The sequence below is a fragment of the Mangrovibacterium lignilyticum genome, from assembly GCF_010882175.1.
Taxonomy (GTDB): domain Bacteria; phylum Bacteroidota; class Bacteroidia; order Bacteroidales; family Prolixibacteraceae; genus Mangrovibacterium; species Mangrovibacterium lignilyticum.
This window is the reverse complement of record NZ_WKLH01000003.1, coordinates 288,358-346,028: the sequence shown is the minus strand read 5'-3', so window position 1 is coordinate 346,028 and position 57,671 is coordinate 288,358. Positions and strand designations below refer to the sequence as shown.

At 45.4% G+C, this 57,671-nt stretch carries 46 protein-coding genes (2 of these 46 only partly in view); 22 read left to right on the top strand and 24 right to left on the bottom strand.

The window, feature by feature from the left end; genetic code table 11:
• On the top strand, nucleotides 1-293 hold the final stretch of the coding sequence (locus GJV22_RS15705) for a mannose-1-phosphate guanylyltransferase (RefSeq protein ID WP_163715900.1). The gene continues 796 nt to the left of window position 1, outside the view; the window shows 293 of its 1,089 coding nt (coding positions 797-1,089); its start codon lies beyond the left edge, outside the window; the stop codon is at nucleotides 291-293.
• A 484-nt stretch (nucleotides 294-777) separates the two neighbouring features.
• Here GJV22_RS15705 and GJV22_RS15700 read toward each other — a convergent pair whose 3' ends face one another.
• Complete coding sequence (locus tag GJV22_RS15700; RefSeq protein WP_163715897.1) at nucleotides 778-2,118, bottom strand: serine hydrolase domain-containing protein; 1,341 nt, start codon at nucleotides 2,116-2,118, stop codon at nucleotides 778-780.
• A gap of 152 nt (nucleotides 2,119-2,270) precedes the next feature.
• A complete protein-coding gene (locus GJV22_RS15695; protein ID WP_163715894.1) occupies nucleotides 2,271-4,466 on the bottom strand; it encodes a S46 family peptidase in 2,196 nt (731 codons plus the stop codon).
• A 304-nt stretch (nucleotides 4,467-4,770) separates the two neighbouring features.
• Here GJV22_RS15695 and gltX point away from each other — a divergent pair, with 304 nt between their 5' ends.
• Nucleotides 4,771-6,294 (top strand): glutamate--tRNA ligase, encoded by a 1,524-nt coding sequence (gltX, locus tag GJV22_RS15690; RefSeq protein ID WP_163715890.1) that lies wholly within the window; start codon nucleotides 4,771-4,773, stop codon nucleotides 6,292-6,294.
• 92 nt (nucleotides 6,295-6,386) lie between these two features.
• On the opposite strand, the gene GJV22_RS15685 is transcribed toward gltX, so the two are convergent.
• Nucleotides 6,387-7,091 (bottom strand): hypothetical protein, encoded by a 705-nt coding sequence (locus tag GJV22_RS15685; protein WP_163715887.1) that lies wholly within the window; start codon nucleotides 7,089-7,091, stop codon nucleotides 6,387-6,389.
• A 45-nt stretch (nucleotides 7,092-7,136) separates the two neighbouring features.
• Here GJV22_RS15685 and GJV22_RS15680 point away from each other — a divergent pair, with 45 nt between their 5' ends.
• On the top strand, nucleotides 7,137-7,853 hold the full coding sequence (locus tag GJV22_RS15680) for a M48 family metallopeptidase (RefSeq protein WP_205461906.1): 717 nt from the start codon (nucleotides 7,137-7,139) through the stop codon (nucleotides 7,851-7,853).
• Nucleotides 7,854-7,877: 24 nt separating this feature from the next.
• Complete coding sequence (locus GJV22_RS15675) at nucleotides 7,878-9,212, top strand: deoxyguanosinetriphosphate triphosphohydrolase (protein WP_163715881.1); 1,335 nt, start codon at nucleotides 7,878-7,880, stop codon at nucleotides 9,210-9,212.
• A gap of 100 nt (nucleotides 9,213-9,312) precedes the next feature.
• Here the strand turns inward: GJV22_RS15675 and GJV22_RS15670 are convergent, their stop codons facing one another.
• A complete protein-coding gene (locus tag GJV22_RS15670; RefSeq protein WP_163715877.1) occupies nucleotides 9,313-9,969 on the bottom strand; it encodes a hypothetical protein in 657 nt (218 codons plus the stop codon).
• Between the two features lie 206 nt (nucleotides 9,970-10,175).
• On the opposite strand from GJV22_RS15670, the gene GJV22_RS15665 reads away from it, so the two are divergent.
• Both GJV22_RS15665 and GJV22_RS15660 read left to right on the top strand, forming a co-directional pair.
• Nucleotides 10,176-11,333: a carboxypeptidase-like regulatory domain-containing protein gene (locus GJV22_RS15665; RefSeq protein ID WP_163715874.1), complete on the top strand. Its 1,158-nt coding sequence runs from the start codon at nucleotides 10,176-10,178 to the stop codon at nucleotides 11,331-11,333.
• A 103-nt stretch (nucleotides 11,334-11,436) separates the two neighbouring features.
• The gene (locus GJV22_RS15660) at nucleotides 11,437-11,892 is read left to right on the top strand and encodes a cupin domain-containing protein (protein WP_163715871.1); all 456 of its coding nucleotides are present in this window, start codon (nucleotides 11,437-11,439) and stop codon (nucleotides 11,890-11,892) included.
• A gap of 731 nt (nucleotides 11,893-12,623) precedes the next feature.
• Here the strand turns inward: GJV22_RS15660 and GJV22_RS15655 are convergent.
• Nucleotides 12,624-13,922 carry an efflux RND transporter periplasmic adaptor subunit gene (locus GJV22_RS15655; RefSeq protein WP_163715868.1) on the bottom strand — a complete coding sequence of 433 codons (1,299 nt, stop codon included), beginning with the start codon at nucleotides 13,920-13,922 and terminating at the stop codon, nucleotides 12,624-12,626.
• A gap of 96 nt (nucleotides 13,923-14,018) precedes the next feature.
• Nucleotides 14,019-15,266, bottom strand: coding sequence for an aspartate kinase (locus GJV22_RS15650; protein ID WP_163715866.1), 1,248 nt, complete (start codon nucleotides 15,264-15,266; stop codon nucleotides 14,019-14,021).
• 336 nt (nucleotides 15,267-15,602) lie between these two features.
• Between GJV22_RS15650 and GJV22_RS15645 the strand changes: the two genes are divergently transcribed.
• Nucleotides 15,603-15,968, top strand: coding sequence for an aldo/keto reductase (locus GJV22_RS15645; RefSeq protein WP_163715864.1), 366 nt, complete (start codon nucleotides 15,603-15,605; stop codon nucleotides 15,966-15,968).
• A 202-nt stretch (nucleotides 15,969-16,170) separates the two neighbouring features.
• Nucleotides 16,171-17,655 carry a TrkH family potassium uptake protein gene (locus GJV22_RS15640; RefSeq protein WP_163715862.1) on the top strand — a complete coding sequence of 495 codons (1,485 nt, stop codon included), beginning with the start codon at nucleotides 16,171-16,173 and terminating at the stop codon, nucleotides 17,653-17,655.
• Here the strand turns inward: GJV22_RS15640 and GJV22_RS15635 are convergent.
• The 3 genes from GJV22_RS15635 to pgeF all read right to left on the bottom strand — a co-directional run bounded on the left by GJV22_RS15635 (nucleotide 17,626) and on the right by pgeF (nucleotide 20,621).
• On the bottom strand, nucleotides 17,626-18,360 hold the full coding sequence (locus GJV22_RS15635) for a queuosine precursor transporter (RefSeq protein ID WP_163715860.1): 735 nt from the start codon (nucleotides 18,358-18,360) through the stop codon (nucleotides 17,626-17,628). The genes GJV22_RS15640 and GJV22_RS15635 overlap by 30 nt on opposite strands.
• Before the next feature lie 139 nt (nucleotides 18,361-18,499).
• A complete protein-coding gene (locus GJV22_RS15630) occupies nucleotides 18,500-19,756 on the bottom strand; it encodes an OmpP1/FadL family transporter (protein WP_163715858.1) in 1,257 nt (418 codons plus the stop codon).
• 94 nt (nucleotides 19,757-19,850) lie between these two features.
• The gene (pgeF, locus tag GJV22_RS15625) at nucleotides 19,851-20,621 is read right to left on the bottom strand and encodes a peptidoglycan editing factor PgeF (RefSeq protein WP_163715855.1); all 771 of its coding nucleotides are present in this window, start codon (nucleotides 20,619-20,621) and stop codon (nucleotides 19,851-19,853) included.
• 255 nt (nucleotides 20,622-20,876) lie between these two features.
• Between pgeF and GJV22_RS15620 the strand changes: the two genes are divergently transcribed.
• Both GJV22_RS15620 and GJV22_RS15615 read left to right on the top strand, forming a co-directional pair.
• Nucleotides 20,877-21,569: a basic secretory protein-like protein gene (locus GJV22_RS15620; protein WP_163715852.1), complete on the top strand. Its 693-nt coding sequence runs from the start codon at nucleotides 20,877-20,879 to the stop codon at nucleotides 21,567-21,569.
• 53 nt (nucleotides 21,570-21,622) lie between these two features.
• The gene (locus tag GJV22_RS15615) at nucleotides 21,623-23,968 is read left to right on the top strand and encodes a GH92 family glycosyl hydrolase (protein WP_163715849.1); all 2,346 of its coding nucleotides are present in this window, start codon (nucleotides 21,623-21,625) and stop codon (nucleotides 23,966-23,968) included.
• A 62-nt stretch (nucleotides 23,969-24,030) separates the two neighbouring features.
• On the opposite strand, the gene GJV22_RS15610 is transcribed toward GJV22_RS15615, so the two are convergent.
• The gene (locus tag GJV22_RS15610) at nucleotides 24,031-24,666 is read right to left on the bottom strand and encodes a Crp/Fnr family transcriptional regulator (RefSeq protein ID WP_163715846.1); all 636 of its coding nucleotides are present in this window, start codon (nucleotides 24,664-24,666) and stop codon (nucleotides 24,031-24,033) included.
• A gap of 184 nt (nucleotides 24,667-24,850) precedes the next feature.
• On the opposite strand from GJV22_RS15610, the gene GJV22_RS15605 reads away from it, so the two are divergent.
• Together GJV22_RS15605 and hcp are read left to right on the top strand one after the other, a co-directional pair.
• Nucleotides 24,851-25,741: an ATP-binding protein gene (locus tag GJV22_RS15605; protein WP_163715844.1), complete on the top strand. Its 891-nt coding sequence runs from the start codon at nucleotides 24,851-24,853 to the stop codon at nucleotides 25,739-25,741.
• A gap of 134 nt (nucleotides 25,742-25,875) precedes the next feature.
• Complete coding sequence (gene hcp / locus GJV22_RS15600; RefSeq protein ID WP_163715839.1) at nucleotides 25,876-27,534, top strand: hydroxylamine reductase; 1,659 nt, start codon at nucleotides 25,876-25,878, stop codon at nucleotides 27,532-27,534.
• Between the two features lie 152 nt (nucleotides 27,535-27,686).
• On the opposite strand, the gene GJV22_RS15595 is transcribed toward hcp, so the two are convergent.
• From GJV22_RS15595 to GJV22_RS15570, 7 genes are all read right to left on the bottom strand, one after another.
• Nucleotides 27,687-28,577, bottom strand: coding sequence for a DUF6629 family protein (locus GJV22_RS15595; protein ID WP_163715836.1), 891 nt, complete (start codon nucleotides 28,575-28,577; stop codon nucleotides 27,687-27,689).
• A gap of 169 nt (nucleotides 28,578-28,746) precedes the next feature.
• Nucleotides 28,747-29,490: a hypothetical protein gene (locus tag GJV22_RS15590; RefSeq protein WP_163715833.1), complete on the bottom strand. Its 744-nt coding sequence runs from the start codon at nucleotides 29,488-29,490 to the stop codon at nucleotides 28,747-28,749.
• Nucleotides 29,491-29,961: 471 nt separating this feature from the next.
• Nucleotides 29,962-30,375, bottom strand: coding sequence for a hypothetical protein (locus GJV22_RS15585; RefSeq protein ID WP_163715830.1), 414 nt, complete (start codon nucleotides 30,373-30,375; stop codon nucleotides 29,962-29,964).
• Nucleotides 30,376-30,906: 531 nt separating this feature from the next.
• Nucleotides 30,907-31,209, bottom strand: coding sequence for a hypothetical protein (locus tag GJV22_RS22190; RefSeq protein WP_205461905.1), 303 nt, complete (start codon nucleotides 31,207-31,209; stop codon nucleotides 30,907-30,909).
• 174 nt (nucleotides 31,210-31,383) lie between these two features.
• On the bottom strand, nucleotides 31,384-32,091 hold the full coding sequence (locus GJV22_RS15580; protein ID WP_163715827.1) for an aromatic aminobenezylarsenical efflux permease ArsG family transporter: 708 nt from the start codon (nucleotides 32,089-32,091) through the stop codon (nucleotides 31,384-31,386).
• A 185-nt stretch (nucleotides 32,092-32,276) separates the two neighbouring features.
• Nucleotides 32,277-32,702 (bottom strand): nitrophenyl compound nitroreductase subunit ArsF family protein, encoded by a 426-nt coding sequence (locus GJV22_RS15575; RefSeq protein ID WP_163715823.1) that lies wholly within the window; start codon nucleotides 32,700-32,702, stop codon nucleotides 32,277-32,279.
• Complete coding sequence (locus GJV22_RS15570) at nucleotides 32,699-32,950, bottom strand: thioredoxin family protein (RefSeq protein ID WP_163715820.1); 252 nt, start codon at nucleotides 32,948-32,950, stop codon at nucleotides 32,699-32,701. The genes GJV22_RS15575 and GJV22_RS15570 overlap by 4 nt, the downstream gene beginning before the upstream one ends.
• A gap of 354 nt (nucleotides 32,951-33,304) precedes the next feature.
• Here GJV22_RS15570 and GJV22_RS15565 point away from each other — a divergent pair, with 354 nt between their 5' ends.
• The 6 genes from GJV22_RS15565 to GJV22_RS15540 all read left to right on the top strand — a co-directional run bounded on the left by GJV22_RS15565 (nucleotide 33,305) and on the right by GJV22_RS15540 (nucleotide 41,590).
• Nucleotides 33,305-36,367, top strand: coding sequence for a glycosyltransferase family 117 protein (locus GJV22_RS15565; protein ID WP_163715816.1), 3,063 nt, complete (start codon nucleotides 33,305-33,307; stop codon nucleotides 36,365-36,367).
• A complete protein-coding gene (locus GJV22_RS15560; RefSeq protein ID WP_163715814.1) occupies nucleotides 36,364-37,005 on the top strand; it encodes a polysaccharide deacetylase family protein in 642 nt (213 codons plus the stop codon). The genes GJV22_RS15565 and GJV22_RS15560 overlap by 4 nt, the downstream gene beginning before the upstream one ends.
• A gap of 28 nt (nucleotides 37,006-37,033) precedes the next feature.
• On the top strand, nucleotides 37,034-38,305 hold the full coding sequence (gene purD, locus GJV22_RS15555; RefSeq protein WP_238480346.1) for a phosphoribosylamine--glycine ligase: 1,272 nt from the start codon (nucleotides 37,034-37,036) through the stop codon (nucleotides 38,303-38,305).
• A 45-nt stretch (nucleotides 38,306-38,350) separates the two neighbouring features.
• Nucleotides 38,351-39,334, top strand: coding sequence for a DUF6427 family protein (locus GJV22_RS15550; RefSeq protein WP_163715811.1), 984 nt, complete (start codon nucleotides 38,351-38,353; stop codon nucleotides 39,332-39,334).
• A 4-nt stretch (nucleotides 39,335-39,338) separates the two neighbouring features.
• Entirely contained in the window at nucleotides 39,339-41,000 is a 1,662-nt protein-coding gene (locus GJV22_RS15545) for a carbamoyltransferase C-terminal domain-containing protein (protein ID WP_163715808.1), read from the top strand.
• A gap of 158 nt (nucleotides 41,001-41,158) precedes the next feature.
• Nucleotides 41,159-41,590 (top strand): hypothetical protein, encoded by a 432-nt coding sequence (locus tag GJV22_RS15540; RefSeq protein WP_163715805.1) that lies wholly within the window; start codon nucleotides 41,159-41,161, stop codon nucleotides 41,588-41,590.
• Nucleotides 41,591-41,704: 114 nt separating this feature from the next.
• Here the strand turns inward: GJV22_RS15540 and GJV22_RS15535 are convergent, their stop codons facing one another.
• Both GJV22_RS15535 and GJV22_RS15530 read right to left on the bottom strand, forming a co-directional pair.
• Nucleotides 41,705-43,315 (bottom strand): SGNH/GDSL hydrolase family protein, encoded by a 1,611-nt coding sequence (locus tag GJV22_RS15535; RefSeq protein WP_163715802.1) that lies wholly within the window; start codon nucleotides 43,313-43,315, stop codon nucleotides 41,705-41,707.
• Between the two features lie 29 nt (nucleotides 43,316-43,344).
• Entirely contained in the window at nucleotides 43,345-45,888 is a 2,544-nt protein-coding gene (locus GJV22_RS15530) for a DUF4982 domain-containing protein (RefSeq protein ID WP_205461904.1), read from the bottom strand.
• A gap of 124 nt (nucleotides 45,889-46,012) precedes the next feature.
• On the opposite strand from GJV22_RS15530, the gene GJV22_RS15525 reads away from it, so the two are divergent.
• Entirely contained in the window at nucleotides 46,013-46,981 is a 969-nt protein-coding gene (locus GJV22_RS15525; protein WP_163715799.1) for a glycoside hydrolase family 43 protein, read from the top strand.
• Nucleotides 46,982-47,108: 127 nt separating this feature from the next.
• Here the strand turns inward: GJV22_RS15525 and GJV22_RS15520 are convergent, their stop codons facing one another.
• Entirely contained in the window at nucleotides 47,109-47,609 is a 501-nt protein-coding gene (locus GJV22_RS15520; protein WP_163715796.1) for an outer membrane beta-barrel protein, read from the bottom strand.
• Nucleotides 47,610-47,845: 236 nt separating this feature from the next.
• Nucleotides 47,846-48,490: a hypothetical protein gene (locus GJV22_RS15515; RefSeq protein WP_163715793.1), complete on the bottom strand. Its 645-nt coding sequence runs from the start codon at nucleotides 48,488-48,490 to the stop codon at nucleotides 47,846-47,848.
• 89 nt (nucleotides 48,491-48,579) lie between these two features.
• Between GJV22_RS15515 and GJV22_RS15510 the strand changes: the two genes are divergently transcribed.
• The 3 genes from GJV22_RS15510 (at nucleotide 48,580) to GJV22_RS15500 (ending at nucleotide 49,605) form a co-directional block, all read left to right on the top strand.
• Nucleotides 48,580-48,771, top strand: a complete 192-nt coding sequence (locus GJV22_RS15510) for a hypothetical protein (RefSeq protein ID WP_163715790.1) — start codon at nucleotides 48,580-48,582, stop codon at nucleotides 48,769-48,771.
• The gene (locus GJV22_RS15505; RefSeq protein ID WP_163715787.1) at nucleotides 48,743-48,991 is read left to right on the top strand and encodes a hypothetical protein; all 249 of its coding nucleotides are present in this window, start codon (nucleotides 48,743-48,745) and stop codon (nucleotides 48,989-48,991) included. The genes GJV22_RS15510 and GJV22_RS15505 overlap by 29 nt, the downstream gene beginning before the upstream one ends.
• Nucleotides 48,992-49,230: 239 nt before the next feature.
• Nucleotides 49,231-49,605, top strand: a complete 375-nt coding sequence (locus tag GJV22_RS15500) for a lipocalin-like domain-containing protein (protein ID WP_163715784.1) — start codon at nucleotides 49,231-49,233, stop codon at nucleotides 49,603-49,605.
• Nucleotides 49,606-49,661: 56 nt separating this feature from the next.
• Here GJV22_RS15500 and GJV22_RS15495 read toward each other — a convergent pair whose 3' ends face one another.
• The 3 genes from GJV22_RS15495 to GJV22_RS15485 form a co-directional block, all read right to left on the bottom strand.
• A complete protein-coding gene (locus tag GJV22_RS15495; RefSeq protein WP_163715781.1) occupies nucleotides 49,662-51,773 on the bottom strand; it encodes a glycoside hydrolase family 97 protein in 2,112 nt (703 codons plus the stop codon).
• Between the two features lie 1,044 nt (nucleotides 51,774-52,817).
• Nucleotides 52,818-54,842 carry a DUF6055 domain-containing protein gene (locus GJV22_RS15490; protein WP_163715778.1) on the bottom strand — a complete coding sequence of 675 codons (2,025 nt, stop codon included), beginning with the start codon at nucleotides 54,840-54,842 and terminating at the stop codon, nucleotides 52,818-52,820.
• Nucleotides 54,843-55,080: 238 nt separating this feature from the next.
• Nucleotides 55,081-57,671, bottom strand: the 3' portion of a protein-coding gene (locus GJV22_RS15485; protein WP_163715775.1) for a M16 family metallopeptidase. The gene runs 274 nt beyond the window's last position; 2,591 of the gene's 2,865 nt are visible here — the last part of the coding sequence; its start codon lies off the right edge, out of view — the gene reads right to left on this strand; its stop codon occupies nucleotides 55,081-55,083.

Here is a 57,671-nt window from a genome sequence, read left to right as displayed (position 1 = left end):
TACTGTGCGCCGACTTTGGCTGGAGCGATGTAGGAACCTGGGGTGCTTTATATGGCCAGCAGCCAAAAACGGAAGAAGACAATGTTGTGAAAGGCGACAGTGTGTTCCTGTACGATACGCAGAATAGCATCGTTAATATGCCCGATGGAAAAGTGGCTATTTTGCAGGGCCTTGATGGCTACATCGTAGTTGATTCGGAAGAAGTGCTGCTGATTTGCCGCAAAGAAGATGAACAACACATCCGCCATTTTGTGAATGATGTTCGCTTACAAAAAGGCAATAAATTCGTTTAAACTACCATCACCATAAAGCCGGAAAAGGTGTCTTTGCAAGCAGTGAAGACACCTTTTTTTGTGCGTCTTTACGCAATCATTTTAAGCAACCGCAGATACCCGGATGTGTTTGAAAGAAAAGTCGGACGCTTTCTTTCGAATCGATTACAAAGAGACTGATCCTACTAGCGAGTTTTTAGGAAACAGTACGGTTTGGTAAAAAGTAAAATTTAGTTTTTACCAAACTGCTCCAATTGATTAAATCTGCGCGCCATGTTTTTAGGCCCTTGTACGGATTCATTAAATCTGTGCGCAAGGTTTTTAGGCCGCTATCCCATTTTATAAAAACTGTGCGCGGTCTTTTTAGGACACTGTACGAATTCATTAAATCTATGCGCGGTTTTTTTAGGTCGTTGTACACTTTCATAAAAACTGGCCAATAAATTGGCCGGAAAGTCGTCCCGTCAGGTAATTTCGGTTGAAAAAAAAGCCGCTAACTGCGATATTACTCCAAACTCTTCAGAATTTCCTTCAACATTTCGTTGGTACTGAACTCACCTTTTTTCGAATAGCCGGTACGCACCACCACCAGGTCTTTTGAAGGGATGATGATTATAAACTGTCCGTCGTGCCCTTTACTCATGTAGGTATCGGCAGGCGCATCGGGTTGGTCGCCCGACAGGTTGAGCCAAAAGAAAGCGCCATAGTTGCCATCAGAGCCTTTCGCCGGAGTTGTGGTGTATGACACCCAATTGTCGGGCAGAATTTGCTCGCCGAGCCAGTTCCCGTTTTTCAGATACAGCAAGCCAAAACGGGCATAGTCGCGCAGGGTTGCATACACATACGACGAACCGACGAAAGTACCAGAAGCGTCCATTTCAAGCACTGCGCTTCTCATACCGATTTTATTGAAGAGTTGTTCGCGGGGAAACCGCCAGTAGTCGGCATCCGAGGCAAACGTCTGCCGCAGCGCCAGGCAGGCAATATTGGTGGTTCCGGACGAGTATGCCCAGACCGAATCAGCCGGATAGGCAACGTCGTGTTCCAGGGCGTAGCTGGCCATATCACCCTCTTTATGCAGCATAACCGTTACATCCGACAGGGTGCCGTAACTTTCATCCCATTCCAGGCCCGAATTCATGTGCATGAGGTTATTCGTTGTGATCTGCCGGGGATCGCCCGCATCCCAGGTCGAAAACGACAGCGGCGCATTAATGTCTATCATTCCTTGTTTTTCGCGAATACCAACCAATGTATTGACAAAGCTCTTGCCCATCGACCAGCCCAGGAAACGCGTATTACGGGTGAAGTCGTTGCGGTAAACTTCGGCTACAGCTTGCCCTTTGTAAACCACCATCAAGGCAAAGGTTCCTTTAAACGGAATACTGTCGGACATGACCTTCGCTACCGCATGATTCAACTTCGGGATATCAATTCCTGCCGGAAGGCTATCAGCCGTCGCCGCCCCCATTGGCCAGGCAATGCTGTCGGGATTTGTCGGTAAAACATGCGTTTGCGGATAATGACGGTTGCGAATCTCATCAGCGGTATAATCCTCAACCAGGGTGCAACCGTACCCTTCAATATAAACAGCCGTTGACTTGCCCCACAAAAACCGGGAAGTCACTTCCTTATTTTCAAAATCGACTTTATTCTCGGTGAACTTGATAACCGAGAAGTTCAGATCTTCCGATTCCAGCGACTCTTGCGACCGACCAGCCACAAATACCCCGGATGCGAGATTTTTAGCCGCATAGCCGGTTATCACGGGCAAGACCAGGTTCAGGTAGAAACCCGCCGATAAGATAATCAGCAGAACGACAAACAGCGCGATTCTTCTCTTCATGAATTTCAAAATTGAAAGCCGACAAAGCCAACTTGTGATTCGAAGGAATAAATATAGAGTTATCCGGCTAAATTAGGATGAACGGCAGGCAAAAAAACAAAAGGCTGCTCCCGGAAAGGAACAGCCTTGAATATCATCGGATGCATCGGCGTTTATTTCTCAGTCGACGCAATATCTCTTTCTACCTTTTTATCCGATTTCACTACGGTCATTTCGTCGATCAGGTTTTTCGCTCCGGCAAACTTGTCGATTGTCCACAGCACAAAACGAATATCAACAGAAATACACTTTTGCAATTCCGGTTCAAAAGCGATATCACCGCTCATCGCTTCCCAGTTGCCATCGAACGCAATCCCCATCAACTGACCTTTACTGTTGATTACAGGGCTACCCGAGTTACCGCCGGTAATGTCGTTATTGGAAGTAAAGCAAGTCCGTAACTCGCCGCTCGCATCGGCATAATCGCCATAGTCTTTGGCATAGTACAAATCCTTCAGGCGAGCAGGAACATCGAACTCATCATCACCGGGGATTTCTTTCTCGATATAACCTTTCAGGGTCGTGTAGAAATCATATTTCACACCATCGCGCGGAATGTAGTCGCCAACAGTTCCGTAAGTCAAACGCATGGAGCTGTTCGCATCGGGATAAAATTTGCGATCTTTCTCCATCTCCATCAAACCGGCAACAAACAACCGACGACCTTTGACCACATCACCCGACGTACGGTTGACAATCTCTCCCAAAATAGTTGCCTGGCGGAAGATACTTTCAGCAATCTGGAAAGCCGGGTCTTTATCAATGGTTTTCAGATTTGGTTTTGCCAGGAAGGCTTCCAGTTTAACCTGATCGGCAAAGATGGTTTTGCTGTACACATCGGCCATGAATGCCTTCGCATCACCTTTGTATTTCTTGGTCATTTCAGCGAAGAAAGACGGGTAAAAAGCCGGATCAACATTTTCTTTGAAAACATCAATCAATGCTCCGGCTACCTTTTCATCAGTCGCGGCATCGTAGTCTTTGAAGAACTCATCCAAACGAGACTCAACACGGGCCACATTTAACTGAATGCGGTCTTCGCTGCTACCTGATTTAAGTGCTTCGTGCAAACCTTTCAGATTCATACAGAATGCAAAAAGCTCGGGTCCTCTGAACATGGTTTCCATGAGGTATTCCGATGCCAAATCGTCCCGTTGTTCTTTGTACGAATCTTCGATGATACTTAAAGCGTCACCGTATTTTTCCTGGCGCTCGGGGCTTTCGCTAACCCATTGCGTAAATTTAGCTTCCAGTTCTTTCTTCTTGGCCACCACGTTCAAGGCATTCAATCCTTTGTTTTGACCAATACTGTATTTGTAATAGTTTGAACTACGGGCATATTTCGACGCATATTGAATGTGCGCTTTCTGGCTGCTTGCCATATAATCTTTCAAAATCGCCAATTTCACCGAACGCGCTTTGATGCGAACCGGGTTGGTTACGTTCATGGTGTATTCCACACCGAAAGAAGATTTGTAGCGGTTCGTACGTCCGGGATATCCCATGACCATGGCAAAATCGCCATCTTCATAACCATCCAGCGAGATGGGTAAATGGTGCTTTGGTTCGTAAGGAACATTGTCTTCTGAGTATTCAGCCGGTTTGCCATCGGGACTGCAATATACGCGGAACATGGAGAAATCGCCGGTATGACGGGGCCACATCCAGTTATCTGTATCGCCACCAAATTTTCCGATTGATGCCGGAGGTGTACCTACTAAACGTACATCGCGGAAAGTCTCGTAAATAAACAAGAAGTACTGGTTACCTTCGAAAAGCGGCTGTACCCGTGCTTCGTAATCGTTGCCTTCAGTTGCTGCTTTTTGAATTTCAAAAGAAGCTTTCTGGATTTTTTCTTTCCGGTCGTCTTCTGACGTTTTGAAATCAACGCCTTCAAGCACTTTCGCAGTAACGTCTTCAACACGAATTAAAAATGAAACCGTTTTACCCGGATTCGGTAATTCTTCTTCATATGATTTTGCCCAAAAACCATCGCGGAGGTAATCGTGCTCCACAGAACTGTGAGCCTGAATTTCGCCAAAACCACAGTGGTGATTGGTTAGCAATAACCCTTTGGGTGAAACCAGTTCCGCAGTACAAGAACCATGATCTAAAGCAACCACAGCATCTTTCAAACTTGAATGATTGATACTATAGATATCATCTGCACTCAACTCGCATCCCATTTTCTGCATATCAGCGATGTTCAATTTCTGAACAAGCGCCGGTAGCCACATTCCCTCATCCGCACGGACATTACCCTGCCACAACAATCCAAGAGTGACTACAAAAAGAAATATTCTCTTCATCCTTTATCTGTTAAAATATAAATAGCTTTCGAAATTTTGCAAAGTTAAACTTAATTGCCTATTCGAGTGAGTTTAAAAACATAGATCGATTTTAAATCACCTATCCGATTTGTCCCGATAATTCGCAAGAATTACAAATCCCGACTATTTTTTTTTGTTTTTGGTTGTCCGGGGTTCACGTTATTGCACGCTACACTCCGCTTATTCACATGATTTTGGCTTTCCTGAATTTAGTTTTTTCAAAACCGTTTTTGACCGCTTCAAAAATACCTATCTTTGCGGGCAAAACTGAATTATTACAGACATGGAAGCTAAAGTGAGGGTACGTTTTGCACCGAGTCCAACGGGACCATTACATATGGGAGGTGTTCGCACAGCCCTGTTCAATTACTTATTTGCCAAAAAATTAGGTGGCGACTTTTTATTACGGATTGAAGACACCGATCAGACCCGCTATGTGCCGGGTGCTGAAGACTATATTATCGAAGCCTTGCAATGGTGCGGACTGATGCCTGATGAAGGTGCCGGCGTTGGTGGAGAATATGGCCCTTACCGTCAAAGTGAGCGCAAAGCAATGTACCGCCAGTATGCCGATCAGCTGATTGAAAGCGGCAATGCTTACTATGCTTTTGACACACCCGAGGAACTGGATGAAATTCGAAAAGCTGCTGAAGAAAACAAAACAGTCTTCTCATACGACTTACATACACGCAATCAGTTGAAAAACTCACTGACACTGTCAGCCGAGGAAGTGCAACAAAAGATTGCCAACGGAGAATCGTGGGTTATCCGTTTTAAAATGCCGGAGAACACCGATGTTGCTGAAAAAGATTTGATCCGTGGGGAAGTTAAATTCAACACGAATCAGCTTGATGATAAAGTGTTGTTTAAAGCCGACGGAATGCCAACCTATCACCTGGCAAACGTGGTGGACGACCACCTGATGAAAATCTCGCATGTGATCCGTGGCGAAGAATGGTTACCATCCATGCCGCTTCACGTATTATTATACGAAGCACTGGGCTGGGCTGAAAACCGTCCCCAATTTGCGCATTTACCCTTGATTTTAAAACCAACAGGAAAAGGAAAACTAAGCAAACGCGATGGCGATAAATTAGGCTTCCCGGTATTCCCGTTACTGTGGACCGATCCTAAAAGCGGTGAAATTTCCCGTGGTTACCGCGAGGATGGCTATTTCCCTGAAGCTTTTGTGAACTTGCTGGCCTTACTGGGATGGAATGCCGGAACAGAGCAGGAATTCTTCAGCATGGAAGAACTGATCGAAAGCTTCAGCCTCGACCGCGTTGTCAAATCAGGCGCCCGTTTCGACCCCGAAAAAGCCAAATGGTTCAACCGCCACTACCTGCAGGAAAAGTCGGACGAAGAGTTGACCGAGCTTTTCAAACCAATATTGGCGAAAAAGGCAATCACCTTGGAAGATACAAAAGTCACCCGCATTATCGGGCTGATTAAAGAACGCTGCGAATTTGTCAGCGAATTGTGGGAGCAAGGCAGTTACTTCTTCCAGGCCCCGGAAAGCTACGACGAGAAAACCGTTAAAAAGAAATGGAAGGAAGACTCTCCGGCTATGCTTTCGGAAATTGTAACTCTTTTTAAAGGAACCGAAGAATGGAATGCTTCCGCGATCAAAGAAGAATTCTCAGCTTTCATGAGTGATAAAGGCTGGGGATTCGGTGTTGTGATGGTGCCCATTCGTTTGGCCCTGGTTGGCAGCAGCCAGGGAATTGACCTGTTCGACATGTGCGAACTGATCGGAAAAGACGAAACCATTGCCCGAATCGAAAAAGCAATTGCGACGATCAAATAAAATACCTTTCGTATCGAAAGGATCCAAAACAAAAGATGCCAGCTCCTTCAAAGGGACTGACATCTTTTTTTTTCCACTATGTCAAAAAAATACTACTTCAATTTTTCCAGGTAAAGCTTACGCAGCGCCTGTAAATATTCCAAATTCAATTTCGTTGAATAGATCCGTACAAACTCGTGCAGCACACCATTGTGAATAAATGCCCCCTGCGCCGCATCGAACTTACTTTCTTCCCAATTATAACTCACCCGGTTCGAAAGGGCATTAAAATCTTCCCAGCTAAGCTCTTTGGGTAATTCTACATAAGCGTGAAAATCTTCTTTATTGTCCAGGTAAATTCCCTCATCAATCTGAGTCAGGTTGAAAAACTTCACCACTTTTATTTGTGCCGTCGCCTCTAATCCTTTTTTACTTTTCACCATAAAATAGATACCCTGATCATTGTAGGCTTTTTGCAAATCACCAATCAAATCGTAGCGGTTTAAATGACGAATACGCAAAACATTGTAGGTTGTATCGACCAATTCGATGAAACCTTTCCCGGCATCAAATTTCTCATTAAACACTTTCTCAACCTTCTGTGTCGCGCGAATGATATCCATTAACGGGTATTGTGTTTGCAATGCCAAATACATATAAATCGGATTTGCACCAAAAGGGGTTTCATGATAATAACCCGGGAACGGTGACAAGGCTTCGAAAACCAAGGTCCCGGTTTGAACTTTATCGTCGATCGTCATCACAGTTTCCTGTTTCCTAATCGTTCCGAAAACTTCAATTGCATTTTTTGGTTCCATATCTCAAAATTTAGGGGATTGCTTATCTTCGTCAGCAGATATCCAATGATGACAGCTGACAATTACTTTCATTTAGAACCTATCGGTGCGATACACATCCGTAAAAATTCGCGCTCCCGCCGTATTCGCCTTCGGGTAAAACCCGATGGAAAGGTTCAGGTGTCTATGCCGCTACTCGTTTCTGAACAAAAAGCAATCGATTTTGTCAAAAGCAAAGTGGATTGGATACTTAGACAACAACAAGATATTAAAGCTGGTTTAACTATCTTCAGTCCGGACAAGTGTTTTAAAACAAAATTTCATGAATTAAAAATTGTTCCTGTTGACCAGAATAAAGTTTCAGCGATGGTTGGGAAAGGGATTATTCAAATTAACATTCCCTCAACCAGAAACCACCAACAGCCCGAAATTCAACAGTTTATACGAAAAGTGATCATACAGGTTATGCGCCAGGAAGCCAAGGTTTATCTGCCTTCCCGGCTAAAAGAATTGGCTCAACACCATCAGTTGAGTGTTCAGAACGTGTATGTAAAACATGTTAAGAGTCGCTGGGGTAGTTGCTCATCTGTCAATAACATCAACCTGAATTTGCACCTGATGCGCTTACCCAACCACCTTGCTGATTATGTAATTCTGCATGAACTGGCACACACGGTAGAGAAGAATCATGGTCCGGGTTTTTGGCAATTGTTGGAACAAATCTGTCCCGGATCAAAAAAATTAGATAAAGAACTCAATCAGTATCACGTAGACACTTATTAGCTGATTGAAGAAGAATGAAAAAACATGAATTGGAATAAACTCATATCAACCCGACGACTGGGATCATTAGCGCCAACCGACGAAGGTGACCGTTACAACCGAACACAATTTCAGCGCGATTACGACCGCCTGATTTTCTCATCACCTTTCCGGCGTTTGCAGAATAAGACACAGGTCTTCCCGCTGCCGGGAAGCATTTTCGTACACAACCGCCTGACCCATTCGCTGGAGGTGGCCAGCGTTGGCCGAACATTGGGCAGCATGCTCTCAGACCGCTTGATCAAAAAAGGCGAAACCCATCCGTTATTGGCAGAACTTGGAGCAGTCGTTTCCGCAGGATGCCTGGCTCACGACATGGGAAATCCCCCTTTCGGGCATGCCGGAGAAGAAGCGATTTCAAACTATTTCACCTCCGGAAACGGCAAGTACCTGAAAGAAAAAGTGAGCCCTGCCGAATGGACCGACTTTGTTTATTTCGACGGAAATGCCAACGCCCTGCGACTGCTGGGCCATCAGTTTAAAGGACGACGAGACGGTGGCTTTGCGCTAACCTATACCATGTTGTCCTCCATCGTAAAGTACCCTTACGAATCGATTGACGTAACCAAACCCAAATTCGGGTTCTTTCAATCCGAAAAAGAACTGTACACCGGAATCGCGGAAGAACTTGGACTGGAACAAAGCAGCAGCAATCCGTTGAAATTCGTTCGTCACCCACTGGTTTACATGGTTGAAGCAGCTGATGATATCTGCTACCAGATCATGGACATGGAAGATGCGCACAAATTGAAAATCGTTTCTTACGATACGGTCGTTGAGTTGTTCCGGAATTTCTACGATCCGGTGGCCGACAAGGCCATTCTTTCGAAGATGGACGAGAACTTCAAAATTGTCACCGATCCAAACGAGCGGGTTGCCTACCTTCGGGCTTCAGTCATTAATAAACTGGTGAAGGAATGTGTTGAAGTTTTTGAGAACAATGCCGACCAGATCATGGCGGGAACTTTCCAAACAGCACTGATCAACCAAGTAACAGGATCGTCGAAAGCCGCTATGGATGCGATTATTCCGCTATCGGTTGAGAAGATTTACAAAGACCGCTCGGTGATTGAAATTGAGGTGGCAGGTTACAAAATCCTGGGCACGCTACTCGACGAGTTTATCCAGGCTGTTTTGGAACCCAAAGCCGGGCTATCAAAACGAATCTTGTCGCTGATACCGGCGCAATACAAAGGCGATCATCAAACGGATTACGAAAAGATCCAGTCGGTGATTGATTTTGTGTCGGGAATGACCGACCTGTTTGCCCTCGACTTGTACCGCAAGATTAAAGGAATTAATTTACCGGGAATCGGATAAAAACAGCTTTCAGAAACCAGACGTTAGCTCTTATACATTCTCAGCTAAATTTTCAGCTGGTCTAATCGCTAACGTCTGGTATCTTCCTGTCTCTGGCGAACTATTTGCCTATTTCGCCTTTCAGCAGATTGACATTATTTTTCAGCCGCTCGATGGTTTCATCTTTTTCTTTCGATTCAACCTTCAGCTTTTGGATATCGGCTTTCAGCGACGCAATTTGCTGCATCTGCGCTTCATAAAGTCCATTCTTCTGTTCCAGTTGCTTATTCAGGCTTTCAACCGTTTCCTTCTGGCGATTATAGCTGAATTTCAAATCCGTCAATTCATTCTTCGTACCCGAAAGCTCGTTCGACAGGTTCGTGTTTTCCTGTTTCAATTCCAAATTGGTCTGGCTACCTTTCTCCAACGTCTCTTTCATCTGACGCTTTTCAAACTCAAAAGCGTAGAGTTTTTCCTCGATGGTCGCATCTTTTTCCTGCACGTTCGACTTCAACCCGTTAATCTGTCCATTCAAATCACCAATTTGCTGATCTTTCTCGGCATTGCTCGCCATCAGGTCTTGTTTCATGCTTTCAAAATCAGCAATCATTTTAGAAATGCGGCTGTCTTTGGCTTCATTTTCGTTGGTCAAATCCCGCACGCGCTGTTCGGCACGCATTTTGGAAGACTCCATATCAAGATATTTCTTTTTGGAAACACAAGCTGATAGACCGACAGCCAATATGGTTGAAAAAAGGAGGATTCTGTTTGTTTTCATGTTTCTACGAATTATTCTAAGTTCGAATTACAAAATAACAACGCCTTGCAGGTATAGATGTTATCCGATTAATAATTTTTAACGAACTTAGGCGTTGTTCAAGAGTTATCTAAAGTATAAAAATTCTATCAAATATGAGGCCAAAGAAAGCGTTCGACAAAGGCTGGCCCAAAATAGTGAATCTCAGAAAACAAAAACAGTAAACCATGAAACACATTCTCATTATCGCATGTCTGTTTCTCACAATAACACTACAGGCTCAAACCAAATTAATAAAAGGACGGATTGTTGACTCGAACAACCAATCGGGCATAGCCTACACCAACATCGGAATTGAAGGGACTTTTTACGGAACCGCCAGTGACGCGGATGGTTTTTTTGAATTGAAGATTCCCGATGAATTTGCCGGCAAAATGTTGTTTGTGTCGGCGGTGGGCTATGAGAACCAAAGTTACCCGGTATCCGAATTGATGCAAAAGGAATTTGCACGCATCGCGCTGGTTGAGCAAACCTACAGCATTGAAGGGATTGATGTGGCAGCACAGTCGCGGGTCCTGTTTCGGGTAATCCGGACGGCTGCTGAAAAGGTACCGGACAACTACCACGCCGGGCCAATCGGGATGAAATACCACTACCTGGGGAAAGCAATCCTGAACGACTCGACCAGTGAAGTACGCGAAGCCATTGTTGAGATGACCGACCAAAGCGGATACAGCTCGCCCAATTTGAAAGACGCTTATAACAACCGCAATTACAAGTTCACCGAGGTGAATAAGAACTTCGAATCATTGTCGTTTGCTGAAGGGCAAACCGGTTTTGATGAGTTGATTGATCAGGATATTGCCCGCCAGGCAAACACCGTCTTCAACGAGAAGCTGCTCAACGATTACGATTTGCACCTGGAAGGCGTCAGCTCGTACGAAGGCGATTCCGTTTGGGTTATTTCATACAAAACAGCGAAACCCGACGTAGCACACAGCGGCGACTATTATGCCACGAAAATGGAAGGCAAATTATACATTCTGAAAACCAACTACGCCTTGGTTCGCCACGAATGCATGATTGAAGCCAGCAAGAACAACCCACAAAACCGCAGCTTGTATACAACCGGAAATGCACAGCAAAACGTTAGCTACCATTTCACCACCATTTACCAAAAACAAGGTGGCATGTACCTGCTGAGTTATATGGACCAGGACAAATCGTTTACCAATGCCGACGGAGCAACAATCAGCCTTTCGCGGAAAGCAGCGCTGCTCGACCTGGAGAAATATCCCCAACCGATTTCGGGACGCAGCTACTTTGAAGATACCAGCTACGACGAGAAATTCTGGAACAGTTTCCACACCGGCAAAAAATTGTAACTCGAGCGGCATGCTTTAAAGCGTTTGAAACCTAAAGGATCCGGTCTTTTTTGGAAAGATCGGATCCTTTAGTAAACACACTAAATAAATAACGATTTTAGCGATGAAAACAATTGAAAAACGATCGGAAAACCAACACTACAGTGCCGTAGATCTGGGCAGTTTAAACGACCTGGCAGACTACTCTCTTGTTCATCCCAAGACTAAAAAGCTTGTGGAAGGCAAAGTGTTTTTAAAAGACGCGACCAACGCGACCGGAACGCAGATTTCGTTTAACTCGCTTCCGCCACAAACCGAGCAACCTTATTTTCATATTCATTATAAAAACGAAGAGACCTACATTATTCTCCGTGGTTCCGGTTTTTTCCAGGTCGACGATAACTGCCTTGAAATCAAAGAAGGCAGTGTGATCCGTGTCGCTCCGCCGGGGAAACGCGGCATCCGGAATTCGTCTGATGAAACCATGGTTTATATCGTCATCCAGTCTAAAGCAAACTCGCTGGAGGAACATACCACCGAAGACGGCGAACGGATTCCGGTAGAACCCAAATGGCGCTAAACAACCGAATCACAAACCAAAGGAAACCATTGCTTCCGAACAGGGTGATAAACAAAGAATCCGGCCCATTTGGACCATGTGCCGGCTAGCGGCTCCCCTTTCGTGTAGGCTTGTTGCTTACCCGAGTCCGATTTTGGGCTTTTCGACCCAAAAACAGCCTAAAAAGAGCTCCTATTGAACAATAAACCCATTTTATAGATCTAAGTTGTGTCAACTTAGGTCTAAGTTGAGACGTCTTAAGTACAAAATATCATTTCTTAAACAGAAGTCGCGCCATCTTTAGTCTAAAAAATCGTTTCTTCAATCTAAGTAGAGACATCTTAAATACAAAAAAGCTTTTTTAAACCGAAGTTGCGACCCCATCAATGAAAGAGACCTCTTCCACGGTTTACATTCGCCTTTTATCGATGAGCGGAACCACAACTACGGTTCATATTCAAGCCAACATCAACCAGAGACCAACTGCTTATCATTCGTCAAGAGCCTTACCGATGTTTCCCCGGTTTTCCGGACAGATGTTCCCGCTTGTGTTTCTCCCAAACCCGATCCGAAAGCTTCCCATTCTCACTTTAAACTGAACGAGTATCGAATAAAACCGAATTGAACTGGCCGATTAATATAGCCGGTTACAACGGACAAATAACCGAACCCTGGGAGCCACCGGTCACCTTCAAAAAAAAAACCGCCAACCCAATCGGGCCGGCGGCTATTTGTTTTAGTCAATCAACTTCTTATTTTTTGGCGCTAAACAGCTCTTTCTCGTCTACGGGTTTCACCTGCATACTGTCTTTCAGTGTGCGGCTCACCACGATGAAAGGGCCGGTAATAATTTCGTCGCCGGCTTTCAGACCGCTTTCAATTTCGATACTCATATTATCCTGAATACCGGTTTCAACAGGCTGGCTATAAGCCCTGCCATCGCGCATAACAAAAACGACTTCCTGCTTTTCGGCGCCTTTTTGCTCGGTTGTCTGCAGGCTGTCCTTTGCGGTATCCTCGGGCATGCGGGTCGTCACCGCCTGAATCGGAACAGCAATCACATCGTTACGCGTATCGGTTTGCACATCAACAGTGGCCGACATTCCGGGACGGAAGGGATAGCGTTTCATGCCTTCGCTTTCAACCAGATCTTCATAAGATGATTTCAGCAGCAACACTTTCACATCGAAATTGGTCACCTGGTCGCCCGATGTCCCAACAGTATTGGCCGAATTGGCAATCTCGGTGACAATGCCTTTGAATTTGCGCTTCAGGTAAGCATCGACCTCAACCAGCGCCGTATCGTTTTTCGACACTTTCACAATGTCGTTTTCATTCACCTCAACTTTCACTTCCATTTGTTCCAAATCGGCGATCACCATCATCACGGTTCCTTCGTACATGTTGGTTCCAACCACGCGTTCGCCCTGCTCCACATTCAGCTGCGAAACAGTACCGTCCATCGGCGCGTAAATCTTGGTTTTTACCAGCTGTTCCTGTGCTTCGGCTACCGAAGCTTCGTTCGATTTCACCGAGAATTCGGCCGAGCGAACTTCAGCCTGTGCAATTTTATAGGCTGCATCGGCCGACTCAAACTCCGACTGGGCGATGGTTTGCTGATCGTATAATTGTTTGGAACGTTTGTAAGCCAGTTCGCTTTCCATCAAGCGCGCCTCGGCCTGTGCCTGCATCGCTTTAGCCGAGTTTAAACCGGCTTCGGCCCGGTTCAGCGTCTGAATGTAAATATCGGGTTTGATGATCAAGAGCAACTGCCCTTTTTTCACATCGTCGCCTTCAGCCACATTCAGCTGAATAATCTCGCCCGACACATCGGGGCTAATTTTGATTTCAATCTTGGGCTGTACTTTACCGTTGGCGGTAATCAACTCGGTAATGGTTCTGCTTTCAACCTTCTGCGAAACAACGCTCACCTGAAAATCGGCGCCAAACCATCCTTTCTTTTTGCCGACAATCAGCACAATGATGACAACGATGGTCAGAACAATTAAAATCGGAAGAAGCTTATTCTTTTTCTTTTTTCGGTGTTGCATAGTTGGGTCTTTGCTAGTTGAAAAGATGATTTTTGTGCCTCTAAATTTACAATATAATTCACTACTTTTTAAGTTGAATGGCCCGATGTTCGCAAACTATTTCAAAACCATCCGCACCGTACGGCGGCTTTTCTGCTCCATCAGCACTTCCCGGTCTTTCGCAATTTTCGCTAACGACTCATCGTCGTAAAAGCGAATAGTCGCCAACACCAGCCCGGTATTGTAACGTACATCGAACTTCTTGCGCAACTCCATTACCAGCGATTCCAGCCCCACTTCCGGTTCATCAACACACAACGACAGGTCGATGGCCGATTGCTGTATGAGGTTCACTTTAATGCGGTTCGATTTGAAAAAGCTAAACACTTCCGACAACTCATCAATGCCAACGAACGAGAAGTCGTCGGGTGAAAGAGTGATCAGCGCCTGCTTTTTCTTCAGAATGTACACCGGCACCAGGTCCAGTTGGTAATCAATCTCCTTGATGACCGTCCCTGCCTGCTCGGGGAAATCGAACGGACGAACAAAGAGCGGAATATTTTTATTTCGAAGCGGTTTAATCGTTTTCGGGTGAATGACCTTCGCACCGGAATAAGCCAACTCAATGGCTTCTTTGTAAGACAGCTCCTCAAGCTTTTCGGTATCGGTAAAATCGTTCGGATCGGCATTCAAAACACCGGGTACATTCTTCCAGATGGTCACACTCTCGGCATTCAGCAAATTGGCTAAAATAGCCGCCGAAAAATCAGATCCTTCGCGCCCGAGCGTTGTCGTTTGGTTGGTCGTTGTTGATCCGATAAACCCTTGCGTAACGTACAAATCAACGCCATTGAAGGTGAAACTGTTGTTGACCAGCATGCCCGACCACTTCCAGTCGACCAGTGCCTCGCGGTAAGTATCGTCGGTACGAAGGCTGTCGCGGACATCGAGCCATTTGTTGGGCGTCCCGTTTTGATTCAGATAGGCCGACACAATTGCGGTGGAGATCAGCTCTCCGAAACAAACCACCTGGTCGTATTCGTAATCGAAATGCAGCGAGGGCATCTTTTTGATTCGTTCTTCCAGCACTGCAAACAACTGGCTAACCTGGCCGAGGTTTTTCGCCTCAATCCCCAGTTCGGCAATCACGCCGGTATGATAATCTTTAATTCGCTGCAGGATTGCTCCGGCCTTTTGGTCCTTCTTGTAATAACTGCGAACCAGCAACTCCAGCTCGTTTGTTGTTGTTCCCATCGCGGAAATAACCATCACCTTTTTGCCGGGATGCATCTCAAGAATAGACGCTACATTTTTAATTGCAGGAGCCGAACTTACCGATGCCCCTCCGAATTTAAAGACTTTCATAAATGCTCAATTTGTTTGTTATTGCAATGCGATTTCCAGTGTTTGTCTTCGTGTCTTTCAGCCCAAATTAAAAAGCCTCAAAATGGCGTGGCAAACCCCTCTTTATCTTTTCAACTGCCACGAATTATTCAAGCCGAAAAACGGCGGTAAAAGTAATTATTTCACCCATTCGGCCATGATGTTCAAAAACTTACTTTTAAAGAAAAAAACCGGCCATTAGCCGAAATTACATTTCTACCTTCGTTATTCAAAGTTTCGTGTTTAAAAGATGGAAAAACATTTTTCTCTCAACTTCGTTTGCTATAGTATCCATTTAAAAATTAAATGTTGAATTTCATGAAACATCCCACAGTTACCTTGAGTAATAGTTTGGAAATGCCCGTACTTGGGCTCGGCGTATTCTTGTCGAAAGATGGAGATGAAGTCAACAATGCCGTAAAATATGCACTGGAAACCGGCTACCGGAGCATTGACACCGCAACGGTTTACAAAAACGAAAATGGCGTTGGACAAGCAATCAAGGAAAGCGGAGTTCCCCGCGAAGATATTTTCCTGACCTCGAAAGTATGGAACTCGGACCAAGGCTATCAGCAAACATTGAACGCTTTCGACTTTGAGTTGTCTGAAGAAGACATCCTGAAGATTGATGCATTGGATCAAAATGAGCGAATCGTTCCCGATCCGAACAATTTCGATTTTTAGAATCAGGCTTCATGTTACCGTGCTCTTAAATTAAACCGTCTGAATCAGAAAAGAGCTTGTCCGGCGAACAGAGCAAAGCCAGAATTTATAATTTCGTGCCCGCCAAATAAAAGCGGGCTACATGTCATCTATCACCGTTTGGGTTAAAGTAAAATTAAGATTGCAGGTAGAATTGTGTAGCTTAGATTAGCTTGATATAAATTTGGAACAAATCCGGGGGAACAAATTGAAGCACCGCAAAATAAATATTTTCATTATTTCGCATATCATTTCGATCATTATTCTGTTCGAAGGATTATTCATGCTCCCGGCTCTCCTGATTTCCCTGATCTACAAAGAAAATATTAGCGGCGATTTCATGCGATCCATTTTGCTGACACTTTGCATTGGCGCTGTTTTAAATATCACCACCCGCAAATACCGCTTTGCAGAACCGGGTGTTCGCGAAAGTTTGGTCATTGCATCCTTTGGCTGGGTAATTCTGGCGCTGTTCGGGGCTTTTCCGTACCTGGCAACAGGAAGTATTCCGCACTTTGTTGATGCTTATTTCGAATCGATGTCCGGATTCACAACAACCGGATCGTCAATTTTAACAGATATTGAAGCGCTTCCCAAAAGCATTTTGTTCTGGCGAAGTCTGACGCACTGGATTGGCGGAATGGGGATTATTGTCTTGGTGATTGCCATCATGCCTTTTTTGAAAATTACCGGGATGCAACTGTTTAGCTCCGAAGCATCGGTGGTTGTTGAAGAAAAGATATCGACCAAGGTGCGCTATGTTGCCCGCAACATCTGGATGATTTATGTCGGATTCACAATCGTCGAAACCATCCTGTTGCTATTTGGTGGCATGCCGCTTTTCGATAGTATTTGTCATTCATTTGCCACGGTCGCCACCGGAGGTTTTTCAACCAAAAACACCAGTATCGCTGACTACTCGCCCTATATTCAGTATGTCATCATCATTTTTATGGCTCTGTCCGGCATCAACTTTACCTTGCACGTACTGGGATTGAGAGGACGCATTAAACAGGCGATCAAAAACCAGGAGCTGCACCTGTATCTGAAAGTGATTATTGGCGTCGGATTTATTCTGACTTTCATCTTGTACAACAGTCAGCAAATCACTTTCGAAAAGGCTTTCCGCGATTCGTTTTTCCAGGTTGTTTCGGTAATCACAGCGACTGGTTTTGCCACCGCCGACTACCTGATCTGGCCGATTCAGGGGATTATTTTAATGGCTTTCCTGATGCTGGTCGGTGCCTGTGCCGGATCAACAGGTGGAGGGGTGAAAGTAATTCGTCACGTCATTAACCTTCAGTATTTGCGCAACAGTATCAGACGGGTATTGCATCCGAATGCCGTGTTCAATGTGCGGTACAACAATAAAGTTCTGAACACCGGGCAGGTTGCCAGTGTGATGAATTTCATCATCATTTATTACGGTGTTGTCGTTGCCGGAACGTTCATCATGATGCTGCTTGGCAACAATTGGTCCACCTCATTTGGATCAATCTTAACCACAATGGGTGGAATTGGTCCCGGGTTTGGACTGGTAGGCCCGGCCTCGAACTTTTCGATGCTCACCGACAGTTCGAAGTACCTGCTCTCCTTCTCGATGCTGTTAGGACGTTTGGAAATCTTCCCGGTACTCTCCCTATTCACCAACTGGTTCTGGCGAACCTGATTCTTTCAGCACAAAATTACCATTGCGGTGAATCAGACGTGACCAATATACGAAGGGTGTATCGGCTGCCGCGACAATCCATTTCAGGAAATACGTCGTGATTAGGATTTCCCACAAAACAGGCCACTCAAACACCCCGTAAAAAGCGATAAAAGTGAAGGTCACACTGTCGATCAATTGCGAAACCATGGTGCTCAGATTATTCCGGATCCACAACTGATGAGGCTCCGAAAAGCGCTTCTTCCAAACATGAAAAGCCCACACATCGTGTCGTTGAGAAAGTAAGTAGGCAATCAAACTGGCAACTGCAATACGTGGCATCAACTCAAAGATTGTACTTAACGATTCATGCGTAACTGCAGCGAATTCATCGCCTGCCAATGGCCAGAAATAAAGCGCCAGATTCATCAACAAAGTCATCGAAATTAAGCTGAAAAAGCCAATCCAGACCGCTTGCTTCGCTTCTTCTTTCCCATAATTTTCAGAAAGAATATCAGTCACCAAAAAGGAGGTTGCATAAACAATATTTCCCAGTGTTGCGGCCAATCCAAATAATTCCACCGTTTGAATAACCTGTATATTCGCCACAATGACGGAAATAGGAATCCACATGATAAGCCCCCATTTACCGAAGACCTTAAAAGCTGTAATAATCAACAGGAAGTTTGCCAGCAGCATGGCCAGCCAAAGTAGTTCGTTGTGCATTTTTTTAACTTTCTACGGCAGGGAGATGCCACCTGCCCGTATATTATGGTCGCAAAGGTAGGGATTCGCGGGAACAAAAAAAGGCCCTGCCGCACAGCAGAGCCTGATTTACTTTCACGAATATACCCTTCAAATACGCTTAGAATGAAAAACCAAATTCCACTTCAAGCTGATTCATTTCTAATTTGATCGTCTGTCCCGGATCCATAGGATTTGAACCGGTCACGTCGTTATTTAGTGCATAATTTATTGCCATATGAAACTGACTTCCCTTTTCTCCTAAATCTCTGGAGAATCCAAAAGCCAACTGATTGCTAATTACCCCGGGCGCTAAAATATTAAACATCACTTCCGATTTGGGAACAGGATTGTCACCCATGGAATAACCGGCACGGAAGATCCATTTTTCCAGTGCCGAACAAGAAACACCCAGTTTCACAATTGTTGCATCTTCCCATCCAAAACCAGCTCCTTCATTTGCTCCAAGTTGAGCGGTCATTAGATTAGGCATCATGCTATTCGCGATTGACTTGACATTTCCGTAGAAAATTTGCTTCACATCAGCCATCACCGAAACAGCATCTGTAATATCCCAGGCAAAACCAGCAGTCCAACTGGCAGGAATATCAAAATCCCCCTGCTCAGCAAATAAGCCGGCATATTCATCAAACTCACTCATCAATACCTTGCTTTGATACATGGCACCAATCGTGAACCCTTCAGCTAATTTTCCCATATAACCCACTTTAAAACCAAAACCTGTACTCCCGGCTTTACCGTTATTGGTCAGGTTTGCAGGATCAGATGAAAACATCGAGAATGCAGTCAGCCCTTTGGCTTCGAAATATTGGTAAGCCAATACGCCAGACAAACCTAAACTGTGATTTTCAGCGATTTTGAACGAATAAGTGACATCAGCGAACATTTGTGCCAGATTCACTCCTGTTGTTTCTGAAGTTGGGTCATAAAACACAGCTGAAGGATAGTCTGTATTCATCCCTCCATTTCCGAAAATAGCAACAGATAAACTCGATTGCTCGCCAATCATCCAATTGGCACCCAAAGAAGGCATCAGGAACAACTTACTGTCACTCTCGACAGTTCCGGGCATCAGTCCGAAAGTCCCATCCATTCCTGAAGGATTTCCAGCAACAGTAAATTTCCGGTTTGGGTTGAAGAAGTTTAAGGATCCCTGGTACTTTTTCCCCAGGAAAACAGCCCCTGCCGGGTTTCCGTTAATTAATGATCCTTGATAGTAAGCTATACCGGCGCCGGCCAGCCCTTTATTGATGGTTCCATATCCAACTCCAAAGTAGCCATCAGTTGCCTGCGCCCCAATCATTGCCAGGCAGAAACTTCCTGCCAAAACAATTTTTTTCCACGTTAAAATTCTCATAGGTTGATTAGTCAATTTTTTGAGGCGGAAAGTTAGCCAAGTTATATGGCTCTATCAATCTAAAAAGATTGATAGATATCAACATATGTTGAGATTAAAATAGAATGATTCCACATACCATACGCCCTGTTTCAGCACCTTCTCTTCGCGCGGAATAGAATTCATCCTTCTCTCCAAAGGAACAAAAGCCCATCACCTCAATCTGTTGCGAAGGAACCCCCATTTCGAGCAATAACGATTTATTGGCGTGCCACAAATCCAGGTAAGCTTTTCCGTTGTTTCCGGAAGCTGTTAACAACGCCTCATGATTTGAAAATTCATTTTTCACCTGTTGAATCACGTCTTCGCTAACTTCGTAGTTTGGAGCTGAAATGGACGGACCGATCCCGGCAAGCAGATTTTCAGCTTTCGACTGAAACTGATCCTGCATCATCTCCACGGTTTTGGCCACAATTTTACCGACTGTTCCACGCCAACCGGCATGAATGGCAGCCACAACCCGCTGTTTAGGATCGTATAGAAGAACAGGAACACAATCGGCTGTTTGCACGCAAATACACAAACCCGGGACATCTGTAATCAAAGCATCGGTATCGGGAATATCAGCCTCAGTTGTTGCTTCCCGTACCACGGCAACGTTGTTGCTGTGTGTTTGCCGGGGAAATACAAACTGCTTTTCCTGCAAGCCAAGGCTTTCCGCCAACTCACTTCGGTAATCGGCAAAAATAGTCGGCGAGTCCCCGGTAAACCGGCAATTCCCATCACCTCCCCAACCGGACTTACTCGAGCAGAAATTTAACAACCCTTCCTCGGGGAATTGGTCGAATTGGTAAAAATGTCGTTTCCCAGCTTGTAGTTTCTTCATTTTATCGAAGTTAAAAAATCGTTTCACACAAAAATACCGATTATAAAAGTGCGACTGCCGGTAAAAGTTCCAAATGTGCGAACTGTTTATGAGTAAAAACAAACCTCAAGGCGTATTGTAAAAGAGAATATAATTCCCCGGGGACGGCAATATTCGTTTCGAAAAACAAACCGCAACAGTAAAACCTTTTTAGTTTTACTGAACTCGGCCAATGGCGATCGTCCCGGTCTTTTTAACCGTTAAACAAACCCATCCATGAGCATAAAAACTGGATTCGTTCTGCTGTGTTTCTTAAGCCTTTCGCAACTTGTTGGTTCAGCTCAAACTGCCGACACAACCAGCAACAGCGTGACCATTCAACATTCCGGGTACACGCTGGTTTTCATCAACCAGGAACCTTCTTTCAACCCTGAACTTGCTGAAATACTTCAGGAAACTTTCTTCGAGGTGTATCCTCCGATGTGCAAAAAGTTCAACCCGAAATCGGCCCGTACGGTTACCTTTGTTATCGATCCAAAATATGATGGTGTTGCTGCCACCTCAGAGGCCCGGGTGGTCTACAATCCACGTTGGTTCGCCCAGCATCCCGGCGACATTGATGTGGTCACCCACGAAGTGATGCACATTGTTCAAGCCTACGGAAATACCAACGGCCCGTGGTGGATCACGGAAGGAATTGCAGATTACGTGCGCTTCAAATTTGGGCTTGACAATGCCGGGGCCAACTGGTCGCTTCCGAAAGTTACCGAAAAACAAAACTTTGATAATTCGTACCGGGTAACTGCCCGGTTCTTTGCGTGGATCGTCAAAAACAAAAACCGGAGGTTTATCGAAAAGATGGATAAAATCATGCGCAGTCACCAATATACTGCCGATATTTGGGTGAAGTTAACCGGAAAAAATCCATCCGAACTGTGGAAGGAATACACCGCAAATCCTGAAATTTAAATTTGAAACACCATCAACCGGGTTGCCTGAACTTGATGATTAAACAATACAGAATGAGAAAACCCTTATTACTTGTAGCTGCAATTATTGGAAGTTTTGCAATGCTGAAGGCACAGCCTTCGGATGATCTTTGTGACTATGTGGACCCCTTTATTGGTACGCAGGAAATGGGGCATACCTTCCCAGGCGCGACCGTTCCATTCGGCATGGTTCAGCTGAGTCCCGAAACGGATACGATTCCCTACAGCGCCGACGGTCACTACAATGGTGAAGTGTACCGCTATTGCGCGGGTTACCAATATACCGACCCGACCATTGTTGGCTTTGCACACACGCATTTCAGCGGAACAGGGCACTCCGATCTGGGTGATTTTCTGATTATGCCGACTACCGGGAAATTACAAATCAATCCCGGAACAGCCGAACATCCGGAAACCGGTTACCGCTCCCGATTCAGCCACGAAAACGAGTCTGCAACCCCGGGATACTACAAAGTTTTACTCGAAGACTACGACATCACAGCCGAGTTGACCACGACCACCCATACCGGATTGCACCAATACTCATTCCCGAAAACCGACACCGGACATATCATTCTCGATATGAATTACAACATCTACAACTACCCGGGCAAAGTCATCTGGGCGTCAGTTCGGGTTGAAAATGATACGCTTGTAACCGGCTACCGGATCACGCGCGGATGGGCCCGGAACCGCTACCTTTATTTTGCCATGAGCTTTTCGAAACCGATAAAAGAATACGGGATGAAAAGTGATGAAAAACTGCTTTACAAAGGTTTTTGGCGCAAGTTCGACGAGACCAAAAACTTCCCGCAAATGGAAGCGCGCGACATGGTCAACTACTTTGATTTTGATGTGACCGACGGAGAACCGGTGAAAATCAAATTTGCGCTTTCAGCTGTAAGTACCGAAGGCGCCTTGAATAATTTGCAGACCGAAATCCCGGACTGGGATTTTGAAAAAACGAAAGCCGAAGCTCATCTGGCTTGGGAAACAGAACTGGAGAAAATTCAGATCAAGGCCGATCATGATAAGATGGTGGCTTTTTACACCTCCATCTACCACGCCTTCATCAACCCGATTACTTACAACGATGTGGATGGCAAATACCGCGGGCTGGACGGCAATATTTACCAGGCGGACGGCTTTACCGACTACACGGTGTTCTCGCTTTGGGATACATACAGGGCGCTGCATCCGCTTTTTACGGTTCTTCAACCTAAACGTGCCAACGACATGGTGGTGTCCATGATCAAACATTACGAGCAAAGTGTACATCATCTGCTACCGGTTTGGTCACATTTCAATAACGAAAACTGGTGCATGATTGGCTACCATGCCGTGCCTGTCATTGTCGATGCTTATATGAAAGGAATCCGGGACTACGATATCGACAAAGCTTTCGAAGCCGTGATCAAATCGTCGACGCACAAAAGTTACGACGGCATTGGAGAGTATATGCAATACGGCTATGTGCCCTTTGACAAAGTGAACAACTCGGCATCGCTGACACTTGAGTATGCGTACGACGACTGGACCATTGCCAAATTTGCACAGTCGCTCGGCAAAACAGACGAGTCTTCAACCTACCTTAGACGTGCCCAGTCCTATAAAAAATTGTTCGATCCGGAAGTAGGCTTTATCCGTGCAAAGAATGCCGATGGCAGCTGGAAAGAAAACTTTAATGCCTTGCAAACAACCGGTGAAGGTTACATTGAAGGCAATGCCTGGAACTACTCATTTTACGAGCCGCAGGATGTGGCCGGCTATATTCGTCTTCTGGGTAGCGAAAAGAAATTCATTTCACGCCTGGACTCGCTTTTTGAAATGCACTTGCCTGATGAGTTTTTTGAAGAATCGGAAGATATTGACCGGGTTGGCATTATTGGTGGTTATGTGCAGGGCAACGAACCCAGCCATCATGTTCCTTACCTGTATGCCTGGACCAGCGTCCCCTGGAAAAGCGCAGAGAAGATTCACCATATTATCAACACCAAATACAATCCGGCACCCAATGGTTTATGCGGCAACGACGACTGCGGACAGATGTCGGCCTGGTATATATTCAGCAGCATGGGCTTCTACCCTGTTTGCCCCGGAACGAATGAATATGTGATTGGAAGTCCTTGTGTAAATGAAGCTGTGATTGAAGTTGGCGATAGCAAAACATTCACCGTTACAGCCAATAAACTGAGCGAAAAGAACATCTATATTCAATCGGTAACGCTGAACGGTAAGTCCTATGACAAAACCTTCATCACTCACGAGGATTTGATGAAAGGCGGTGAGCTGGTTTTCAATATGGCAGCAAAACCCAATAAAAAATGGGGAATTGCAAAAGACAGCAAACCGTATTCGATTTCGACGAACGAAAATTGATTTTAAATGCGTCAGTGCAAATATTTACTGAAAACTGAGACTGATCACTGAACACTCGGCAATCATCCCTTCAGCAGGTCATTCATCTTTTGCTTGTCCAAAATGCGGATGGTGCGGCGTTGCGTTTGGACCAGTCCTTCAGCAACCAGTTCTCCCATGGCACGGGCCAAAGCCGGACGGGTTACACCAAAGAACTCGGCCAATTGTGCCTGCGAGAGCGGCAATTCAACGACAGCCAAACGGTCACCCGCTAGCTCCAGCAGGTAATGGGCAATCTTCTGGCGAATGGTTTTAAACGACAAAAACTTAATACGAGACGACAGAAACTGGGCCCTCGACGAAATGGAGTTCAGGTAATTCGTCAAAATGCGCTGGTCTTTTTGCAAAATTTTCAGGAATTCAGGACGCGAAATACACAGCAGGCTCACGGCCTCATTGGCAATCACATTCACCGGAAACCGGTTATTCTTTCCAAACAAAAAAGCAGCAGCCAGAGGGCGGGGGGCTTCAATGTCTTCAATTTTAATGGTTTTCCCGGTATAATCGGCCATCTCGCCTTTCACACTTCCTGAAAGTACCAACATCAATTCTGTACAAGAATCTCCGGCATATACCACTTGTTCATTTTTATCGAAACGACGGACCTGAAAATGAATTCCGTCCATGATTTTTTCCAATTGAACAGCGTTGAGCCCCATAAAAACCGGGGATTTGATAAGTAATTCGAAATTTAGCATAGAAAAGTTCCGGTTTGTAACATTTGGTACACTTTTGCTAACAGCAACAGCCTATTTTTGTTCTGTAATTCAATCGCAAGGAACGAAGAATTAGTGACGAAGAAAAGATTGATTGCACATTGAGTAACCTGAAAAACAAAACAAGATGATACGCGAAATTATTAAAATAGACGAAGATTTGTGCAACGGATGTGGCGACTGTGTACCAAACTGCCACGAAGGAGCACTTCAAATTATAGATGGAAAAGCCCGGTTGGTTAGCGAGCTGATGTGTGACGGGCTGGGAGCCTGCCTGGGCCATTGCCCGCAAGGAGCTTTGGAAATTGAAAAGCGTGAAGCGGATGAATACGACGAGACGATCGTCATTCAGCAAATGATTCCCAAAGGTGCCAACACGGTGATTGCTCACCTGAAACACCTGAAGGATCACAACGAAACAGGTTTTCTGAAAGAGGCTGTCGGCTACCTGAAAGCCAACGAAGATCACATTGAGTTGGATGTTCCGACAATTATCAGTGCGGTGCACAACAGCAAGCCCGAAGCTGCGGCAACAAGCGGAGGATGCGGCGGCGGATGTCCCGGATCGGCTCCGGTGAGTTTCGAGAAACCGGCATTTATGATGGCACCCCAAGCGGCTCCTTCTGCAGGTGGACAAAGCCAGTTGCAACAATGGCCGGTACAGATGCACCTGATCAACCCGGCTGCGGGTTACTTCCAGGGAAGCGACCTGCTGATTGCTGCCGACTGTACTGCTTTTGCACACGGCGATTTCCACGGATCATTCATCAAAGGCAAGAAACTAGTCATCGCCTGTCCGAAGCTGGACGAAGGAAAATCGATTTACCTCGAAAAAATTATACGACTCATCGACGAGTCGAAAGTCAATACCATCACGGTCGCCATTATGGAAGTCCCTTGCTGCGGCGGACTCAGTCACCTGGTTCAAATGGCCACCGAACGAGCTAAACGCAAGGTTCCGGTGAAAGAAATCGTGATCGGTATTCGCGGAGATATTTTGTCTGAAGAGTGGATTTAACCTAAGATAAGTCGGGGAGCGCGGCCCCGACTTTATCACTTCAATCATTCATTTTATTGAATCTCTAAAAGCCTTCAAAAGGGAGGCCTGGAATTCTATTGTCAAAAAAATCATAAAATATAAAATCGAATCAAATGGAAAACATGTTTTGTTATCAGTGTCAGGAAGCGGCCAAAGGAATCGGCTGTACGATCAAAGGAGTTTGCGGAAAAACCAGTGATGTAGCGAATTTACAGGATACCCTCCTGTTCGTTCTAAAAGGCGTTTCAATTTTGAACGGCCAGCTAAAAACGGTTGGTCAGGCTGACAAGAAAGCCAACAAAGTGGTATTCGACGGTTTGTTCAGCACCATTACCAATGCGAACTTCGATCACACAGCCTTCGTTATTCGCATCAAAAAAACCTTGAAATTCCGTGACGAACTGAAAGGTAAAGTAGCGGCTGCAGGACTGCTGATCGGCGACCATGATTCATTGCACTGGACCGCCTCAACCGGCGACGAATTTGAAGCGAAAGCCGAAGAAGTAGGTGTATTGAGTGAAGCAAACGAAGATGTTCGTTCTTTAAAAGAATTGATCATTTATGGTTTGAAAGGCCTGGCTGCTTATGCCGAACATGCTTATAACCTGAAACACGAAAAACAAGAGATTTTCGACTTTATGATGGAAGCCCTGGCGAAAACAACACAAGATTTGTCGGTTGACGAATTGGTTGGCCTGACGCTGGAAACCGGTAAATTCGGTGTGGATGTGATGGCCCTGCTGGATGCTGCCAATACCAGCGCATACGGAAATCCGGAAGTGAGCAAAGTAAACATCGGTGTTCGGAACAAGCCAGCTATCCTGATTTCAGGACACGACCTGCGCGACATGGATGACCTGCTGAAACAAACTGAAGGCACCGGCGTGGATGTGTACACCCACAGCGAAATGTTGCCGGCCAACTACTACCCTGAATTCAAGAAATACGAACACCTGGTTGGTAACTACGGAAACGCCTGGTGGAAACAAAAAGAAGAGTTCGAATCCTTCAACGGACCGATCCTGTTCACCACCAACTGTATTGTTCCACCACTCGAAAAAGCATCTTACAAAGACCGAATTTACACAACAGGAGCCAGCGGATTAACCGGCGCCATCCACATTCCGGATCGCAAAGAAGGTGAAATGAAAGACTTCTCGCTAGTTATTGAGCATGCAAAAAAATGTGCCGCTCCTACTCAAATCGAAGAGGGTGAAATCGTTGGTGGATTTGCACACAACCAGGTTTTTGCATTGGCCGAGCCGATTGTTGAAGCCGTGAAAACCGGTGCGATCCGCAAGTTCTTTGTGATGGCTGGTTGCGATGGCCGCATGATGAGCCGCGACTACTATGAAGAGTTTGCACAAAAACTACCGCAAGACACTGTGATCCTGACTGCAGGATGTGCCAAATATCGTTACAACAAATTGCCTTTGGGCGACATCAACGGGATTCCTCGCGTGATCGACGCCGGACAGTGCAACGACTCGTATTCACTGGCAGTGGTCGCACTGAAATTAAAAGAGATTTTTGAACTGGAAGATGTAAACGACCTGCCAATCGCCTACAACATTGCCTGGTACGAGCAAAAAGCGGTGATTGTGTTGTTGGCCCTGCTTTCTCTGGGAGTGAAAAACATTCACCTCGGACCAACATTGCCGGCATTCCTGTCGCCAAACGTAGCCAGCGTACTGGTTGAAAACTTCGGCATTGCCGGTATTACATCAGTCGATGAAGATATGAAGTTGTTCCTGGAACCATCAGAAGCATAATTTTTAGATTATTGGGAAGATTGGGATTTTTTAGTGTAAGAATGATGGGGCATCCGCTTGGGTGCCCTTTCTGCTTTTGTTTGTTCCAAAACAAAGCCCGGCTAGTAAATCCACGATAACGGATTTAAGCAGTTTTCTCACCGGAATAGCGGTCAAAATTGGATTTTACCCAACTTAAATTTTTCCTTTGACGAATGGAGAATCCAGTACACCACCCCACTGATTAACGCTGCAAAAAAACACCACACCGAGGTGAGATACTGCCTGAAAAACAGGATAGTCACCGTACACGACAGAAGCATCAAAATCCCCAGCCACTTGGTTTTTCGAACTTCGGATACAAAAAGCGGGACGATGGTTACAATCAGGTACAAACAAAACGCCGGCAGAGCCAATGAAGTGGGGAAATCATTATTGTATTGAACATGAAAATAAACGATCCGGGGCGATACATAATACGATAGCAAACAAAAGGCATAATAGCCGGACAACAGCATTCCTGCAAATAACAATCCACGTAAAATCTTTTTCCGTTTTTCATTTTTCTCCATCAGGAACACCGAGAGCGGAATTAAAGACGGCCAAATGACTTCGGCCATAATCAGAAAAAAGTAAGTACTGAATATCCGTATTGTTTCAGATCCACCGGAGAGCAGGCTCAGCCACAAGACACCCTCCGCGATTTGCTGGACCCCAAAAAATAACGGAATCCCTGCAAAGACGAGCTGTGCCGGATGATGCACTTTTTTTACCGTGGCAAAACCAATCGCCGTGATGATGGCACCACTGGCAAAACTGGCTTCAGGTGAGAAACACATGTACTTGCCCTTTCTATTGCTGTAAAATTCATACTCGTGAATCCTTAAAAAATAGAAGGTACGATATAATTCACGGTTAACGCAGATAAGCGCAGATAATATTTGCTTTTGTGGGGCGCCATAGCAACTACTACGAAGCGTATTTATTCGTTTTTCAGCTCCGCCCAACATCGCCACATTCCTGTCGCCAAACTTGGCTAGCGCACTGGTAGAGAACTTCCCCATTACCGGGATCACAATCAATCGATGAAGATCTAAAACTGTTTTGGAGGACGCTGTTGCCTGGTTAACGATCTAAAGGGAGATTGGGATTTTAACAGAAAAGGGCACCCTTGCAACAGGTGCCCTTTTTTCTATTATTCGCTGACGTGGAAAGCCGGTTGAATCAATCGACTTACTCAACCACACGCGTTCTTACTTTGGTAATATTTTCAACGATGTCTTTTACGAGTGGATGCTTGTAAATTTCATCAGCGCTAAGCTCAATCAGCTGATCCTTCTTTGCTTTCAATTGCTCGTAGTCGACAACGAGCTTCTGAAGATCTTTGTGATCAACCACATTCGACGAGTAACCGATCATCAGTTTCGACAATTCATCCAAATTATCCCCCTGTTTCGCCATAAATAATAACAATTCGCGATTTAAGTTTTTGGCCGCTTCGTAATCGGAACCGCTCCGGCTGTTTTTCTCCACCAACTCAGCTACGACATACAGTTTCTCAATATAATTTCCCATGATGATGAAATCGTGGAACTCCTTTATATCTTTTCCCGACATTTCCTTTTCTCCGTTTTCCAGCATATTATCGAACATCTGCATGAGCGAATCAACCGTTGCATCGCTGTCCGCATAGCGCTCGATAATTAAATCGGGGAATTCCTCGGCTAATCCTTCTTTATCTGCCAACTCCATTAAAGCACCATAACTGGGGTTGCCAACAGCATAACCTTCTGTACCAACGGTGTAGGCTAAATCAGTCATGTAAACCCCCATATTGGCAGCAATCTTATGATCTCCTTCATAAGCTTTAGCCTTCAGCGGCTCATTCAAAATCTCCGGATAATAAGTAACATCATGCATTTCAAAGAAACTCTGAATAGTTGATAAATTCCAGAGTGTTGGAAGAAGATCTTCCATCTCAATGTTAACACTTTCCTCTTGTGCCTGGACCGAACCAGCCACCATAAGACAGACGACAACCTATAAAATAAATCCTGTTTTCATAATTCGAATCTTTTTAGGTGATTTTCAATAAAAGATACTGGAAATGAGGAAGAATAGCAATACACCCATCTACTATTTTGATAAACAATGAGCAGGCAATGATTTCGTTCGTGTGAATTATGCTAACAGATGATCACAACCAGTTAAATCGTATTACATCCAAGCTATTCTAAGCCTCAGAGGCTCCTTGAACACTCTATCCGCTGAAAACCCAACTTCTCCGCTAAAGACTAAGCTTGAAATTTTAGCTAAACGAGAAGGGCACCCCCTTCAGAGGTGCCCTTCTCATCAATTTGTCAAATTGCAGATCCACGACAGCGTAGTAAACTGCTGCACCAAATATCGATCATTGAGCGAATTCGGATTGTGTTAATTGCAGTCGTCTTATAGTTTGCTTAAATCTCCTGATTCTGATTTTTCCCAGAGTACTCCTTCAACGTAAAAGATTGCACTTGACGAGAAATACATACCGTCTTTGGTCGTATATCCACTGCCCGAAATGCTGTAAGTTATCCCTTCATAAGTCACTTCCTGCGTAGGAATTGTAAAACTGCTATTGACCAAAATGGCGCGAATTGCCGCCCCGTAGTAGTCATTAAAAATAATCTCATTGTCGGTTGCACCGGCAGTCACTTTAATCGTGGCACAACGACTTCCGTCAATTGTATATTCGCCGTGAATTAAGAGAGAAGCAATTTTCCCTTGAAACTTGCCTGTCATGCCTGGATCCGAATCTTCGACTTCACAGCTGGCAAACAGGAATACAGAAACGATAGCAAGTAAAAATAATTTTTTCATGGTAAATGGAATTTGGGGTTTAAACTATTGTAGTAAGCCTCTCAGTTTTCTTGACTGAAGTATTACCGAATTGCGTTAAGCCAAAATTCCTCCTTATTTGGAGTTCAATCAAGTGGTGATTATACTGAAATTGAACAAATACTCACTAAGGAGCTAATATCCAGCAGCCTAAGAAACATGACATAATATACAATAAGAATCTATGGGTAAATTCCCGCATACGACAAGCTCATTTTTTTGATAAATTGTCAGAAAACCGGCAAACCGTGATTGTTTTGGGAGATATTACCCATCTGAAAGGATCACAGACCCGCGCTTTCGAAATGCTTTCGTTGCTGGACCTGCTCTAACTTGCGTGAAAAATATTTAGCTCCAACCTACGCTGCCAGCGTGCCTCGTGACAAACCAAGGCAGAGTCGTGTCTGAGAACTTTGTCCTGGCCGGTATCACCAACCCGGAGAAGGAGTTGTTTTTGGAGGATACTCTTGCCAGCTTAGTGACTTAAGGGAAAGATTAGAATTTTAGAAAAAATCAGGACATGCTCCCAGCCCCTTTTTTTATTTTCCCAAAAAGGCTGCCCCGGCGCCAGAGCAATCGACTCGTGAAACCAGAAAAACTGCTGATGGGCGGCTCCCCTTTGGCTCGGAAATCTAAAAAACTGCTTCGGGGAAACCCAACCTGACCGATGAAATCAAAAAAATTGCCGATGGGCGCCTTTCCCAAGCCGGTTGAGTCAAAAATTTGGCTTGGGGCAGCACGAAAAGTGCCGATTGGAATCGAGAAATTGCTCAGGGACGGGATAACGCTCGTCATGAACTGTGGGAAATTGCTCATGGAGCGGTCAATGTTAGTCGTTAAGCGAGTCACTTTCCGCAGGGGACGCTCATTTTTCACAGGGGATGGCTCAAATCGCGCAGGGGACGGTCAACGATGCTCGGGGGACCAGATAAACTCGTCAGGGACGGGTCAAACCTGCTCCGGGGCCGCGTCATCCGGGAATTTCAGGTTTCACAAAAACACCAGTACCCGCCCCAATTGGTAAATCCCAATCCCGATAAATACAACAGCGACCACCCGCCGCAACCAGATCTCGCTTTGCCGGATCCGCACAAACCAACGGTTGACCGCCTGGAAAGCAAAGGCGATAAGCACAGCAAACAGAATGACGCTGATGCCTGTCCCAACCGCAAAAGCCACAGGTAAAAGCAGGCCCGCCGAGGATTGAATGGTCATCGGCAAAAGCAGGCCAAAGTACATCACTCCGCTGTAAGAGCAAAAGGCCAGCGCAAAAACCAACCCCAGCAAAAAGTGCGACCAGAAGCTGCTGGGACTGGCATGCTCCAATTTCGTTTTCAAGCCGGAAAACGCCGGAAAGGGAATCGGCAGCCAGTCGAGCATCACCACACCCACCACGATCAGCAGCGGCCCGATCAGCATTTCGCCATAATGGGTTAAAAAAGCTGTCAGGTTCAACGCTTCGGCTCCAAAGTAAAAAGGCAGGGCAACCAGGAAGTAGCTAACGGCACGACCGAGCGTGTAGACCAATCCACCGAGGAAAACCCGGCCTCGGCTCTGCGCTTCTTTACCAATAAACGCAACCACTGAGATGTTGGTGGTCAGCGTACAGGGGCCAAGCGAAGTAATCACCCCCAGCAAAAAAGCCGACCACAACGGGAAGGCAGATTGATCGAGTAAGTTGGTCAAGTATTGTTGCATTGGTTTCACTAACGCTTAAATCGGCCTTGTCTAATTTTTCATAAAGGCCTAGTCTTACAGCTAACAAATTTGCTAAAAATTTCGTGTTTCTTAAGAGACAAAAAAGCAGGTGGGGTTTGGGGCAACGCCCCGGCGATTAACTCGCAGCAACTCATCTACAGACTCTGAAACGAATTCAAGAAAAACTAATCCTCCGAATTGACAGCCTCCAAACTCTCAACCAACAAATGCCGCAGCTTACCGGGATTGGGAAGTGCGTACAAGAATGCCTCATTGGTGAGGTTAATCACTGTGTCGGGTTTCAGAATCAGCAGCGATTTAAAGACCACATCGAACTGCAGGGCAAAATCGGCGGTTTCCTTATCATTCAGGTTCAACTGCCGGAAAACCAACTTCCCAGATTTAAGCTCCTCTGCAAATTTGGAATCCAGTTCATCCTGAACAATGTCCTCAACCGCTTCGCAGGTTTCACAAATAAAGTTGGTACGGAAATAATAAACGGCAGTTTGCCCGGCTTCGGGCATTTTCGGCTCGCTGGCTACGAAAGCCGGTTTCCGCTGGCAAGCGCTCAAAGCAACGGTCAGCAACAATATTGCGAGGAAATTCTTCATGGGTTCTCGTCCAGGTATTTTTGCAGAAACAACTTCAAATCGGTATAGGTCGGCAATTGCCCGGTCATGACCACTTGTTCATCAATCACCAAACCGGGTGTTTGCAGAATTCCGTAGCGCATAATCTCCGCCAGATCTTCGACTTTGGTCACGAGGGCATCCAGCTGCATTTCGGCAACCGCCTTGCGTACCCGCGAGTCCAACCCGCGACAACGCACACACCCCGGTCCTAAAACTTTAATCTCCATTCTCATCCATTTGCAGCCCTAAAAATAGTCATTCATACCGGTATTTCGATTTTAAGCTGAAGATTTAAACCTGTTTAAGGAGCTGTTAAAATGCCTTAATTTGGAGATCGAATTGGCGACAGTTGAAAGAATGTACTATCTTCGCAAACATAAAAATTGAAATTGGCCAAACTACGTGCGTCTCACAAGCACCCATGCACTAGGAATCAAAAACTTAGCATGCGGTTTTCGCTCCAAAATCCGGAGATTTCAGACAGCATCCGCTAGCTTTGGCTTTCAGTTTTAAACGTGCTTATCAAACGACTTAAAAATATTGAATCAGGTCAGCGACCTTAAAATGAAATTATTGAGCAAATGAAGAACTACAAAATGCTGAATAATATCACCGGTTGGGTGGTATTTGTCGTAGCTGCCATTACCTATTTGCTAACCATTGAACCAACAGCGAGTTTCTGGGATTGCGGCGAGTTTATCACTACCTCATTTAAATTAGAAGTTGGCCACCCGCCGGGTGCACCATTCTTCATGATTCTGGGACGTTTCTTCACCCTGTTTGGCGATGCCAGTCAAGCCGGAAAGCTGATGAACTCCTGGTCGGCAGTTGCCAGTGCATTGACTATTTTATTCCTCTTCTGGTCCATTACCCACCTGGCAAAAAAAATGCTGAAGTTCGACAATGAACCCAGCCTGGGGCAAACAATCGCTATTTTAGGTAGTGGTGTCGTTGGCGCTTTAGCTTACACCTTTTCTGATACCTTTTGGTTCTCGGCTGTTGAAGCTGAAGTTTACGCGACCTCGTCGTTGTTTACCGCCATTGTATTCTGGGCGATATTGAAGTGGGAGAACGAAGCTGATGAACCTTATGCCAACCGATGGATTATCTTCATCGCCTACATGATTGGCCTGTCAATCGGGGTTCACCTGCTGAACCTGCTGGCTATCCCGGCCATTGTATTTGTTTATTATTTCCGGAAATATAAAACCACCCGCAACGGAATTATTATCAGTTTCGTGCTTTCGATCGTATTGCTCGGTGTGCTGATGTATGGTATTATCCCCGGCGTAATTACTGTGGCGTCCTGGTTCGAGCTGGCCTTCACCAATGGGTTCGGGTTACCATTCAACACCGGCGCCATCATTTATGCCATCCTGTTAATTGGCCTGTTGATTTTCGGAATTTATTATACCTACATCAAGAAGAAAGCTTTATTCAACACCATCCTGGTTTCCATTACCGTAATCCTGATTGGTTATTCATCATTCGCGATGATTGTTATTCGTTCGTCGGCCAATACGCCTATGGATCAAAACAGCCCGGACAACGTTTTCGCCCTGCTGGGTTACCTGAACCGCGAACAATACGGCGATCGTCCGTTGGTATTTGGTCAGTATTACACCACGCCACTCGATAGCCGCGAACCTTATTCAAAAGGTAAACCCTATTACATTCAAAAAGATGGTAAATATGTGGTGGCCGATGTCCGCCAGACGCCGAATTACGATTCAAGCCTGACCACTTTTTTCCCGAGGATGTACAGCAAACAACCCGACCATATTGAAGATTATAAGGCATGGGCTGGCATTAAGGGAAAACCGGTGACAATAACCGGCGACGATGGACAAGCTAAAACCATCATGCAACCGACTTTTGGTGAAAACCTCACCTTCTTTTTGCGCTACCAGGTTGTTCACATGTATTTCCGTTATTTCATGTGGAACTTTGTTGGTCGCCAAAATGACATTCAGGGGCAAGGAGATATTCTGAACGGAAACTGGATCAGCGGGATCAACTTTATCGATTCGGCCCGCCTTGGAGATCAAAAAACATTGCCCGATAAATACAAAAACAATAAAGCGAGAAACACCTATTATTTCCTGCCCTTACTGCTGGGATTGATTGGCGCATTCTTTCATTATAAACGGCACCAAAAAGATTTTTGGGTGGTGATGCTCCTGTTCATTATGACTGGATTAGCCATCGTTATTTACCTGAACCAATCGCCGCATCAGCCTCGTGAACGGGACTACGCATATGCCGGTTCGTTCTATGCCTTTGCCATCTGGGTTGGGCTGGGCGTGCTGGCCTTATACGAGTGGCTCAGCAAAAAACTGCCGGATACTGTTGTTGCCGGAGGCGTTTCCCTCATCACACTGCTTTGTGTGCCGATATTGATGGCCGCCCAGAACTGGGACGACCACGATCGGTCGGACCGCTACACCTGCCGCGATTTTGGTGCCAACTACCTGAATAGTTGCGCCCCCAATGCCGTTATTTTCACCAATGGTGATAACGATACATTCCCGCTTTGGTACAACCAGGAAGTTGAAGGCGTTCGCACCGACATGCGTGTTTGTAACCTCAGCTACCTGCAAACCGACTGGTATGTGGACCAAATGACGCGCAAAGCTTACGAATCGGAACCGCTACCAATCAAATTTACCCACGATCAGTATGTTCAGGGAACCCGCGATGTGGTTTACCTGATGAATGATCCTCGCATTAAAGGCCCGGTTGAATTGTCGAAAGCCATGGACTTTGTTCGCGACAGCGATCCGAGAACCAAATTGGCCCAAGCAGATAATGCCGCTTACATTCCAACGAAAAAATTATTTATCAAAGTTGATAAAGAAGCAGTCATTCGCAATAAAGTTGTTCCGCCGGAACTCTACGATCAGATTGTTGACACCATCTTCATCGATTTGAGTGGCAAAAACTACATCGTGAAAGATGAGTTGATGGTACTTGACATGCTGGCCAACTCCAACTGGGAACGTCCGCTGTATTTTGCCATCACTGTTGGCCGCGATAAATACATGGGCTTGCAGGATTACTTCCAGCTCGAAGGTTTTGCCTACCGTTTCACGCCTGTAAAAACGCCGTCAAACGGCATGTACATCGGAACGATCAACACCAATACGATGTATGAGAACATGATGGAAACGTTTAAATGGGGAAATATGAACAACCCGAATGTTTATATTGACGAGAACAACCAGCGCATGATGATCAACATCCGGAATAATTTCAACCGCCTGGCCGAAAGCCTGATTAAGGAGAACAAGAATGATTCGGCCATCCAGGTATTAGATAAAGAGCTCGAATTGATTCCAAACACGGTTGTTCCGTACAATTATTTTTCGCAGCAAACAGCAGACAATTATTTTGCAGCCGGAGCAATCGAAAAAGGGCAGGCACTGATCCGCAATATTTTTGAATCGTATAAGCAAGAAATGGATTATTACCTGGATCTGGACAGCGACAAGCAACTGTCGGTTGATGAAGAGATGCAGCGGATCCTGTACTTCCTGCGCGACATGGGAATGATCTCGTCCAAGTACAACCAGGATGATTTAGCAAAGGAAATAACGGATCAGTTCAATAATTATTTAGGACAATACAGCAGCCAGCGTCAATGATATTCGTTCATCCCCGGATCCGCTTGCCCTACCTGCTAACCCGTTTATTTCCGGGAGCAGTATTCAGGGTTCCAACCAAACAAAAGGAAGTTTTCCTGACGTTTGACGACGGGCCGGTTCCGGAAGTTACGCCATGGGTGCTCGAGCTGCTAAAAAAGGAAAAGCTGAAAGCCTGTTTCTTTTGTGTGGGGGAAAATGTACAGCGCTATCCCGGATTGTTTCAACGGGTGCAGGATGAAGGTCATTTGGTGGGTAACCACACCTTCAACCATATGCAGGGGCTGAAAACGGACGACAGCACGTATTACGAAAATATTGAAAAAGCAGCCGGCTACATTCCCGGAAAGCTTTTTCGGCCACCCCACGGCTTGCTGCGCATTCGGCAGTTTAAAAAACTGAAAGCAGCATACCGGTTCATCATGTGGGACATCATCAGCTGTGATTTTGACACGCGGAAGAATCCCGAACAGGTGAGCCAAAATGTACTGAAAAACGCCCGCCCGGGATCGGTCATCATCTTTCACGATTCGATTAAGGCGGAAAAAAATATGAAGCATGCTTTGCCGGTTGTCATTCACGAACTCCGGGAAAGAGGTTTCAGCTTTGGCGATCCCAAGGCACTGTTAGGGAAAAACTAAATTGAAATAGTAAAAAAACGAAGATATCATGTTGAATATTCTTGTTGTAGGTTCAGGCGGTAGAGAACACGCGATGAGCTGGAAGATCAAACAATCTGAAAAAGTAAACCAATTGTTTATTGCACCGGGAAATGCCGGAACTGCTGAGCTGGGTGAAAACATACCGGTTGGCGTTAGCGACTTCGAAGGGCTTAAAAAAGTCATTCTTGAAAAGAAAATTGACTTGGTCGTAATTGGGCCGGAAGTTCCTTTGGTTGAAGGATTGCACGATTTCATGCTGGCTGATGCCGAACTGAAAAACGTTAAAGTTGTTGGCCCGCAACAAGAAGGCGCAAAGCTCGAGGGTAGTAAAGACTACGCCAAAGCGTTCATGCAACGCCACGATATTCCAACAGCCAAATACCTGACGGTGACCACCGGTAATTTGCCGGAAGGCATTGCCTTTTTGGAAACGATGAAAGCGCCTTACGTACTGAAAGCTGACGGTTTAGCTGCCGGAAAAGGCGTGTTGATTATTGCCGATTTAGCCGAAGCACAAGCCTCGCTCAAAGAAATGCTCGACGGCCAATTCGGCGCTGCCAGCAGCAAAGTGGTGATCGAAGAATTTCTGGCGGGTATTGAGCTTTCCGTTTTCGCCATTACCGATGGAAAAGACTACCAAATTCTGCCTGAAGCAAAAGACTACAAACGAATTGGCGAAGGCGATACAGGACTGAATACCGGCGGTATGGGAGCTATCAGCCCCGTTCCGTTTGCCGATCAGGCATTCATGGAAAAAATTGAAACACGTATTGTGAAGCCAACTGTTGAAGGTTTGAAAAAAGATCATATCCCCTACAACGGATTCATCTTCTTCGGACTGATCAGTGTTGACGGCGAACCAATGGTGATTGAATACAACGTCCGCATGGGCGACCCCGAAACCGAAGCAGTGATGCTGCGCATTAAATCAGACTTTGTTGATTTGCTGCTGGCGGCTGCCGAGGGAACCATGGGACAGCAACAAATTGAAATTGACGAACGAGCCGCTGCTGCGGTAATGTTGGTTTCGGGCGGATATCCCGGCGACTATACCAAAGGAATCCCAATGAGTGGATTTACCGATACGGTGAACAGCATCCTCTTTCACGCCGGAACCAAGCAAAAAGGCGACGAAGTTGTGACTGACGGTGGACGCGTCATTGCCATCAGCTCCTATGGAAAAGACATGAACGAAGCGTTGGCTCAGTCGTACGCTAACGCTGAAAAAATTAACTTCGAAGGAAAATACTACCGGAAAGATTTAGGGTTCGATTTATAAGAACCCACTTTCCCGCTCCGGTGGAAGCGCATTGAACACAACAGCATGATATTACGGTATATTAAAAGTAACCAGGCCTATCATTTCTTTACGATCCCGCTGGTCGTATTGATCTTGTGGTTTCGTGCTTATTTACAACCGGAAAGCTTCCCCTTTTTTGAAGGTGAAAACCAAATGCTGTTTTTTCGTCCGTTTGCACAACTGGCCCAGCAATCACCTCTGGCAGGGAATCTGCTGACAATCGCCCTGACGCTGGCATTGGCATTTATCATCCTGCGGCTCAACACGGCCTACTCGTTTATCCGAATCAGGACTTTTTTGCCTTCCAATATTTTTATTCTAATTGTCAGCGGGTTGGTTACCATGCACAGCCTTCATCCTGTTTATTTTGGAGCACTGTTTTTACTGCTTGCGATCAACCGGATTTTTGGTGCTTACGAGAATAAAAAAGCCAACTCAAATGCCTTTGATTCGGGCTTTTTCATCGGGCTGGGATCGCTCTTCTATTTCCACCTGATTTTCTTCTTCCCGATTGTCTGGATCGGTTTTATCTTAATTCGTAAAAATCCGGAATGGCGGAATTTTGTACTCCCGTTGATCGGTATTTGCATTCCGTGGTTATACGGTTTTTCCTATTATTTCATGACTGACACACTTCCGGAATTAGGGCACACAATCCAACAGAATTTTCTGACATCGAATCAATTTCTGCAAGGCAATATCAACTTCCAGGTTTATTTGGGTTTGTTAGTCTTTTTAACGCTTTTGGGTAGTTTTTTCCTGCTTGCACAGATCGATGAGAAAAAAGTTAGTTCCCGAAAATATTTCCAAATCTTCTTTTTGATTTTTCTTTTCGCAGGAATCATACTGCTGCTTGTACCGGCTGTCTCCCAGGAAATACTGGTCATTATGGCCATTCCGCTTACATTTTTGTTTTCAAACTACCTCATTTTTATGCGCATGCAATTCTGGGGAAATTTATTCGTTTATATCTTGATTGCCATGGTTATTTACATGCAGTTTGTATAGACGAATGGATGAAATAAAACCCACATTAGCAGTTTACGGAATTCAGGATCGGGACGAGTACGAACACCCTTTTTACGTTCACGATCACAATTTATGCATCATGCAAGATGGACAGGTGCGTGATTTCCTGCAATTGGAACGCATTAGCCGGCATAAGCGGGACAATAAACTGTACCTGAAGCTAACTGATTTGATAAAGGAGAAAAAGCTGCTGAGCGAGGATTTCGACCTTATCTTTGTCGATAATGTCGTTGGCCGGTCATTCATCAACAAACAAGGAAATGTCCGTTTTGAAGCGCCTTTAAACCGTATTTTAACGGCCGGTAAGGAAGAAGGTAATTGCTGGTGGTACGGCCGGCAAAAAGCGGCCTGGGTGCTCAATCACGAACTGGCCCATATTTTTACCTGCCTGCCTTTCTTTGGCAATTTTAAACCCAACAGCCTGCTCGTCCATTTCGATGGTGGTGCCAGCCAAAGTAACTTTTCCGCCTGGCAAGTTAAAAACAACCGGTTATCCAAAATATCAGCGCACTGGGACTACAAGTACCTCACATCCATTTTTAACGCCAATGCATTGGTATTCTCCGTCATCGGGGCAAAACCAAGCGAGCAAAACAGTGTCCCCGGAAAATTCATGGGGCTGGCCGGACACGGCAGTTATCGTTACGAACTGGAAACCTGGTTGCGTGAACATGCCTTTTTTGAAACAATTTGGGGGAAGAAGTCCCACTTTTTCCGGCAGGTAAAGAAAGACTGGAATATTGACCTACGATCCTACGACCAGCGTCATCCTTTTGTTCAGGATTGCATGGCCACGCTCCACGAACTATTTGTCCGGGAAACGGTCTTGATTTTCAAACGTCTTCAAGCGGAGACACTCACCAAAAACCTGTACTACAGCGGCGGCTGTGCACTGAATATTGTCGCCAACACCCGCATCATTAATGCAAATATTTTTGACCAGGTATTTATCCCCCCCTGCTGCGAAGACTCTGGCTTAGCGCTGGGGGCGGCTGCTTTTTTGGAATGGCAAAAACACGGCCGGTTAAAGTCACACAGCCCCTATTTAAACAATTGGCGACTCGACGAAGAAGATTGTCTGGTCGATACGGATCCCAAAGACATTAACAAAGCAGCTCAGGCCCTGGCGGAGAATAAAATTGTAGGCCTTTGCAATGGCTTTGGAGAAGCAGGTCCGCGCGCTTTGGGAAATCGGAGCTTATTACTGATTGCCAACAATAAACTACTGGCTCAACGACTGAGCATGAAATGCAAAGAACGGGAATGGTATCGCCCTCTGGCACCGGTCATGCTCGAAAAAAATGCCCGTTATTTCACCGGGTTGAAAACAATTCACCCGCTAAGCCAATACATGCTGCTCGATTTTAAGATTCTCGATGACAAGCAAACAGAACTTAGCGGCGCTGTCCACTGCAAGGGATCGGCACGAATTCAGACGTTATTCAATCGGGATCAAAATCCATACCTCTGGGATCTGCTAACCGTGCTGGACGAGAAATACGACATCAAAGCACTGATCAACACCTCATTCAATAAGAAAGGGGACCCGATTGTTCACACAGAATCTGATGCTTTAAAAGCCGCCAACAAGATGGGAATTCCCGGAATCGTGTTGAATGGAAAATTCCGTAATTTACCGTATTGATTTATAATTTGATTTAAGACATATTTGTCGTAAATTAAAGCTTCTTTTAAGCTGGCTCCTTGTTCTACAACAACAGAACGATTCTCTCCCCTCCGAAAATCAACTAAACATACTTGGCAAGCTTTATTACCTGTGAATAATCTTATCAATAACTACACATGAAAAAAACGCTGTTTCTTTTTACTCTGGCCCTCGCTTTTAGCCTCATCGCACAAGCACAAGAAGAGCCCCAAGCATTGAAGTACGAAAACGTTACCTACCACAACATCGTCAAGGTTGATTTCAAACCCGGCACCTACAGTCGCATTCAGGAGATTATGAAAATTTACATGGAAGCCGGTGAGGCATCCGGAACAAAAGGTCCTGAAGTTTACTGGTTAATGTCCGGCGACTATGACATCATGTATGTTTGGACTTTGGAAGGTGGCACCGCTGATCTGGAGTGGGATTGGTCACCCAACGGCGTTAAATGGTGGAAAGCGTTGGTTGAAAAAATGGGCTCGGAAGAAAAAGCCAAGGACCTTCGCAAAGAATGGGCTTCTTATATCCTAAAGTCAACCAATGAAATAGCGCGCCGACCAATAAAATAAATCAAGTAAGCGATTCGATGGCGGGCCATGCTCTGTCCCCCATCTCCTATATTTAATATATCTTCAACAAGCCCGGCTCTTCCCCCATTGAGCCGGGCTTCCTCCTATATTCAATTATTGTCGATCTATCCAGCCGGCGATTTCGGAAGCCAATTGAAACTGGCCTTTAGCCTTCAAATGCACACCGTCCTCGGTTTTATTTTCAAATCCTGGCTTCAGCTCCCGGTAGGTATTCAGGAAGCTAATCCCCTTCTTCGCTGCAAGCTTTTCAAATTTCTTATTATTAATTTGAATGCGCTTATCGCCGCCTTCATACTTCACCGGATTCGCTTTCGTCCCATCCATCGGCGAAGGCGACACCCAGCAAATAACCGGTACCGATTTACCATGCTCCGCCATGTAAATCCGAATCATTCCGATCAGTTTTTCAAAATTGGCGTAAACCTCTTTTTGACGTTTCACAAAGACCTTTTTGGTGTCATTGGTTCCAAGGTTGATGAACAGGTAGTCGAAATTTTCACCTTCACCCAATTCCGCATACGCCTCATCCAGGTAACGGTCAATATTACGGAGCGTATTCAAATCTTCCCGATTCAAGTTATCGAAGCCAATCGTGTTGCCGGCTATCGACCGGTTAACGCAGGTTGACAAAGGAAGCAACTTCTTCAATTGCTGTGTCCAGCTATACGGAAATGTGCCGTTTGAATCGCCCAGTGTCATCACATTAAATGCTTCGCTGGTCGTCTTTTTGCTCTTGTCAATCAATGGTAATCCTTGCGGAACGAGCATTTCATGCGTTCCTTCAAACAGGGTGAACGATAGGTTCGGAAGCTCCCGGGACAAATAAATTTGCCGGCCTCCTACTTTTGCATTCTCATCAGCATCCGGGTTGATTTGTTTTGTCAGCAACGAATAAGCCTCCGACTCGCTGATCTTTTCATCCGTATTTCCGGGGTACATCTCATCCACCAATTTATTGTACATGTCTATTGATTGTGAAATTGGCACCGATCCGGTGTAGCCGTCATGAATACCGGCGTAGATGTTCAGGCTGGCACCTGTTCGTTTTTCAGCCTGAAAACCGGCGAATAAAGGCGAACGTTTGCGCGCTTCAGCGGCATCAAACCGATTGCCGTTGGTTGTTACCTGCTCCAAATGTTCAGCATATTTTAATCCGCGCCCTTTGCATTCCCAGTACCAATTTTCAAGGTTCGAGATTGAAGCCCAGGCATTAAAACTCTTCACCGGATAATCCAGTTTCATAAACGCCAGCAAGGTCGCATAGCCACCGCCCGAAACACCGATGATGTGAACTTCGGTCGTATCCACATTGCCGTTCGCGATTGCATACTGAATGGCATCTTCAATATCAGGAATGACCAGCTCACTGCCGCAAGCCGCCGGCTTTGTATTAGAACCCCGGAAATCGGGGTGAATGTAGTTCCATCCCCAAAGCAAAATTTCTTCGGCCAACGGATCTTTTTGCAAGTAATCGCCACTCCAGGTGTGCAGCGAAACAATCAGGGGTTGGGGTTCCGCTTCCTCTGAAGCATGGAAAACAGCTTTCTGCAAGGTCTCATCTGCCGACGATTGGATCCCAACTTCCCTAAAACCTTGCGGCCAATCTTTGTTCAGCGTATTGTCCCAGGCTGTTTTTTCGTCCTGCGCCCCGGCAAATAGAGAGAATAACGCCAGGATCATCATCAAGGAAATTTTATTGTTCATTGTTTATTATTGAGTAGTTCGTAGTCGTTCTATTTTGATTCAATCGTAACTTTTCCGGTTTTCAAACCTTTTCCTTTTACCTGCAGCGTCATATCCCCGGCTTGCTTAGTGCTCTCCACCAACACAACAAGCTTCCCGCTAAAAAGCTTCATGGTCGGCAAATGGAATTGCTCCAGGGAAGTTGCATCACCGTTGCAGGCTGCCCGATATGTTCCGGCACCTTCAACCTTAAAGCTTAGCTGGTTGGTTGCTGTTGGACAGGGAATTCCGTTTTTGTCGACTACTGACACGGTCACAAAACTGATGTCGTCGCCATCAGCATCAATAGTCGATCTGTCCGGTTCCAGAACGATGCGATAAGGCTCACCTGAAGTCCGAATCACTTTCTCCCCGGCAGGTTCTCCCTTTTCGTCGAAAGCAACAACTTTCAATTCTCCCGGCTCATAAACCACATCATTCCACATTAACCGGTAACGCTCCAGTTTCGAGTTATTATTCTTTGTTCGCACGCCCATGCTTTTACCGTTAACAAACAGCTCGGCACTCTGGTAGTTGGTGTACACAAAAACCGGGATGGTATCGCCTTCCATACCTTTCCAATTCCAGTGAGGCAAAATATGCAAAGTCGATTCGCTGGTATTCCATCTGCTTTTGTACCAGTAGTAGCGATCTTTCGGCAAACCGGCTAAATCGCAAATACCGAAATACGAGCTGCGCGACGGCCAATACTCGTCGTAAGGAGTGGGCTCCCCCAGGTAATCGAAACCCGTCCAAACAAACTCGCCGATCACCCAATCTTCATCATCCTGCAGTACTGCATCATCTTCGGGAAGATTGCTCCAGTTACAATATTCGAGGTCGTAAGATGAACATTGCCCGTCGTCGTACATTTTCCCAATAGCTTTTTCTACCGGGAATTTATAAATACCACGGGAACTGACGGTTGAAGTGGTCTCAGATCCTAGTAGCAGTCCTTGCGGGAAACGCTCAAAAGCTTCTTCGTAAAGGTGTGTGCGGTAGTTCAGTCCGGGAACATCCATAATTGCACCGAAACCTGATGCCATCACCGCTTTCACCTGGTCCATTCCCACGGTAACCGGACGGGTTGGATCTTCACGATGGAAAATATCCTGCAACACTTTCGCGCGTTTCACACCCTCACTTCCATGTTGATCGGGAACCTCGTTGCCACTACTCCACATCACAATACAAGGGTGATTGCGGGTTGCGCGAACCAGGTTGACAATGTCTTTTTCGTGATATTCATCAAAGAAACGGTTGTAGCCGTTTTTCACTTTCGGCTTTTTCCACTCGTCGAAACTTTCTGCCAAAAATAACATCCCCATTTCGTCGCAAAGCTCCAGCTGTTCCATCGACGGCATGTTATGGGCACTGCGGATGGCATTGGCTCCCATGTCTTTCATAATTTGAATCTGACGACGCAAAGCAGCTTTATTGACTGCAGCTCCCAAAGGGCCTAAATCGTGGTGCAGGCAAACGCCTTTGAACTTGCGTATTTCACCATTCAACTTGAAGCCTTCACCGGCCTTGTAGCTGATGGTACGAACGCCGAAGCGAATGGTCTGCTCATCCTGAAGCTTCCCGTCTTCATCGTACAACTTCGACTCAGCATAATATAAGGTCGGTGATTCCGGACTCCAGAGTCGTGGCTTATCCAATGCAATATTCTGTTCGAACACATCACCAAAAATCGTCTGTTCAGAACCTGATGCAACAACTTTCCCAGAAGCATCTTTAATGGCAGTCTCGACACGCAGATTATGCCCTGTAACTTTTGTCTTGATATTGATTTGGGCCAAACTGTCGCTCACAAAAGGGGTCGTCACGAAAGTGCCCCACAACTGGAAGTGCTCTTTAGGTTGCACGATTATGCGAACCTTGCGGAACAGTCCGGCGCCCGGATACCAGCGTGAAGACAAGGGTTTGGGTGAAAGATGAACTGCCAGCAAATTGTCACTTCCCGATTTGACCTGATCGGTAATATCCAAATTAAAATAAGCGTAACCGTAGCCCCACTCACCGACTTTTTCGCCGTTCACAAACACTTCTGGATCGCTCATAGCACCTTCAAAAACTACCAACACCCGACTTCCGTCTTCCAGTTCCGGTAAATTAAAGTTAGTACGGTACCAGCCATCGCCAATATGCGGCAAAGATCCTGTACGGCCGGTCTTTTCAGTCGCTTCTTGTTCATTATTTTGGGTGATGGCTACTTCCTGTTTATCCACCTCCTTATCGAAGGGACCATAGATCGCCCAATCGTGCGGGACTGTTATCGTCTCCCATTTCGAGTCGTTGAAATCAATGCCTTCGGCACCTGCAACATTTCCCTTGGTAAACTTCCAGTTTTCGTTCAGTACTAATTCTGTTCGCTGCCCATGAACAAATAAGCTGCTTAGTAGTAAAATCGTCAAACAAAAGGTTTTCATTCTGTATTCTTTATTGGAGTATTGAGTAATTTCAAGCAGTAGTTCGCTTGCTTTTGTAAAGGAACAAAACATATTGTCAATTGAAAAGTGAAAAATAGCAACCGGCAATTTTTCCCATTTCATACACCTCCTTTGATCATTCTGTGCACCCGCTGCTCCTTTTAAATCCGTATTTTCGCTACCGTATTGAAATTTTAGCGCTGCCAAAAATTCAATGACTCTTGGAAACTATTCAAATCAAAATAAAATGAAGCAATTTGTGGTATTACTTGCCCTTGCTGCGGGCCTTTTTACGATAGCCTGTCAGCCAACTAAAGTTGAAACCAGCGGCAACCCGCTATTCGACGATCCGCTCACCGCCGATCCCTGTGTGCTGGTCTATAACGACACCCTCTACCTCTTTACCGGATCAGATGAGACGGTTCCGGGAGAAGAAGGCTTTGTCATGAAAAAATGGTATGTGTTCTCAACACCGGATATGGTGAACTGGACCAACCACGGCGTAAAATTAACTGTTGAAGATTTTGACTGGGCATCGCACGCCGCTTTTGCCGGACACTGTGTTGAAAATCATGGCAAATTCTGGTGGTATGTGCCAATGGTCGTCAAAGACACGACTACGATTGTCCACGAAGGTTTTGGTATTGGCGTGGCTGTTGCCGATCACCCGCTGGGACCTTATAAAGATGCTTCGGGAAAACCAATTATTTGCGATACCACCACCAATTCAGTCGTTCTGAATATCGACCCGGCGGTTTATGTCGACGACGACGGACAGGTTTACATGTACTGGGGATCGTGGAACGAAGGCCGATACGTGAAGCTGAACGATAACATGATTGAAACGGATGGACCGGTTGAAACCGTTGAAGCAACAAACTTCTTCGAGGCTCCGTGGATTCACAAAAAAGGCGACACCTACTACTTGTCTTACGCTGCCCACTACCCCTCAACCACCGAATACTCGACCTCGAAAAGCGTGACGGGCCCATGGGAATACCAGGGCGTGATTAACGATACCATTCAGAACTCGCCAACCAACCACCAGGCGATTGTGACCTTTAAAGGACAGGATTATCTATTCTATCACAATGCCGGTAGCTCAACCGGAGGACCGTTCCGCCGCAGTGTTTGTGTCGATAAGCTGGAATACGACGCCAACGGCAAAATCATGGAAGTGGTTCGCACCAAAACCGGTGTCGCTGAAGTAAAATAAGTTAAAGTGTAATATCGTTCGTAGCGAACAGGGGGAAGGTCTTTCGGGATCTTCCCTTTTTTATGTCGCAAAAAAAGATCCGATCCCTAAACAGGATCGGATCTTTTCATGGCTAATAATCCCCGGCTTAAAACAAGTACTGAACACTTATGCCGATTCTCAAATAAGAACCATCCATAATTGTGTATTGGATTTGCGGCGCCAGGTTTAATTGTTCTGCTATTTTATAGTTCAGTCCAACACCCAGGTTAAAACCCAGCTGGGTATCGGTGTAAGACTTGTCCGGAACCAAACCCAAACCAAAATCCTCGAGTTTCACAAAGTTAATCGCCAAACCTCCTAACCCGTAAATATTCGTTTTATCGTCCGGCTGGTAAAAAACGTAGTGTGCATTCAGATCGATGACATTAAAACTCACATAATTCTTTTTGAAAATATGGGTAAAGGCGAATTCACCTTCCCACTGGTCGGTAAAGGCATAAACGCCATTCAGGTTAAGACCAACATTTTCAATTTCGGAGGCATAAACCAGGCCAACGCCAGCCCGAAGCTTGCTTAAATCGGCTTCCTGGGCAAAAGCACCGATGGTAAACACACATGCTAAAATCAATAAGAAAATTCTCTTCATTTTTCTAGTTTGTTTAAAGGCTTCCCAAACGGGAAAGGTTAATTACTTTTTGGAATCCGGAGAATCCGAATGTGAAGATAGTAACTATTTTGTAAAACTAATTCACCCAGGATTGAAATCAATCAAGCTTACACCTGTTTTAACGGGATTACCGCCAACGCGAATTGAAATAAGAAAGGCCTCGCCAAACAGCGGAGCCAATCAGTGACATACTAATCTAAACCCAAAAATGATGCTTAATTCGGTATCAAGTCTTCAAAGAGTTTCGCAATTTCGGGATCGGCTTTTTCAAACACCCGGATGCCCACGGCTGAAAGCCGCGTAATTTCGTCCTCCACTGCCCGCTGCAGGGTATTTTTATCCATTGTGGCTGCTTTACGGGTAAATTTCGATGCTTCCTGAACATCGTCGGTAGCAACTAAGGCGGTCTGAAGCTCAGTGATCTCTGTGATATCGGCTTCAATAAGCCCGGCCTGGTTGCTCCACGCCGTATTTTCGGCATAAGCGGTTTGAACCATATTCGATGCCGCAATAACACTGCTAACTGACTTGGTTATCTTTTCGCCTACACCAAAGGCTTTCGCCACTTCCCCTGTGGGATGGGCACTTTTAACAAGATCGCGGATTGAGATCACCGTTTGATGAAGCGACGCCATCACCTCGTCTTGTCCCAATGTTTTCGACTTTTGATTGGTCAGTTGTTCCGACTGCCCCGAACGACGTTTTTCAAGTTCGTCAAGATTAGTTTGAAACTGGGGCAACTCGTCTGGCTGTAATCGCGGCTGCAACGCCACTTCGTAGCTGGTGGTTAACGATACAGCTTGTTTGCCTTTTTGGATGGTAACTGAAATATCCCACTTGGGTCGTATTAACTCGGCCATGATTTTTGGTTTTTGGGGTTGATATTATACTTAACTAAAAGAGTATACAAGTTACACCCATGCAAGAGAAAAAGTCAAGGCTTATTTTTATGTTCTACATACACAAAACAGTCTTTTACCTCACTGGTTTTCCGCCACTTAAAACCGAACTATCCGCCGAAACCATTGGTGAAAGCTTTGCCGGGCCCGGTGACACGACCGGAATGACCGGTGACCCTTTTGCAAACAGTGGTGAAACAGCCGGAAGAATTGGTGAAGCGCCCGATACAACAGATCCCTGAACCGACCGGATTGGTGAGCCGCCCGCAGACAATGGTGAATCGTTTGCAAGCATTGGTGAATCATCTGCAGACAGAGGTGAATCGTATGCAGCAATTGGTGAAGCGCCCGCAAAACCTCACGATTGGCCCGCTACAATTGGTGAACCGTTTGCGGGCATTGGTGAAGAGCCAGCACCCACGGAATCCCGCTGTTCCGTCTCATTCACCTGCTTCGGAATAGCCTTTCAACTACTTTCAGTTTAAAAACAGAACCGGGAATTAACCTCAACCGGAAAAACGAAGAAACGTTGCCTGCGGGGAGTTAAAAAACCAAGGGGCGCCAAGCGTATTACTTAAGAATCCTTCAGGCTGAAAAAACAAACTCCGGAAGCAATCTGATTCTTGTGTTCCCACTTAAAAACTTCCCGCAGCATTGCATCGTACAAGCAGGCAAACAATTCCTCAACCAATTTGAAAGTCATGAAAATACGTCCCTTTGTACTCACTCTTCTTCTACTGGCAGCCTGCCAAACGGGAAACGATATTTCCGGAAAATGGATGATGCACCAGGTGATCCAGGACGGGCAGGATGTTACCGCCGAGCACAATCCGCATGGCGACCGTTACATTATTCTAAAACCGGACAGCACTTTTGAAAGTGGTGGTCAGCCTTTCGGGAAAAACACCGGGAAATACAGCTTCAATGCCGGGAAAGGTACGCTCTTTCTGGACAGTGACACCGGCCCGGAAGACGATAGCCAGTGGAAAGTGACACTCACCAAAGACACCATGCACTGGCAGGGCTATGGCTCCGAATGGGCTGATGACTTCGAATTAATTCACGTCCGGGAGTGAAAAAAAGGAGAGCCCCCAATAGAGCCCTCCTTCTTTCGAATTAATATCAGCCCGGTTTATTGGGCCGGAAAAATACTGATGGCAAAGCCACCACTTCGTGCCAGTTTTTCAATTAGTATGGTTTTACTGGTCACTCTAATTGTACGAATATTATACGCTTTCGGATTCGTTTGGAAGTCGGCATCCTTCCCGTCTTCGTAAATGGTTGCTTTGTACTTTTTGCCTTTGGGCAGGAAGCTGAAATCCACTTTCGCTTCACGGGCATTCTCGTCGGTAATACCACCCACAAACCAAGCATCTTTCCCTTTTGCTTTGCGGGCAATGGTCAGGTAATCGCCGGGCTCGGCTTCCAAAATGTGCGTTTCATCCCAATCAACGGCCACGTCTTTAATGAACTGAAAAGCATCGGGGTACTTTTGGTAGTTTTCAATCAAGTCGGCCGCCATTTGCAGCGGACTGTACATGGTCACGTACAAAGCCAGCTGCTTGGTCAGCGTAGTTTTCAGTTTCGCCTTGTTATCGCCATAGACCGACAAATCGCCTTCGAAAATTCCGGGCGTGTAATCCATCGGACCACCCATCAAACGGGTAAAGGGTAAGATGGTCGTGTGGTCGGGATTATTGCCGTTGAACGACTCAAACTCGGTACCGCGCGCCGACTCCTGAGCAATCCAGTTCGGATAAGTCCGGTTCAGCCCGGTTGGCCGCACAGCTTCGTGCGAGTTGACCATCACTTGATAATCGGCAGCGGTTTTCACCACATTCAAATAGTGACTCACCATCCACTGCCCGTCGTGATGTTCGCCGCGCGGAATAATCTTCCCAACGTAGCCGGTCTTCACAGCCGAGTAACCATTGTCCACCATAAACTGAAAAGCATCTTTCAGTTGGTGTTCGTAGTCAATCACCGACGAGGTGGTCTCGTGGTGCATAATAATTTTCACGCCTTTCGACGCGGCATAACGGTGCAGCTCTTCCACGTCAAAGTCCGGGTAAGCCTTTGTGAAGCTGTAGATGTGCTCCTTCATGTACGCCCAGTTGTCTTCCCAGCCTTCGTTCCACCCCTCAACCAACACGGCATCGAATCCGTTTGCGGCAGCAAAGTCGATGTATGCCTTCACATGGTCGGTGTTGGCGCCGTGGTGACCGTTTGGCTTCAGTTTGCTGTAGTCGGTCTCGCCAATCCGAATATTCAGCTCATCGGTGTACGCCCAGGTTGAACCGCCTCCGGTGAAATATTCCCACCAAACACCCAGGTATTTGCAGGGTTTAATCCACGAAGTGTCGTTGTAAGCACACGGATCGTTCAGATTCAAAATTAAGTTTGAAGCCAGGATATCGCGGGCGTCGTCGCTGGCCACAATGGTACGCCAGGGTGTTGTCGATCCGGTTTGCACATAGGCCTTGTTGCCTTCATAGTCGGGGGCCAGCTGGGTCGACAGCATGAAGTCCTTGTCATCGACATTCAACACCATTGCCGGGTAGTCCACCAGCGCTGCTTCGTGAATATTCACATACACGCCTTCGGGTGATTTCAACATCAGCGGTGTTTGCACGGCCAGCCCCTCAGCAAACGACTGAATCGCCAGACCTTCTTTTTTGGCCTGATCCATCATGCCGCGAATCTCCGACAGCTTCGAGGTATTGGTTGGATACTCGTTCGAGTCGAAGTCGCCCGGCATCCAAAATGCCTTGTCGTCTTCACCCAGGTTGAACTCAGTGTACTCTTTTTTAACGATGAAGTGACGAAGAATCGGCTGAACCGGGAACTCATACCGGAATCCCAGGCCATCGTCGAACAAGCGAAAACGAATATTCATTTGAAAGCCGGTGCTGTCCTGCTCCAAAGCTACTAAGTACTCGTTGTAGCGATTGCGGATGTCTTTCTGCTCCCCCATCACCGGATGCCAAACCTCATCTTTCGAATCGGCTTGCTCGTCAACCAGCTCGAAGTGCTGCTTCAAATTATAACCAGCATGAATATCGAAACCCATCTCGCTCCGCCCGATGAGCGTCCGTCCTTTATAAGCCAGCTCATAAACCGGAACGCCTTCCCCATTCAGCGAAAAATTGAGTTTAAAATCTCCGTTTGGAGAATAAATCGTTCCTGCGTGGCTTACTATTGCAAAAAGCATCGCCACCAGGGATAAAAACAAACGTCTTACCATGGTAAAATAATTGGATAAAGGTTGATTTAGACCCGAAAGATAAGGATTTACAGAATGGATTTACGTTGAATCATCAAAAATGTGTGCGCAAACATTTCATCAGTGCGCACGGCTGGCAACGCCAAAGATTCGCAAATTCAATACCAATACACCCGACAAACCAAGCTTTGCCGAATTTCACGAGCACTATTTAAGCATTCCTGGATTGCCAATAACAATAACAACAACCGAGTGCTGCAATCAAAAAAACAGAAAGCACGATCCCGTTAAGAATTATCAAAAAAGAATTGGGACAGGGGAGAGGAATTGTCTTCAAACAAAAAAGAGCTACAAGCAAAATCTGCTGTAACTCTTTGATAATGCCAGGTGAATGCTTCTTCTATTAATTTAATCGATGAATATCAAAGGCTGCTTACAAAATCAGGTCCGTTCTTAAATTAGTTTATAACGAAATCAATTAGACAATCAAATTGGTTATGTCAGTGAAATTTGATTTGCGTATGGAAAAAGAAAAGCGTCCAAATACCTCTTAGCCATCATCCTGAGAAAATCGAATTGGTACGCGCCTATAACATCATAGCATTAAAATGCCCAAACTTTCCATTTTCTTCCATCTAACACCATCGCGACTTTCAAAGTTATACCACCTCACAATATAACGTGTTTAGTTATTTAACTAAAAAATAAATTTCCCCTCTTGAAAAAGTACTTTGTGTGTGCGTGCGTATTGAAGCTACCTCGGATCCCCCCGCTTTCTGCAAGCAATCGGGCATACCCCGGTTAACGAAATCAAGTATTAATTTTAAAAGTGAATTAGCTCACAAAATCTGAGTTAAAAAGCGATGCAAACCTCAAAATAGAAATATAAAAAAACCGTTCAGGATAGCCCGAACGGTTTCAATTAATATCTAAATAAGCAGTCAACCTACTTCAGTTAAACATGCTCACACGAAAAAATCAGCACAAAGCCCCGCTAATATGCCCAAAATAAGTACATATTAATTTTATTCAGGAACTTTCGGCTAACTCAAGCAGGGAACAGCATTACTCTACTGTAACATTACAAACAACAGTAACCTGATGTTCCTCTCCGTCTTTAGTATAAACAAGTGCTTCTTTTAAGGTATATTCTTCTCCGGAAACAGCTCCGTCCGCAAAATATGCAGTTATTGTAAACTGCTGATTCGTGTCTTCAAACTGATAGGCAAATACAATGCCGTCATCAGTTGCAGTAACGTCGCCATTACGATCAAAATAGCAAGTATAAAGGTAACCCGTAATGTCGTAATTGAGTGATCCGTCAGACTCAACAGCGGCAAAGGCTATTTTACCTTCCTGAGGGGTTTCCTTAGGATCTAACATCAATGACGAAATATTTGAAGGTTGAACACCAAAAGCTTCTCCAATTCTCGCAAAATCTCCGTTATTTTCCATGTCCATTGCATCCCATACCGCTGTTTCACCGGCAGGCATTGTAATGTCATAAGTTAACGTAAGATCCCCGTTATTGCTATTCGGATCAATTTCAATATTACCCAACAAATCGGTATTGGTAAACTTTACGTTATACGGCCACTGAGCATCGTTGCTCATGTCATCATCCCAGGCGTGCGCTTCGTAACTGGTAGGTGCACCCATCACAACAAACCACAATTTTTCGCAACCTTCAGGAACAGTGAACGCTACGTCAGCACTTGTTCCTTGGTTTGTATCTCCGTAAACACGTTCTCCGCTTTCAAGCAAGGCCACATAGCCGTAACGCCAGCCCGCGATTGACGCATCTCCACTATTATAATTCGTTACGGTAACAGCATCTTCGCCATTGTAATATAAACCCGGATCAGCGGGAGCCAAAGCCGAACCAGGCGTTAGCCCATGAAAGGATGTCGTAATAACTGTACCTGCTTCAGGAACATTCAACGGAATGACATTATACCCAGTAGTTTCCGGACATTTCGTGTAGCCAACCTGGTATGAACCATCTTCCAACGCATACAACTCGTATGACTGAGCACCAATATAATCGCTACCGTAAGAACGGATAGCATCGATGTCCCAGGTTACAAATTTGGTTGCAGCATCATACAGTTCGTCATACATTCCATCAACCGTTAAATTTTTCAGACGCATACAAGCCTCAATCGGATCTTCAGGACTTTCAGACTCGCGCCAAAGTTTTCCAATAAAATTATCTCCGTACTTATCAGCCCAGTAATAATCAATAAAGTAACTTGCATACCGGTATGCTTCGTTGCAAATATGCAGGTTACAATTCTCCTTATACTTGATGAAATAAAGGCTGATAAAAGCTTCCTCCGGATAACTTAAAAAAGACTGAAACTGAGCGGTTTGTTCCCAAAATGCATTTCCTCCGTTTCCGCCAAAGCCATAACGAAAGCCACGAGTATGATCGTTCGATATACCTCCGAAAGCCAGCAGATCAGCATAAGTCTGATACTGGAAGCTATGACCTATTTCGTGTGCAATTGTAGATCCGACGGGCTGACAATGAGTTGGATTAACCCACAACGCACCAATAACATCGTCATAACCTCCCCCGTTAGCAGTTTCATTCGTATTATAGAGTAGGAAGATTTGCATTTTATACAGATCAAGATTGGAACTTGCCTGGTCCAGATCAGCAAATCCAAGCGTATTTATATTGACATCAAAAAAGTTTTCTGCGTTAGCCAACAGATCATCGACATCGACACGCATGTCTTCGGGAACTGTTGCTGCATTCGGATCTAATCCAAATTGTTTATCCCAGAATACAATGAAATGGTCAGATTGCTTACTCCGCACGAACGACCATTGAGAATCGCTGCGCAGCAAATCCATATCACTAAATTCTGCTGCTTTATAAAACTTGTCATAATCCGTAACTTCAGATTCTGAAAGTACCGTTACTCCATCATTTTGCTCCTCCGGATCCTGTTGGTCCAGACCATCATTTTCTTTACATCCTACAAAATAGCCTGATGCGATAAGCAAGAAAAAAAACAAAAATTTGTATACCCCCGCCTTGCGTGGTTCATACCTCCTGTTAATCGTGTTTGGTTGTTCCATTCTAAAAAACCTTTTTATCAATTATACATTATTAAATCGCTCATATTTTAAATCTTATCCTTTTAACTCAACCCAATTAGGCTTTGACATTGATTCGCGGTCGAGAATACAACTTTCCAATATTCATTCTAAATTATCCCGGTCTCACCGAAAATCCGGCTATCAGGAAGAAAACCGGCAGCCTTTTCAGGCGTGCCGATTTTGATCGCTGCAGAACAGGATTAAGGGGAATGGGAAGCTAATTTGCCTGTTCAGGATAAGAGATTGCTGTGAAATTATTTTGAGTAAACACTTTATTGGCCAGGGCCTTAATATCTTCAATGGTAACGCTATTCACAAATTCTTCATAATTCAGGAACGTCTTCGCATCCAGGTCACCCCACACCATAATTTGTTGTAATCTTTGGGCCCAAGTTCCATTACTCTTGAGACTTTCCTTATGATCCTCAATGAGTGCCTTTTTCACTTTCTCCAAATCGGTGGCTGATACGCCGTTTTTCATATATTCCTGAATTTCCCGATTTAACTCAGTCCGGATAGTATCCACATTTTCAGGACCGCATGGTAACTGGACCACAATGGAATAATGACTATAAGGTCTTCTCTCCAATCCTCCCGTTGCTTGTCCACTATAAATTGCCTGCATCTTTTCACGAATGTTCTCCAATACCTGAATAGTCATGGCTTGTGACAGCAAGGAAACTTCGAGTGCAGTTTTCTCGGTATAGGGTAACTCTCCGTGATAAAGATCAAGGACTACGCTTTTATCATCGTTGCCTTTGTAAAATTTTAAAACATGATCGCCTGTAACCGCACGAAGTCCATTATCCTTGTATTCCGGAGTAGTGCCTTTTACCGGTAAACTCGCAATATATTTTTCCAATAGTGGTTTCACACTGTCTTCATCTACATTCCCTACAATGAAGAAATGGAATCCATCCGCATTGCAGAACTGCTCCTTGTATATTTCCAACACCCGATCTACATCGATGTTATCAATATCTTTTTCTGTAGGAACTACAATCGGAGTTAAAGGATCATTGTGATTCAAAGCCTTAACAAGGGTATCCTGAAAAGCGGCCTGTGGATTTGCCTTCATCAAAGCAAGCTGAGACTTCAGTTTGGTAATAAAGCCCTGAAGCAAATCGGTATCTTTACGCGGAGAAGTAAGCTCCAGGTAAGCCAATTCCAACATCATTGAGAAATCGTTCACCGACGATGATCCGCCAATTGTATTTGAATAAGCAGTCATACCGGTTCCCACTTCTGCGATCTTTCCGGCAAGATAATCGCGTAGTTCTGTGGGACTAAATTCTCCGTATCCCATCGTATTAATCACACTGAAAAGGAATTTAAGATTGCTCTTATCTTCCGTACCATAAAGGTTTATTCCGCCCTTTTTCACACCCGTGAACAGAATCTGGTTGTCCTTAAACGTGGTAGGTTTCACAGTCACTTCCAGACCATTACTAAGCGTATAAGTCGTCATTCCCAGGATGCTGTCTTTTTCTTCTGAAAGGATCTTTCCCGGAATCGGTTGTTCTTTTAACAATGACAGGGCTGCTTTCCTCTCTTCCGGACGTTTTACTTTCTGGCTGAAAGCCTTTTTCACCATTTTCATTAAGCCCTCCTCACTTGGCAGACTTAATTCTCCGTCAGCAGGACCGGTAACGATCGTAAAGAAATTCTGGTTGTTGGATAACCATATAGCAGCTTCCTCACTCACGTCTTTGGCTGTGATCGTTGGCATTACTTCCTTCAAATATTTATATTCATTCTCAACGCCACATATCGGCATACCTTCCATGAAATTATCCGCAAATTGGTCTGTATAAGCATTGGAAGTCATTTTATTGCGCTCCTTATAGGCATTTTCATAACTAGCAAAATACATGTTCTTTATCGGATCTATATCACTATCCGTAAACCCGTATTTTTCAGCTTTTATAAGTTCGCTGATAGCCGCATTAACAGCTTTCTCCAGGTTATCCAGTGGAACTACATCTAACTGGAATCCACCCTGGTTGAGCGTGATTCCGCCAATATTACCTTGCAGGCTCGTACCGGCCCTTGTAAACGGAGGGGTCGCCGATTGAGTTCGATTATTTAATCGCTTGTTTAAGCTTAACACAAAAATGCTGCGAATCATATTTTCGCGGAAATAGCCGACCGTACTCTTAATATTCTTTTCGTAGGCCGGGTACATCAGGGTAAAGGAATAATCCGTTGCTTCCGGATCGGTTACAACCATTGCCTTAGGCTCCTGGTAAGGTTCTACACCGTAGTATACACGCGGTCTTTCGTTCACCGGGTTTTTTAAATGGCCAAAATATTTTTCAATCTTTGCTTTCGCCTCCGGAACAGTAATATCCCCAACAGCAATCACGGCCATCAAATTAGGACGATACCAATCGTTGTAGTATTCACGGATCCGATCGGGACTGCAGTTTGCAATGATGCTGTCCAACCCGCTGGGCATTCTTTCCGCATAACGAGATCCGTTAAACATTTCCGGAAGAAACTTGTACATCATACGCGTATTCGCAGTCTTGTTGCGCATGCGCAGTTCCTCTAATATAACATGCCGTTCATCATTTACCTCTTCGTCGGTGATTAATGCACCGTCTGTCCAGTCAGACAGGATCTGAAATCCTTCGTCAAGCGCTCCTGGCACGTCTGTAGGAATAGGAAGAATGTAATATGTTCTGTCCCAAGCCGTGTTCGCATTGAGGTCAGATCCGAAGGTCACCCCTATTTTCTGAAGGTAGTCAACCAGCTCGTTTTTGGGAAAATGTTTGGTTCCATTGAACTCCATATGTTCCATAAAGT

What these genes read in the sequence shown, in the direction of transcription:
- GJV22_RS15645 (WP_163715864.1), top strand. Translation starts at nt 15,603, where the DNA reads ATGAAACATCCCACAGTTACCTTGAGTAATAGTTTGGAAATGCCCGTA.
- GJV22_RS15540 (WP_163715805.1), top strand. Translation starts at nt 41,159, where the DNA reads ATGAAAAAAACGCTGTTTCTTTTTACTCTGGCCCTCGCTTTTAGCCTC.
- GJV22_RS15525 (WP_163715799.1), top strand. Translation starts at nt 46,013, where the DNA reads ATGAAGCAATTTGTGGTATTACTTGCCCTTGCTGCGGGCCTTTTTACG.
- GJV22_RS15655 (WP_163715868.1), bottom strand. Translation starts at nt 13,922, where the DNA reads ATGCAACACCGAAAAAAGAAAAAGAATAAGCTTCTTCCGATTTTAATT.
- GJV22_RS15670 (WP_163715877.1), bottom strand. Translation starts at nt 9,969, where the DNA reads ATGAAAACAAACAGAATCCTCCTTTTTTCAACCATATTGGCTGTCGGT.
- GJV22_RS15495 (WP_163715781.1), bottom strand. Translation starts at nt 51,773, where the DNA reads ATGGTAAGACGTTTGTTTTTATCCCTGGTGGCGATGCTTTTTGCAATA.
- GJV22_RS15500 (WP_163715784.1), top strand. Translation starts at nt 49,231, where the DNA reads ATGAAAATACGTCCCTTTGTACTCACTCTTCTTCTACTGGCAGCCTGC.
- GJV22_RS15580 (WP_163715827.1), bottom strand. Translation starts at nt 32,091, where the DNA reads ATGCAACAATACTTGACCAACTTACTCGATCAATCTGCCTTCCCGTTG.
- GJV22_RS15685 (WP_163715887.1), bottom strand. Translation starts at nt 7,091, where the DNA reads ATGGAACCAAAAAATGCAATTGAAGTTTTCGGAACGATTAGGAAACAG.
- GJV22_RS15560 (WP_163715814.1), top strand. Translation starts at nt 36,364, where the DNA reads ATGATATTCGTTCATCCCCGGATCCGCTTGCCCTACCTGCTAACCCGT.
- GJV22_RS15490 (WP_163715778.1), bottom strand. Translation starts at nt 54,842, where the DNA reads ATGGAACAACCAAACACGATTAACAGGAGGTATGAACCACGCAAGGCG.
- purD (WP_238480346.1), top strand. Translation starts at nt 37,034, where the DNA reads ATGTTGAATATTCTTGTTGTAGGTTCAGGCGGTAGAGAACACGCGATG.
- pgeF (WP_163715855.1), bottom strand. Translation starts at nt 20,621, where the DNA reads ATGAAGAAACTACAAGCTGGGAAACGACATTTTTACCAATTCGACCAA.
- GJV22_RS15700 (WP_163715897.1), bottom strand. Translation starts at nt 2,118, where the DNA reads ATGAAGAGAAGAATCGCGCTGTTTGTCGTTCTGCTGATTATCTTATCG.
- GJV22_RS15595 (WP_163715836.1), bottom strand. Translation starts at nt 28,577, where the DNA reads ATGGGGAAGTTCTCTACCAGTGCGCTAGCCAAGTTTGGCGACAGGAAT.
- GJV22_RS15590 (WP_163715833.1), bottom strand. Translation starts at nt 29,490, where the DNA reads ATGGAAGATCTTCTTCCAACACTCTGGAATTTATCAACTATTCAGAGT.
- GJV22_RS15570 (WP_163715820.1), bottom strand. Translation starts at nt 32,950, where the DNA reads ATGGAGATTAAAGTTTTAGGACCGGGGTGTGTGCGTTGTCGCGGGTTG.
- GJV22_RS15620 (WP_163715852.1), top strand. Translation starts at nt 20,877, where the DNA reads ATGAGCATAAAAACTGGATTCGTTCTGCTGTGTTTCTTAAGCCTTTCG.
- GJV22_RS15660 (WP_163715871.1), top strand. Translation starts at nt 11,437, where the DNA reads ATGAAAACAATTGAAAAACGATCGGAAAACCAACACTACAGTGCCGTA.
- gltX (WP_163715890.1), top strand. Translation starts at nt 4,771, where the DNA reads ATGGAAGCTAAAGTGAGGGTACGTTTTGCACCGAGTCCAACGGGACCA.
- GJV22_RS15610 (WP_163715846.1), bottom strand. Translation starts at nt 24,666, where the DNA reads ATGGGGCTCAACGCTGTTCAATTGGAAAAAATCATGGACGGAATTCAT.
- GJV22_RS15695 (WP_163715894.1), bottom strand. Translation starts at nt 4,466, where the DNA reads ATGAAGAGAATATTTCTTTTTGTAGTCACTCTTGGATTGTTGTGGCAG.
- GJV22_RS15535 (WP_163715802.1), bottom strand. Translation starts at nt 43,315, where the DNA reads ATGAACAATAAAATTTCCTTGATGATGATCCTGGCGTTATTCTCTCTA.
- GJV22_RS15615 (WP_163715849.1), top strand. Translation starts at nt 21,623, where the DNA reads ATGAGAAAACCCTTATTACTTGTAGCTGCAATTATTGGAAGTTTTGCA.
- GJV22_RS15630 (WP_163715858.1), bottom strand. Translation starts at nt 19,756, where the DNA reads ATGAGAATTTTAACGTGGAAAAAAATTGTTTTGGCAGGAAGTTTCTGC.
- GJV22_RS15515 (WP_163715793.1), bottom strand. Translation starts at nt 48,490, where the DNA reads ATGGCCGAGTTAATACGACCCAAGTGGGATATTTCAGTTACCATCCAA.
- GJV22_RS15605 (WP_163715844.1), top strand. Translation starts at nt 24,851, where the DNA reads ATGATACGCGAAATTATTAAAATAGACGAAGATTTGTGCAACGGATGT.
- GJV22_RS15520 (WP_163715796.1), bottom strand. Translation starts at nt 47,609, where the DNA reads ATGAAGAGAATTTTCTTATTGATTTTAGCATGTGTGTTTACCATCGGT.
- GJV22_RS15550 (WP_163715811.1), top strand. Translation starts at nt 38,351, where the DNA reads ATGATATTACGGTATATTAAAAGTAACCAGGCCTATCATTTCTTTACG.
- GJV22_RS15510 (WP_163715790.1), top strand. Translation starts at nt 48,580, where the DNA reads ATGTTCTACATACACAAAACAGTCTTTTACCTCACTGGTTTTCCGCCA.
- GJV22_RS15545 (WP_163715808.1), top strand. Translation starts at nt 39,339, where the DNA reads ATGGATGAAATAAAACCCACATTAGCAGTTTACGGAATTCAGGATCGG.
- GJV22_RS15585 (WP_163715830.1), bottom strand. Translation starts at nt 30,375, where the DNA reads ATGAAAAAATTATTTTTACTTGCTATCGTTTCTGTATTCCTGTTTGCC.
- GJV22_RS15635 (WP_163715860.1), bottom strand. Translation starts at nt 18,360, where the DNA reads ATGCACAACGAACTACTTTGGCTGGCCATGCTGCTGGCAAACTTCCTG.
- hcp (WP_163715839.1), top strand. Translation starts at nt 25,876, where the DNA reads ATGGAAAACATGTTTTGTTATCAGTGTCAGGAAGCGGCCAAAGGAATC.
- GJV22_RS15665 (WP_163715874.1), top strand. Translation starts at nt 10,176, where the DNA reads ATGAAACACATTCTCATTATCGCATGTCTGTTTCTCACAATAACACTA.
- GJV22_RS15530 (WP_205461904.1), bottom strand. Translation starts at nt 45,888, where the DNA reads ATGAAATGGGAAAAATTGCCGGTTGCTATTTTTCACTTTTCAATTGAC.
- GJV22_RS15575 (WP_163715823.1), bottom strand. Translation starts at nt 32,702, where the DNA reads ATGAAGAATTTCCTCGCAATATTGTTGCTGACCGTTGCTTTGAGCGCT.
- GJV22_RS15565 (WP_163715816.1), top strand. Translation starts at nt 33,305, where the DNA reads ATGAAGAACTACAAAATGCTGAATAATATCACCGGTTGGGTGGTATTT.
- GJV22_RS15675 (WP_163715881.1), top strand. Translation starts at nt 7,878, where the DNA reads ATGAATTGGAATAAACTCATATCAACCCGACGACTGGGATCATTAGCG.
- GJV22_RS15650 (WP_163715866.1), bottom strand. Translation starts at nt 15,266, where the DNA reads ATGAAAGTCTTTAAATTCGGAGGGGCATCGGTAAGTTCGGCTCCTGCA.
- GJV22_RS22190 (WP_205461905.1), bottom strand. Translation starts at nt 31,209, where the DNA reads ATGAGCAATTTCCCACAGTTCATGACGAGCGTTATCCCGTCCCTGAGC.
- GJV22_RS15680 (WP_205461906.1), top strand. Translation starts at nt 7,137, where the DNA reads ATGATGACAGCTGACAATTACTTTCATTTAGAACCTATCGGTGCGATA.